The organism is Rhodococcoides kyotonense, assembly GCF_900188125.1.
GTDB lineage: Bacteria > Actinomycetota > Actinomycetes > Mycobacteriales > Mycobacteriaceae > Rhodococcoides > Rhodococcoides kyotonense.
On the sequence record NZ_FZOW01000014.1, the window covers coordinates 115,344 to 168,300 of the forward strand.

50 protein-coding genes (1 of these 50 running past the window's edge) are annotated in these 52,957 nt (G+C 65.0%); 20 read left to right on the top strand and 30 right to left on the bottom strand.

Annotated elements, in window-relative coordinates; genetic code table 11:
- Positions 1–11, bottom strand: the beginning of a protein-coding gene (locus tag CHB96_RS21660; RefSeq protein WP_089250109.1) for a WS/DGAT/MGAT family O-acyltransferase. Its footprint begins 1,462 nt before the window's first position; 11 of the gene's 1,473 nt are visible here — the first part of the coding sequence; the start codon lies at positions 9–11; its stop codon lies off the left edge, out of view.
- A gap of 200 nt (positions 12–211) precedes the next feature.
- On the opposite strand from CHB96_RS21660, the gene CHB96_RS29460 reads away from it, so the two are divergent.
- Positions 212–778, top strand: a complete 567-nt coding sequence (locus CHB96_RS29460) for an Rv3235 family protein (RefSeq protein WP_141136527.1) — start codon at positions 212–214, stop codon at positions 776–778.
- A 41-nt stretch (positions 779–819) separates the two neighbouring features.
- Here CHB96_RS29460 and secA read toward each other — a convergent pair whose 3' ends face one another.
- The 14 genes from secA to CHB96_RS21735 all read right to left on the bottom strand — a co-directional run bounded on the left by secA (position 820) and on the right by CHB96_RS21735 (position 19,450).
- Positions 820–3,762, bottom strand: coding sequence for a preprotein translocase subunit SecA (secA, locus tag CHB96_RS21670; RefSeq protein WP_089250113.1), 2,943 nt, complete (start codon positions 3,760–3,762; stop codon positions 820–822).
- A gap of 213 nt (positions 3,763–3,975) precedes the next feature.
- Positions 3,976–4,641, bottom strand: coding sequence for a ribosome hibernation-promoting factor, HPF/YfiA family (gene hpf, locus CHB96_RS21675; RefSeq protein WP_089250115.1), 666 nt, complete (start codon positions 4,639–4,641; stop codon positions 3,976–3,978).
- Positions 4,642–4,868: 227 nt separating this feature from the next.
- Complete coding sequence (locus CHB96_RS21680; protein ID WP_089250117.1) at positions 4,869–5,549, bottom strand: ComF family protein; 681 nt, start codon at positions 5,547–5,549, stop codon at positions 4,869–4,871.
- 50 nt (positions 5,550–5,599) lie between these two features.
- Positions 5,600–7,375, bottom strand: a complete 1,776-nt coding sequence (gene lpqB / locus CHB96_RS21685; protein WP_089250119.1) for an MtrAB system accessory lipoprotein LpqB — start codon at positions 7,373–7,375, stop codon at positions 5,600–5,602.
- Positions 7,372–9,135 carry an MtrAB system histidine kinase MtrB gene (mtrB, locus tag CHB96_RS21690; RefSeq protein ID WP_089250121.1) on the bottom strand — a complete coding sequence of 588 codons (1,764 nt, stop codon included), beginning with the start codon at positions 9,133–9,135 and terminating at the stop codon, positions 7,372–7,374. The genes lpqB and mtrB overlap by 4 nt, the downstream gene beginning before the upstream one ends.
- The gene (gene mtrA, locus CHB96_RS21695; RefSeq protein WP_068421513.1) at positions 9,132–9,809 is read right to left on the bottom strand and encodes an MtrAB system response regulator MtrA; all 678 of its coding nucleotides are present in this window, start codon (positions 9,807–9,809) and stop codon (positions 9,132–9,134) included. The genes mtrB and mtrA overlap by 4 nt, the downstream gene beginning before the upstream one ends.
- A gap of 4 nt (positions 9,810–9,813) precedes the next feature.
- On the bottom strand, positions 9,814–10,479 hold the full coding sequence (locus tag CHB96_RS21700; RefSeq protein ID WP_089250125.1) for a dTMP kinase: 666 nt from the start codon (positions 10,477–10,479) through the stop codon (positions 9,814–9,816).
- Between the two features lie 7 nt (positions 10,480–10,486).
- Entirely contained in the window at positions 10,487–11,989 is a 1,503-nt protein-coding gene (ahcY, locus tag CHB96_RS21705; RefSeq protein ID WP_089250127.1) for an adenosylhomocysteinase, read from the bottom strand.
- Positions 11,990–12,072: 83 nt separating this feature from the next.
- Positions 12,073–13,188, bottom strand: a complete 1,116-nt coding sequence (locus CHB96_RS21710) for an alkane 1-monooxygenase (protein ID WP_245866010.1) — start codon at positions 13,186–13,188, stop codon at positions 12,073–12,075.
- Positions 13,189–13,426: 238 nt separating this feature from the next.
- Positions 13,427–14,965: an amino acid permease gene (locus CHB96_RS21715; protein WP_089250131.1), complete on the bottom strand. Its 1,539-nt coding sequence runs from the start codon at positions 14,963–14,965 to the stop codon at positions 13,427–13,429.
- Positions 14,966–15,025: 60 nt separating this feature from the next.
- Positions 15,026–16,249 carry a mannose-6-phosphate isomerase, class I gene (gene manA / locus CHB96_RS21720; RefSeq protein ID WP_089250133.1) on the bottom strand — a complete coding sequence of 408 codons (1,224 nt, stop codon included), beginning with the start codon at positions 16,247–16,249 and terminating at the stop codon, positions 15,026–15,028.
- A complete protein-coding gene (locus CHB96_RS21725) occupies positions 16,249–17,406 on the bottom strand; it encodes a tobH protein (RefSeq protein WP_089250135.1) in 1,158 nt (385 codons plus the stop codon). The genes manA and CHB96_RS21725 overlap by 1 nt, the downstream gene beginning before the upstream one ends.
- Before the next feature lie 60 nt (positions 17,407–17,466).
- The gene (locus CHB96_RS21730; RefSeq protein WP_089250137.1) at positions 17,467–18,843 is read right to left on the bottom strand and encodes a phosphomannomutase/phosphoglucomutase; all 1,377 of its coding nucleotides are present in this window, start codon (positions 18,841–18,843) and stop codon (positions 17,467–17,469) included.
- A 190-nt stretch (positions 18,844–19,033) separates the two neighbouring features.
- The gene (locus CHB96_RS21735; RefSeq protein ID WP_176444425.1) at positions 19,034–19,450 is read right to left on the bottom strand and encodes a DUF3499 domain-containing protein; all 417 of its coding nucleotides are present in this window, start codon (positions 19,448–19,450) and stop codon (positions 19,034–19,036) included.
- Positions 19,451–19,523: 73 nt separating this feature from the next.
- Here CHB96_RS21735 and CHB96_RS21740 point away from each other — a divergent pair, with 73 nt between their 5' ends.
- Positions 19,524–20,003, top strand: coding sequence for a metallopeptidase family protein (locus CHB96_RS21740; protein WP_089250139.1), 480 nt, complete (start codon positions 19,524–19,526; stop codon positions 20,001–20,003).
- Positions 20,004–20,021: 18 nt separating this feature from the next.
- Here the strand turns inward: CHB96_RS21740 and CHB96_RS21745 are convergent, their stop codons facing one another.
- Entirely contained in the window at positions 20,022–20,255 is a 234-nt protein-coding gene (locus CHB96_RS21745; RefSeq protein ID WP_027498876.1) for a WhiB family transcriptional regulator, read from the bottom strand.
- Between the two features lie 817 nt (positions 20,256–21,072).
- On the opposite strand from CHB96_RS21745, the gene cofD reads away from it, so the two are divergent.
- The 3 genes from cofD to CHB96_RS21760 are packed head-to-tail and all read left to right on the top strand — an operon-like array spanning position 21,073 to position 23,955.
- Positions 21,073–22,041, top strand: a complete 969-nt coding sequence (gene cofD / locus CHB96_RS21750) for a 2-phospho-L-lactate transferase (protein WP_089250141.1) — start codon at positions 21,073–21,075, stop codon at positions 22,039–22,041.
- The gene (locus CHB96_RS21755) at positions 22,038–23,393 is read left to right on the top strand and encodes a coenzyme F420-0:L-glutamate ligase (protein ID WP_371829040.1); all 1,356 of its coding nucleotides are present in this window, start codon (positions 22,038–22,040) and stop codon (positions 23,391–23,393) included. The genes cofD and CHB96_RS21755 overlap by 4 nt, the downstream gene beginning before the upstream one ends.
- Position 23,394: 1 nt before the next feature.
- Positions 23,395–23,955: an NUDIX hydrolase gene (locus tag CHB96_RS21760; RefSeq protein ID WP_089250145.1), complete on the top strand. Its 561-nt coding sequence runs from the start codon at positions 23,395–23,397 to the stop codon at positions 23,953–23,955.
- Here CHB96_RS21760 and manB read toward each other — a convergent pair.
- The 3 genes from manB to rfbD are packed head-to-tail and all read right to left on the bottom strand — an operon-like array spanning position 23,952 to position 26,847.
- A complete protein-coding gene (gene manB / locus CHB96_RS21765) occupies positions 23,952–25,037 on the bottom strand; it encodes a mannose-1-phosphate guanylyltransferase (RefSeq protein ID WP_089250250.1) in 1,086 nt (361 codons plus the stop codon). The two genes, CHB96_RS21760 and manB, sit on opposite strands and share 4 nt — an antisense overlap.
- A complete protein-coding gene (locus CHB96_RS21770; protein WP_089250147.1) occupies positions 25,027–25,923 on the bottom strand; it encodes a glycosyltransferase family 2 protein in 897 nt (298 codons plus the stop codon). The genes manB and CHB96_RS21770 overlap by 11 nt, the downstream gene beginning before the upstream one ends.
- Before the next feature lie 60 nt (positions 25,924–25,983).
- Complete coding sequence (gene rfbD / locus CHB96_RS21775; protein WP_089250149.1) at positions 25,984–26,847, bottom strand: dTDP-4-dehydrorhamnose reductase; 864 nt, start codon at positions 26,845–26,847, stop codon at positions 25,984–25,986.
- Between the two features lie 400 nt (positions 26,848–27,247).
- Here rfbD and CHB96_RS21780 point away from each other — a divergent pair, with 400 nt between their 5' ends.
- Positions 27,248–28,684, top strand: coding sequence for an LCP family protein (locus CHB96_RS21780; RefSeq protein ID WP_089250252.1), 1,437 nt, complete (start codon positions 27,248–27,250; stop codon positions 28,682–28,684).
- Between the two features lie 32 nt (positions 28,685–28,716).
- Positions 28,717–29,427, top strand: a complete 711-nt coding sequence (locus tag CHB96_RS21785) for a TIGR03089 family protein (protein ID WP_089250254.1) — start codon at positions 28,717–28,719, stop codon at positions 29,425–29,427.
- On the opposite strand, the gene CHB96_RS21790 is transcribed toward CHB96_RS21785, so the two are convergent.
- The 3 genes from CHB96_RS21790 to CHB96_RS21800 are packed head-to-tail and all read right to left on the bottom strand — an operon-like array spanning position 29,421 to position 31,590.
- Positions 29,421–29,801, bottom strand: a complete 381-nt coding sequence (locus CHB96_RS21790) for a hypothetical protein (protein ID WP_089250151.1) — start codon at positions 29,799–29,801, stop codon at positions 29,421–29,423. The genes CHB96_RS21785 and CHB96_RS21790 overlap by 7 nt on opposite strands.
- A gap of 14 nt (positions 29,802–29,815) precedes the next feature.
- Positions 29,816–30,325 (bottom strand): 5-(carboxyamino)imidazole ribonucleotide mutase, encoded by a 510-nt coding sequence (gene purE / locus CHB96_RS21795; protein ID WP_089250153.1) that lies wholly within the window; start codon positions 30,323–30,325, stop codon positions 29,816–29,818.
- Positions 30,325–31,590, bottom strand: coding sequence for a 5-(carboxyamino)imidazole ribonucleotide synthase (locus CHB96_RS21800; protein WP_089250155.1), 1,266 nt, complete (start codon positions 31,588–31,590; stop codon positions 30,325–30,327). Before CHB96_RS21800 ends, purE begins: the two co-directional genes overlap by 1 nt.
- A 107-nt stretch (positions 31,591–31,697) precedes the next feature.
- Between CHB96_RS21800 and CHB96_RS21805 the strand changes: the two genes are divergently transcribed.
- Positions 31,698–32,261 carry a GtrA family protein gene (locus CHB96_RS21805; RefSeq protein ID WP_089250157.1) on the top strand — a complete coding sequence of 188 codons (564 nt, stop codon included), beginning with the start codon at positions 31,698–31,700 and terminating at the stop codon, positions 32,259–32,261.
- On the opposite strand, the gene CHB96_RS21810 is transcribed toward CHB96_RS21805, so the two are convergent.
- The 4 genes from CHB96_RS21810 to CHB96_RS21825 form a co-directional block, all read right to left on the bottom strand.
- Positions 32,258–33,580 (bottom strand): sensor histidine kinase, encoded by a 1,323-nt coding sequence (locus CHB96_RS21810; protein ID WP_089250159.1) that lies wholly within the window; start codon positions 33,578–33,580, stop codon positions 32,258–32,260. The genes CHB96_RS21805 and CHB96_RS21810 overlap by 4 nt on opposite strands.
- Before the next feature lie 10 nt (positions 33,581–33,590).
- Complete coding sequence (locus CHB96_RS21815) at positions 33,591–34,271, bottom strand: response regulator transcription factor (protein ID WP_089250256.1); 681 nt, start codon at positions 34,269–34,271, stop codon at positions 33,591–33,593.
- A 61-nt stretch (positions 34,272–34,332) separates the two neighbouring features.
- Positions 34,333–34,920, bottom strand: a complete 588-nt coding sequence (locus CHB96_RS21820) for a PH domain-containing protein (RefSeq protein ID WP_089250161.1) — start codon at positions 34,918–34,920, stop codon at positions 34,333–34,335.
- Between the two features lie 4 nt (positions 34,921–34,924).
- A complete protein-coding gene (locus tag CHB96_RS21825; RefSeq protein ID WP_245866000.1) occupies positions 34,925–36,106 on the bottom strand; it encodes an AI-2E family transporter in 1,182 nt (393 codons plus the stop codon).
- Positions 36,107–36,233: 127 nt separating this feature from the next.
- Here CHB96_RS21825 and CHB96_RS21830 point away from each other — a divergent pair, with 127 nt between their 5' ends.
- Positions 36,234–36,668, top strand: coding sequence for a DUF7144 family membrane protein (locus tag CHB96_RS21830; protein WP_089250163.1), 435 nt, complete (start codon positions 36,234–36,236; stop codon positions 36,666–36,668).
- Positions 36,669–36,690: 22 nt separating this feature from the next.
- Here the strand turns inward: CHB96_RS21830 and CHB96_RS21835 are convergent, their stop codons facing one another.
- Positions 36,691–37,521: a biotin--[acetyl-CoA-carboxylase] ligase gene (locus CHB96_RS21835; RefSeq protein WP_089250165.1), complete on the bottom strand. Its 831-nt coding sequence runs from the start codon at positions 37,519–37,521 to the stop codon at positions 36,691–36,693.
- 127 nt (positions 37,522–37,648) lie between these two features.
- Here CHB96_RS21835 and CHB96_RS21840 point away from each other — a divergent pair, with 127 nt between their 5' ends.
- The 3 genes from CHB96_RS21840 to CHB96_RS21850 are packed head-to-tail and all read left to right on the top strand — an operon-like array spanning position 37,649 to position 40,200.
- Complete coding sequence (locus tag CHB96_RS21840; RefSeq protein WP_089250167.1) at positions 37,649–39,289, top strand: acyl-CoA carboxylase subunit beta; 1,641 nt, start codon at positions 37,649–37,651, stop codon at positions 39,287–39,289.
- Positions 39,286–39,555, top strand: a complete 270-nt coding sequence (locus CHB96_RS21845) for an acyl-CoA carboxylase subunit epsilon (protein WP_089250169.1) — start codon at positions 39,286–39,288, stop codon at positions 39,553–39,555. Before CHB96_RS21840 ends, CHB96_RS21845 begins: the two co-directional genes overlap by 4 nt.
- Positions 39,556–39,561: 6 nt before the next feature.
- Complete coding sequence (locus CHB96_RS21850) at positions 39,562–40,200, top strand: Maf family protein (RefSeq protein WP_089250171.1); 639 nt, start codon at positions 39,562–39,564, stop codon at positions 40,198–40,200.
- Here the strand turns inward: CHB96_RS21850 and CHB96_RS21855 are convergent.
- Positions 40,186–40,632 (bottom strand): flavodoxin domain-containing protein, encoded by a 447-nt coding sequence (locus CHB96_RS21855; protein WP_089250173.1) that lies wholly within the window; start codon positions 40,630–40,632, stop codon positions 40,186–40,188. The genes CHB96_RS21850 and CHB96_RS21855 overlap by 15 nt on opposite strands.
- 63 nt (positions 40,633–40,695) lie before the next feature.
- Complete coding sequence (locus CHB96_RS21860) at positions 40,696–42,024, bottom strand: condensation domain-containing protein (protein ID WP_089250175.1); 1,329 nt, start codon at positions 42,022–42,024, stop codon at positions 40,696–40,698.
- A 165-nt stretch (positions 42,025–42,189) separates the two neighbouring features.
- Here CHB96_RS21860 and CHB96_RS21865 point away from each other — a divergent pair, with 165 nt between their 5' ends.
- Positions 42,190–43,500 carry a glycosyltransferase gene (locus tag CHB96_RS21865; protein ID WP_089250177.1) on the top strand — a complete coding sequence of 437 codons (1,311 nt, stop codon included), beginning with the start codon at positions 42,190–42,192 and terminating at the stop codon, positions 43,498–43,500.
- Here CHB96_RS21865 and CHB96_RS21870 read toward each other — a convergent pair.
- Positions 43,485–44,786 carry a hypothetical protein gene (locus tag CHB96_RS21870; RefSeq protein WP_089250179.1) on the bottom strand — a complete coding sequence of 434 codons (1,302 nt, stop codon included), beginning with the start codon at positions 44,784–44,786 and terminating at the stop codon, positions 43,485–43,487. The genes CHB96_RS21865 and CHB96_RS21870 overlap by 16 nt on opposite strands.
- 599 nt (positions 44,787–45,385) lie before the next feature.
- Here CHB96_RS21870 and CHB96_RS21875 point away from each other — a divergent pair.
- The 7 genes from CHB96_RS21875 to CHB96_RS21905 form a co-directional block, all read left to right on the top strand.
- Positions 45,386–46,822: a condensation domain-containing protein gene (locus tag CHB96_RS21875; protein ID WP_089250181.1), complete on the top strand. Its 1,437-nt coding sequence runs from the start codon at positions 45,386–45,388 to the stop codon at positions 46,820–46,822.
- Positions 46,823–46,838: 16 nt separating this feature from the next.
- Positions 46,839–48,275, top strand: coding sequence for a condensation domain-containing protein (locus CHB96_RS21880; RefSeq protein WP_089250183.1), 1,437 nt, complete (start codon positions 46,839–46,841; stop codon positions 48,273–48,275).
- 3 nt (positions 48,276–48,278) lie between these two features.
- A complete protein-coding gene (locus CHB96_RS21885) occupies positions 48,279–49,667 on the top strand; it encodes a condensation domain-containing protein (RefSeq protein WP_089250185.1) in 1,389 nt (462 codons plus the stop codon).
- Positions 49,668–49,779: 112 nt separating this feature from the next.
- On the top strand, positions 49,780–50,676 hold the full coding sequence (locus CHB96_RS21890; protein ID WP_089250187.1) for a sulfurtransferase: 897 nt from the start codon (positions 49,780–49,782) through the stop codon (positions 50,674–50,676).
- A 3-nt stretch (positions 50,677–50,679) separates the two neighbouring features.
- Positions 50,680–51,093 carry a SufE family protein gene (locus CHB96_RS21895; RefSeq protein WP_089250189.1) on the top strand — a complete coding sequence of 138 codons (414 nt, stop codon included), beginning with the start codon at positions 50,680–50,682 and terminating at the stop codon, positions 51,091–51,093.
- 128 nt (positions 51,094–51,221) lie between these two features.
- The gene (locus CHB96_RS21900; RefSeq protein WP_089250191.1) at positions 51,222–52,679 is read left to right on the top strand and encodes a condensation domain-containing protein; all 1,458 of its coding nucleotides are present in this window, start codon (positions 51,222–51,224) and stop codon (positions 52,677–52,679) included.
- A 144-nt stretch (positions 52,680–52,823) separates the two neighbouring features.
- On the top strand, positions 52,824–52,957 hold a 134-nt coding region (locus CHB96_RS21905), incomplete at its 3' end, for a biotin carboxylase N-terminal domain-containing protein (protein WP_141136528.1).

Here is a 52,957-nt window from a genome sequence, read left to right on the forward strand (position 1 = left end):
CTTGTCGCCATCGCGTACCCCGGTCCCCGTTCCTGCTCGCACCGTCACGTGCACCCGAGTCGGGCACACGATCCGTTTCCTCGAACTTAGATGAAGGAGAACGCTACAGCCATTCCTGCGCGAGACGACGCAGGCCGCGATGGAACCGAGTGTGTATCGGCTTCGTCATAAGTCATCGAGGAGCGGATGCACACGAGAGAAGGACCGGCACATGGAGTCGACACCCGCGGCGCGCACGCACAGGTACCTGTCCCGGGCACTGCCGTATGAGCCTCCCGGCACCGAGTGCCACTGCACGACGCCCTCGGTCCCCTGTCGAATCGACTTGCGCGCCAATGCCGTTCACAGCGCGACGACGTCCGGCCGCAGTCGCCCGTTTCCGCGGAGCCTCGGGACACATCGAGCGCCGACGCCGGCGGTAGTGGGTCCCTACGCGGAACCCGAGATCCCGGAGTACGTGCGCCGCAGTGTCGATCAGGCCATGCGACTTCTGCTCGAGGTACTCGATCGTCGCCGGACGGCCGACCAACTACGCGGACTGTTCACCCCGACCGTCATCGAATCGATAAGAACGGTCGTCAAGACCGGACCACCCGGGCAACGACTCGGTGTCGCATCGCTTCGTGGTGTCCACCTGAGTCGCGCCACGAACTCCGCGACCGAGATCTTCGCGACCTACGTGCGTGGCCCTCGTGTCTTCGCGATCGCGGCCCGGATCGAATCTCGGTCCAGGCCGCGTCGCGAGAAGTGGACGGTGACGTCACTCAGAGTGCTGTAGAATCCGCCAGCACGCGACAACCCGGGCGCTGTGAAAACCCGTCAGCGCTTCTTCTTGGACCGCGCAGGCTTGGAGGTCTTCGCCTGTGCCCGAGCCGCCTCACGGCGTTCGCGGCGGGTGCCCTGTGCTGCGTTGTCTCCATCGGCAGCGCCACCGTCGGCCTTGTCCCCGGCCGGCTTGTCCCCGTTCGATGTCCCGCGTCGAACCTCGGTGCCGCCGCCCTCGTCGGGGCCCGAGTAGGTGAGTCCCCCGGTCGGACGCTCGTCGAGGCCTTTCGCGCGCAACGCCGACGGTGCAGAAGCCCCGACGGGCGCAGCAGGTCGCTCCTCGGTCGGCAGCGGCTTGGCCGCGGGCGCCTTCCGAGTGGAGACAGCCGCCTGCTGTTGCTGCCCGCCCGCACCGACCGGCGATGCGAGGCCAGGAGCGACGGCGAGTCCGGCGCCTGCTGCCGGGCCCGCCGGAGCAGGCGTTGCTTCCACGGACAGGTTGAACAGGAAGCCGACCGACTCCTCCTTCAATCCGTCGAGCATGCCCTGGAACATGTCGTATCCCTCGCGCTGGTACTCGACGAGCGGATCACGCTGCGCCATCGCACGCAGACCGATGCCCTCCTTGAGGTAGTCCATCTCGTAGAGGTGTTCGCGCCATTTGCGGTCGAGCACGGACAGCAACACGCGGCGCTCGAGCTCGCGCATACCGTTCTCGCCTGCGATCTCCTCGATCTCGGCTTCACGCTTGCTGTATGCGGCACGCGCGTCGGCGAGCAGTGCCTCCGACAATTCTTCGCGGCTGAGGTCGCCCTTCTCGCCGAGTTCGTTCTCCTGCGTGAGTTCCTTGTGATCGACTCCGACCGGGTAGAGCGTCTTCAGCGCGGTCCAGAGCTGTTCGAGATCCCAGTCCTCGACGTAGCCTTCGCCGGTCGCGCCGTCGACGTAGGCAGTGATCACGTCGGTGATCATGCCTTCGACCTGGCCCTCCATGTCAGCACCTTCGAGAATGCGGCGACGCTCCTCGTAGATGACCGTGCGCTGCTGGTTCATGACCTCGTCGTACTTGAGGACGTTCTTTCGGATCTCGAAGTTCTGCTGCTCGACCTGCGTCTGCGCGCTCTTGATGGCCTTCGAGACCATCTTGGCTTCGATCGGGACGTCGTCGGGCAGATTCAGTCGGGTCATGATCGACTCGAGTGCGCCGCCGTTGAAACGGCGCATCAACTCATCGCCCAGCGACAGGTAGAAGCGCGACTCACCGGGGTCACCCTGGCGGCCGGAACGACCACGAAGCTGATTGTCGATTCGGCGCGAATCGTGACGTTCGGTGCCGAGAACGTACAGCCCGCCTGCTTCTCGGACCGTCTCGGCGTCGTCCTTGACCTGCTCCTTGACGGACTCGAGAGTCGAGTCCCATTCCGTCTGGTACTCGTCCGGGCTTTCCACCGGGTCGAGACCCTTCTTGCGAAGTTGCAGGTCGAGAATGATGTCGGGGTTTCCACCGAGCACGACGTCAGTTCCACGTCCGGCCATGTTGGTCGCCACGGTGACGGCTCCGAGACGGCCTGCCTCGGCGACGATCGTCGCTTCCTGCTCGTGGAACTTGGCGTTCAGAACGCTGTGGACGACGCCTCGCTTGGTGAACTGCTTGGAGAGATACTCCGAGCGCTCGACGCTGGTGGTGCCGATCAGTACCGGCTGGCCCTTCTCGTGACGCGTGACGACGTCGGCGACCACTGCGTCGAACTTGGCCTCTTCGGTCTTGTAGATGAGGTCACCGTTGTCGACGCGAACCATGGGCCGGTTGGTCGGGATCGGAATGACTCCCAGTCCGTAGGTCTGATGCAGCTCGGCGGCCTCGGTCTGGGCTGTACCGGTCATACCGGACAGCTTCTCGTAGAGCCGGAAGTAGTTCTGCAGCGTGATCGTGGCGAGAGTCTGGTTCTCTGCCTTGATCTCGACCTTCTCCTTGGCCTCGATGGCCTGGTGCATACCTTCGTTGTACCGGCGACCGACGAGGATACGACCGGTGAACTCGTCGACGATGATGACCTCACCGTCGCGGACGATGTAGTCCTTGTCCTTGGTGTACAGCTCTTTCGCCTTGATGGCGTTGTTCAGGTAGCTGACGAGCGGCGAGTTGGCCGCCTCGTACAGGTTGTCGATACCGAGCTGGTCCTCGACGAGCTCCACGCCCGCCTCGTGTACGCCGACCGTGCGCTTCTTGATGTCCACCTCGTAGTGGACGTCCTGCTTCAGCAACGGTGCGATCCGCGCGAACTCTCCGTACCACTTCGACGACGCGTCGGCGGGGCCCGAGATGATCAGCGGGGTGCGCGCCTCGTCGATGAGGATCGAATCGACCTCGTCGACGACGGCGAAGTTGTGGCCGCGCTGCACCAGGTCGTCGAGCGAGTGAGTCATGTTGTCGCGGAGGTAGTCGAAACCGAACTCGTTGTTGGTTCCGTAGGTGATGTCCGCCGCGTAGGCCGTGCGGCGCTCGGCCGGAGTCATTCCCGACAGGATCACGTCGGTCTCGAGACCGAGGAACCGGTGGACGCGTCCCATCCACTCGGAGTCACGCTTGGCGAGGTAGTCGTTGACCGTGACGACGTGGACGCCGTCTCCGGACAGTGCGTTGAGGTACGCGGGGAGCACACAGGTCAGGGTCTTGCCCTCACCGGTCTTCATTTCGGCGACGTTGCCGAAGTGCAGTGCAGCACCACCCATCACCTGGACGTCGAAATGGCGCTGGGACAACACACGCCACGACGCCTCGCGGGCGACGGCGAAGGCTTCGGGCAGCAGCTCGTCCAGAGTCTCGCCGCCGGCGTAGCGCTCCTTGAACTCCGTGGTCTTGGCGCGCAACTCGTCGTCGGACAAGCCCTCGACGTCCGGGGACAGGGTGGACACGTGGTCAGCGATGTTCTTGAGTCGCTTGACCATGCGACCTTCACCAACACGGAGCAGCTTGGAAAACGACAGCGAAGGCACGGGCTTTCTCGTCCTCGATCCTCGGTTACGGATATCGGCTAATCAGGGCGTCACAACTGCCGGGAGCACGACGCGCTCACGCCCGAGGCGCGAGTCGTCGGTGACCCGACGCGTCCATGGTAGGCGTTGCCGCGGTGGACGTAGAAGACCCACCACACCGAAACGGGCCCGACCTGGGATTTCTCCCAGGACGGGCCCGCATGTCGGTGGATGTCAGGTGAGCCTGATCAGTCCGTAGTCGAACGCATGCCGTCGGTAGACGACGGATGGTCGATCCGTTGCGCTGTCATGGAACAGGAAGAAGTCGTGTCCGACCAATTCCATCTCGTAGAGTGCGTCGTCCACACTCATCGGCGCGGCAGAGTGCACCTTGGTGCGCACGATCTGACCGGGTCCGGCAGGTACGTCCTCGAACGAGTCCAGTGAGATGGTCGGGTCGATGGCCAGAGAATCGTCTTCGGCGAGTTCTGCGGTGGCCTCGGCGACCGACACCGGGGTCTTCTCGCCGTAGTGGACCTTGCGACGGTCCTTGGTCCTACGGAGTCGACTCTCGAGCTTGGACGTCACCGATTCCAGAGCGGCATAGAAACTGTCGGCACAGGCTTCTGCACGGACAACCGGACCCTTGCCTTTCGCGGTGATCTCCACGCGCTGACAGGCCTTGCGTTGGCGACGGTTGCGTTCGTGCTGGAGTTCGACGTCGAACAGGTATATGGAGGGGTCGAATCGTTCGAGCCGGGCGAGTTTTTCGGATACGTAGACCCGGAAGTGATCCGGAATCTCGACGTTGCGGCCTTTGACCACGACGTCGGCATGGTTGGTGGACTCGTCCGAAGGCTTCTCGTCGAAGAAAACAGAAGCTTGTGAAGGGGTCGTCACGCGTACCTCCCGATATCGGTCGCGTCGCGATGTGCGACGCGGCAAGTGCTCATGCCGACTGGGGAACCAACCGGCATCATTTTCTGCCGCATCACCTCCACGTACGAGAACAACGCATCCGCCTTCGAAGGGCGTGCACACGACGCTAGTCGGTCATCCGCTCGTGTGCCACTGTTCATCCGAATTCGGTAGCGGGGCGTGTCGCAGCCGCGCCCGTCCGTCGCATGTCAGACCGCTGCAAGTACCAGCACACCGTCGACTCGGACACCGAAATCGTTTAGTACACAGACCGTTTCGGCAGCCGTCGATCCTGTCGTGAGTACGTCGTCGACCACGACGACGGTGACGTCGACGGGCGCAGGCCCGGTGCCGCCTCGCCGCAACACTGGAGGCGCCGTCAAGATTCGACCCGCAACGTTGGCTTGCCGCTCCGCGGCCCCGAGGCCGACCGAGTCACGTACTCCCCTACCCATCCGCAACACGTGCGGGACCGACACGTTCTCGGGCCGTAGCGCCGACGCCGCCGCCCGGGCGAACCGCTCGACGTGGTCCCCGCCGCGAATGCGCGCGGCCCGCGCACGCGAGGGTGCAGGCACGAGCGCGAGTGCGGCGAACTCGGGCGGATCCAGTTCACCGAAGAGACGCAAGTGAGACACCGCACGCGCCAGCGCATGCCCCAACGGGACTGCGAGATCGTGTCGGTTGCGTTCCTTCAACGCGAGAACGGCACCGCGGCAGGCACCCGCGTAGGGCCCGAGCGCCCAGCACGGTACGCCGACGTCCACGCGCGGCCGCACCGCGACCGGTGGTCGGACGAGAGACTCCTCGCATCTGATGCACCACGATGCACCAGGTGTGTCGCAGCCACCGCATTCACGAGGAAGTACCAGGTCGAAGAGCGTCCGCATGGGCGGAGAGTATGACGACCGGGTCCGACACGATCGCGTCGCGTCATGACTCAGCCGGGCAGGATCGGCGTCGCCTTCACTCCGGCGAGGCCGGGAACCTCCCGCCAATATCGGTCTCCGGCCGGGTCGTTGTTGTCCAACTCGAACACCGCACGCGAATCGGCGACGAACTCGTTCGACGGCGACGCGTCCACCGACAGCACCGGCGCGGTCAGATTTCGGCTCGGGAGCGCGTCGAGCCTCGATCCGTCGGTCGTGACCTGCACGACGGGGACGTCGGTTGCGATGCGGACGATGACGATCGAATCACCGGTGCTCCAGTCGAGCGCCAACGCATCGCTACCGAGCCCGTTGGCCACGGCTCTGGGCGAAGTCAGCGAGTAGAGCCCGTTCTCTTGACGCACGACGGTGGCGACGTACACGAGACCGTCGACGATCATGGCCGCACGAACTCCGTCGCGAGACAAGCGCAGATCCGTGATTCTGGAGCCGAGCGCCGTGACCGCACCTGCGTCCACCGGAACCACCGACACCTGCCCGGTGGCCGGATCACGAGCTGCGCGAATGACATTCGTTCCGTCGATGACGGCCCATACGGCATTGTTGTCCGCACCCCACGTCGGCCTCGTGATCGATTGCCCCTCAGCCACCGGGAACGCGCCACTGTCGTAGCCGCCGATCATCAACGCCGACGACGGCTCGGGAGCCGGCCGCCCGGTGTCGGCGACGCCTGCGACGAGCGTACCGTCGGTGGACAGGGCAACCGTCCTCAAGTTGGTGACCGTTCCGAAATAGCCTGGTACAGGCGTGGTTCCGGTGTCATCGACGGACACGAGCCGCCCACCGACCACTGCATGCAATCCGACGGTGTCTTCCGGCGTACCGAGAGGATCGAATTCGGCCACGTCGAGCGTGGTCCATCCATCGGGTTTGGAGTTGTCCAGCGGCTGGCCGTCCGCCAGCAGCACGTACGGGCCGGAGATCTCGGCCGACGCCAACGTCCAGATCACCTGCGCTGCAAGCAGTTCACGGTTCTTGGCATCCATCGACTGCAGACCGCCGAAATCGATACGGACACCACCGGATCCGACACCGACCTGCCCGGTTCGACCGTCCGCCTTGGTGATCGGTCCGCGGACGCCGACGTCGTCGGCGAGTTCGTTGGAGACCGCGGACTCCAACGTCGACTTGGGTCCGTCGATCAGCAGTTGCACGAGCTGGTTCGCCATCTGGTCCGACGCACCCGTCAGCCATCGCACGTCGGGAACGAGTTCCGAGCCCAGTGGATCGACGAAATACAGCGATTTACGTTGGTAGGCACTGAAGAACTGGGATCTGTCGATGAGGACACCGGGAGGCAACTCGTCGATACGCCACTCTCCGTCGACCTTCACCATCTTGATCGTCGTGTCGACCGTTCCTGCGCCCGCCTGGTAGTCGCCGCCGGACGCCAACAGCCCCACGGTGTTGGACCGAAGGGTGTACTCCGCCTCGGTGTCCGTTCGTGGCCCGTACAGAAGGTCGATCTTGTCCGCGACAACGGTCTTCGCACCGTCGTCCCACCCGGTCGATGCCCCGCTCGTGAGGAACTGCCGCGCAGCCTGATGCCGGTTCGCGGAACTGGCACTCGCCGCGATGAAGTCCCGCACGAGACGGTCCGGTTCCCGACCCGCGGCCGGAGGCGGTGGCGTCGTGGTTTCCGCGCCGGCGGCGCTCAGCGAGCCGATCGCCTGCGGCGTCGACGATTCGGGCAGGCTCGCGCACCCGACGAGGAGCGCCAGGACACTGCACAGGACCACCAACGGCCCGATTCCGCGAGAATTCACGCGTCTCCTTCGCTGCCGTGCGGGTCGGGTGCATCGTCCGACGCGCGGGGCACGGTCAACGCCTTCGACGCGTTGTCCATCTTCGGGACCGCGACCGCCCTCGTGATCTGGTCGTTCGGGAGCGGCTGCCCCTGGGTGTACTGCTTCGTGCTCGGCTTCAGTGGCAACGGACTGCCGATCACCTTGTGCCCGCGCACGAGTGGCAACGTCAAGCGGAAGCACGCACCCTCACCGAGGGCACCCCATGCTTCGAGCTTGCCGTCGTGCAGCCGCGCGTCTTCGACACTGATCGCGAGCCCGAGGCCCGTACCGCCGGATCGACGAACGCGCGACGGGTCCGAGCGCCAGAACCGATTGAAGACGAGTTTCTCTTCTCCCGGGCGCAGTCCGATGCCTTGATCTCGGACGACGAACGCGGCGGCATCCGAGTTGGCACGCAGCCTGATCAGAACCGGCTTTCCCTCGCCGTGGTCGATGGCGTTCGCCAAGAGATTGCGCAATATTCGTTCCACACGTCGTGGGTCGACCTCGGCGACGACGGACTGATCGGGAAGATCGACGATCAGTTCCGTTCCGCTCTCCTTCGCGAGGTGCCGGACTGTCGACACTGCAGCCCTGGCACACATCCTGAGGTCGAGCTGCTCGGCGGCGAGCTCGGCCACACCCGCGTCGTGCCGACTGATCTCGAGAAGGTCACCGAGCAGAGTCTCGAACCGATCGAGCTCGTTGACGAGCAGTTCCGACGACCGTCGCAGCGCAGGGTCCATGTCCCCGCTACCGTCGTGAATGAGGTCGGCTGCCATGCGGACTGTCGTCAGCGGAGTACGCAACTCGTGGCTGACGTCGGATGTGAAGCGGCGCTGAAGGTTTCCGAACTCCTCGAGCTGAGTGATCTGTTTGGACAGACTCTCGGCCATCTCGTTGAACGACATGGCAAGCCTGGCCATGTCGTCCTCGCCGCGAACCGGCATTCGTTCCTTGAGTCGTCCGTCGGCGAATCGAACGGCGATGCGCGACGCGGAACGAATCGGTATGACGACCTGCCGCGCAACCAGCATGGCGATCGCTGCGAGCAGCACCAACAGGACGACGGCGCCGATCAGCAACGTTCCACGCACGAGCGACAGAGTGCGCTCCTCGCTGCCGAGCGGAAACACCAGGTACAGCTCCAGGGACGAGATGTCGGAGCCGGTCGGTGTACCGAGAATCAACGCCGGTCCGGAGTACCCACCCTGCTCGGGGTCGGTGACGGTCGCGAACTGGTAACTGATCTGCCCGTTCGTGACGAAGTTTCTCAGGCTCTGCGGAATCTGATCCGCGGGCCCGACCGACGCGTCGGCGCGCACGCTGTCGCCCTCGACGACGAGGACGGGATCGAAGGTGCCTGCCGAACCCGACGCCTGCCCTGCATCGATGTCTCTACTGGTGAGCTGCGCGCGCGCACGTTCCAGCCGAAGATCGAGACCGGTCGAGTCGTCGGCACCCGCCAGCGAACCCTCGACGGTCAAACGACTGCGATCGAGTTCCTCGGTCGCGGCAGTGATCTTCGCTTCCAGCAGACGATCGGTGATCTGGCTGGTCAACACCATGCCGAGAATAGTGATGACGACCAGGGACAGCGTCAGCGTCGACACCACCACACGCAGCTGGAGCGAGCGGCGCCACATGTGGCCGAGCGAGGTGCTCACCGAGCGAAACCAACGCAGGAGCGGCGAGAAGGTTCCGTTTATTCTGCGCCGCGAACGGGAGAACCAGATCACGGCGGTCCGGCCTTGTAGCCGACCCCTCTCACGGTCAGCACAACCTCGGGGTTCTCCGGATCCTTCTCGACCTTGGCGCGTAGGCGCTGCACGTGCACGTTGACCAACCGCGTATCGGCCGCATGCCGGTAACCCCACACCTGTTCGAGCAACACCTCGCGAGTGAACACCTGACGCGGCTTGCGCGCAAGTGCGACGAGCAGGTCGAACTCGAGCGGCGTCAGGGATACGAGCTCCTCGCCGCGGCTCACCTTGTGCGCAGGAACATCGATGACGATGTCGGCGATGGACAGCAATTCGGCGGGCTCGTCCTCGGTCCTGCGCAGGCGCGCACGGACGCGGGCGACGAGTTCCTTCGGCTTGAACGGCTTCATGATGTAGTCGTCGGCACCCGATTCGAGTCCGAGGACCACGTCGACGGTGTCGGTCTTCGCCGTCAACATCACGATCGGAACTCCGGAATCGGCACGCAGCACACGGCACACGTCGATTCCGTTCATTCCGGGAAGCATCAGATCGAGCAGTACCAGATCGGGACGGTTCTCTCGAACCGCGGACAACGCTTGGGTGCCGTCACCGACCACGAACGGTTCGAAACCCTCGCCGCGAAGGACGATGGTCAACATTTCGGCGAGAGCCGAATCGTCGTCGACTACAAGAATCCGAGGCTTCATGGTCCTATGTTGTCACTTTCCCGCCGTCAGATGGCTGATTGAAGATGTCGGCGGCGAGTCGATCCGGATCCACGTCGGGCCCGACGACCTCCCACGACGACCCCCACTCCGCCGCTGCGAGCCCACCGTAGACCGCGGATGTACGGCTCTGCAGAGATCCGTCACGCTCGTAGGCGTCACGGGTACGCGACGCGTCGTCGGCCTCCCGTGAGGCGGCGCGCTCGGCAGCCAAGTCCACGGGGACGTCGAGCAGGATCTGTACGTCCGGGACGGGGACGCCGAAACGCTCGAACTCGAGCGCGCGAATCCACTCGACCGCTTCGCCGTCGGCGGACTGCTCCAACCGAGCCGCCGTGTACGCGGCATTGGATGCCACATATCGGTCGAGTAAGACGATGTCGTTGTGCGAGAGCGCTTTTCGCAGATCCGGCGCGGCATACTTGCGATCGAGAGCGAACAACAGAGCCATCGCGTGCACGCTCTGCGCGGTATCACCGTGCTCGCCGCGCAACGCTTCCGCTGCCAGATCGGCGTGGACCGAGGAGTCGTAACGAGGAAATCCGATTCGGGTGACCTCGAGGTCGTCTCGTTCCCACGCCGAGACGAGCCGACGGGCGAGCGTGTTCTTGCCCGCGCCGTCGACTCCCTCGATGACGATCAGTGTGCCCACAGGAGCGTCAGTACCGGTAGTGCTCGGGCTTGTACGGACCCTCGACGTCGACGCCGATGTACTCCGCCTGCTCCTTGGTCAGCTTGGTGATGGTGCCACCGAGTGCCTCGACGTGGATACGGGCCACCTTCTCGTCGAGGTGCTTCGGCAGGCGGTAGACCTCGTTGTCGTACTCGTCGGGCTTGGTCCACAGCTCGATCTGCGCGATGACCTGGTTCGAGAAGCTGTTGCTCATCACGAACGACGGGTGCCCGGTGGCATTGCCCAGGTTCAGCAGGCGACCTTCGGACAGCACGATGATGGAATGGCCGTCGGGGAACTGGAACTCGTCGACCTGCGGCTTGATGTTGATCCGCGTGACGTCCTTGGCCTTCTCGAGCCCGGCCATGTCGATCTCGTTGTCGAAGTGACCGATGTTGCCGAGGATCGCCTGGTGCTTCATCCGCTTCATGTGGTCGAAGGTGATGATGCCCAGGTTGCCGGTCGAGGTGATGACGATGTCTGCCTTGTCGATGTACTCCTCGACCGTGCGAACGTCGAATCCGTCCATCAGCGCCTGCAGCGCGTTGATCGGGTCCGCCTCGGTGACCGTGACGCGTGCGCCCTGCCCCTTGAGTGCCTCCGCGCAGCCCTTGCCGACGTCGCCGTAGCCGCAGACGAGAACGGCCTTTCCGCCGATGAGCACGTCGGTGCCTCGGTTGATGCCGTCGATCAGCGAGTGACGGGTGCCGTACTTGTTGTCGAACTTGCTCTTGGTGACCGAGTCGTTGACGTTGATCGCCGGGAACGTGAGCTCGCCCGCCGCCGCGAACTGGTACAACCGCAGGACACCGGTGGTGGTCTCCTCGGTGACACCCTTGACGGACTCGGCGACCTCGGTCCACTTGGTCTTCGACGCCTCGAGTGAACGACGCAGAAGGCCGAGGAAGACCTTGTACTCGTCGGAGTCGTGATCGTCGTCGGTCGGCGGAACCACTCCGGCCTTCTCGAACTGAGCACCGCGCAGCACCAGCATCGTGGCGTCACCACCGTCGTCGAGGATCATGTTCGCCGGTTCGTTCGGCCAGGTGAGCATCTGCTCGGCCGCCCACCAGTACTCCTCGAGCGTCTCACCCTTCCAGGCGAACACCGGAACACCCTTCGGCTCGTCCTCGGTGCCGTGCGGCCCGACGACGACTGCCGCGGCAGCGTGGTCCTGGGTGGAGAAGATGTTGCACGACGCCCACCGCACCTCGGCACCGAGGGCGACGAGGGTCTCGATGAGAACCGCGGTCTGCACCGTCATGTGCAGCGAGCCGGAGACCCGAGCACCCTTGAGCGGCAACACATCTGCATACTCGCGGCGGAGTGCGATCAATCCGGGCATCTCGTGCTCGGCGAGACGAATCTCCTTACGACCGAACTCGGCCAGCGACAGGTCCGCGACCTTGAAGTCGATGCCACCGCGGACGTCCGCGATGAGTGCCGATCCTGTGGCCGAACTACCGTCCGGTGTTACTGAGGTCGTCATCTAGCCTCTCCTGGTTGCGTGAAGTTTCTCCACCAAGGCTATCGGGTCTGGTTCGACGCGTGTCGTCGTACCTGCCCGTTTTCCTACGCTGCCCGATTCGGCCCGATCCGATGTCGCGCCAGAATCTTCTCTCGGCGCCGAGGCAGAATGTTCGCACGCGTCACGTCGCCGTCGTAGTGCGCCAGAACCCGCGGGTCCATCACACGCCGCCACAGCGGAGGTACGACGGCGAGCAGCACCATCGTCGCGTATCCGGCAGGCAGTTGCGGCGCCTCGTCGCACGCGCGCAGTGTCTGATAGCGCTTCGCCGGATTGGCATGGTGATCGCTGTGCCGCTGCAGGTGGTAGAGAAAGATGTTGGTGCACAACCGATCACTGTTCCAGCTGTGCCTGGCCGAGGTTCTGACGTAACGACCGCGGTCGTTCTTCTCGCGGAGAAGACCGTAGTGCTCGACATAGTTGATGATCTCCAACAACAGAAACCCGACCGCTGCCTGTACCGCGAGGTACGGCACGATGCCGAGTCCGAAGATCGCCGCGAGCGTCCCGAAGAGGACGAGCGACATCACCCACGAGTGCACCAGATTGCTCCGGAGGCTCCACGGGCGGATCCCGAGCCGAGAGAGCCGCTGCCGTTCCAACGACCACGCCGATACCAGTCCGCCGACCACGCTGCGCGGAAGGAAGGTGTAGACGTTCTCACCGAACCGGGCGGTGGCCGGATCCTCCGGCGTCGCGACGCGAACGTGGTGCCCGCGGTTGTGTTCGACGAAGAAGTGTCCGTAGAACGTCTGCGCGAGGGCGACTTTCGCCAGCCATCGTTCATGCTTCTCGATGCGGTGGCCGAGTTCGTGTGCCGCATTGATGCCCGTTCCCGCAACGAGACCGACGGTGACCGCCAGTCCGATCTTGTCGACGATGTCGAGTCCGCCGAACGCCCACATCCAGCACGCGACGAGCAGGGTGACGAACTGCACGGGCAGAAACAGATACGTGCACCAGCGGTAGTACCTGTCGTCTTCCATCGACTCGATGTCCGCGTCCGACGGATTGTGCCCGTCCTCGCCCGCGAGTGCGTCGACGACGGGAATCACAACGAAGAAGATCATGACGCCGCTCCACCAGAAGATCGGCATCCCTGTCCACATCACGAGCTGCGACGGAAGGAGCGCGGACGCAGGTGCCAACAAGCCCAGCATCCACAGATAGCGCTTGTAGCCTCGACGACCCCTACCGCGATCACCTGCATCTACATGAATGCTGCTGGCGGGTGCGTCCTCGGACACACTCACTCGGCCGGCCCCACCCAACTCGAACCCCCTCATTTCCGACTCAAGGTTGGTTCGAGCAGCTTATAACAACCCTCCGACCCGTCGAAAGGCCGTCGATTGGACCGGAAGTCGACCGACGGCCCACCGAGTGTTCGGTCCCGAAGCGCTAGTCCGACGCAGTGGCGGTGGCGGCAGCCTCTCGTTCGCGGAGTGTCTTCTCGACATTGCGCTTGCTGTACGCGAAATAGATGACGACGCCGATCGCCATCCAGACGAGGAATCGGATCCAGGTCTCGACGGACAGGTTCACCATCAACCACAAGCACGCGACGACGGCCAGAATCGGAATCACCGGCATCAACGGCACCTTGAAGCCTCGGGGCAGATCGGGACGTGTGCGGCGCAGGACGATCACACCGATGGACACGAGAACGAACGCGAACAACGTGCCGATGTTCACCATCTCCTCCAGCGTGCCGATCGGGAAGAACGCGGCGAGGACGGCAACGACGAAGCCGACGATGAGCGTGATCCGGACCGGAGTGCCGCGTCGACCGGTACGAGCCAGGCCTCGCGGCGCAAGACCGTCGCGCGACATCGCGAACAGCACACGAGTCTGGCCGAGCATCAACACCATGACGACGGTCGTCAGACCTGCCAGTGCGCCGAACGAGATGATGTTCTTGGCCCAGGTGAGACCGTTGATGTCGAACGCCGTTGCCAGCGTCGACGTCTCCCCTGCCAATTCCGTGTACTTGACCATGCCGGTCAGAACCAGGGTCACGGCGACGTACAGGACTGTCACGATTGCGAGCGACCCGAGAATGCCGCGCGGGAGCGCCTTCTGAGGTTCCTTGGTCTCTTCGGCGGTGGTGGCGACGACGTCGAAACCGATGAACGCGAAGAACACGAGGCTCGCGGCCGCGAGAAGGCCGTACCAACCGAACGTGCTGCCGCCTGCGCCCGTGACGAAGGAGAACAGCGACTGGTGAATACCCTCGCCGGTGGATCCGGCCTCGGACGGCGGGATGTACGGCGAGTAGTTGTCCGCCTTGATGTAGAACGCACCGACGATCACGACCAACAGCACGACCGCGACCTTGATCGCGGTGATGACCAGTGAGACTCGCGAGGACAACTTGGTGCCGGTTGCGAGCAGCACGGTGATGATCAGGACGATCACCAGCGCACCCCAGTCGAAGTCCAGTGAGCCGATGGTCGTCGTCGGCGACACCGAACCGAGAACCTCACCCAGATAAAGGGACCAGCCCTTCGCGACCACCGACGACGCCAGCGCGAATTCCAGGATGAGGTCCCACCCGATGATCCAGGCGACGAACTCGCCGAAGGTGGCGTACGAGAAGGTGTACGCACTACCTGCCACGGGGACTGTCGACGCGAACTCCGCGTAACACAGGGCCGCGAGGCCACAGGCCACTGCGGCCAGCACGAAGGCGAGCGACACCGACGGTCCTGCGACGTTGCCTGCGGTGCGTGCGGTCAACGTGAAGATGCCGGCACCGATGACGACCGCGACGCCGAAGACCGTCAGGTCCCACGACGTCAGATCCTTGCGGAGTTTCGTGTCCGGTTCGTCGGTGTCTCGCATCGATTGCTCGACGGACTTGGTCCGGAAGAGTCCGGTCCGACGTGTCCTGTCCGTCGTCTTTCCGGGACGTTCGCTGTCGGCGCGCTGTTGATCCATGAGTCCTACCTGTCGACAGTCTTGTTTCGAGCACTTGGTGCGTGATGTATGTCTCGTACGCTAGCCGACTGTGGCACTGAACACTTCCGCGGCTCCCCACCGGGCGTGTACTGCCAGGACAGGATCCGCTGCGGACACCCACACCGACGATCCGCGTTCCAGAACCAGCTCGGTGTCGCCGTCGTCGAGTGCGACGCGTCCGGCGGTGCACAGCACGATGCGCGGCCCCGCGCCGTCGAGTTTGACAGACTGGCCGTCGTCGAGCGACGCCCGCGACAGCGCGAATTCCGGTGCAGGTGTGGAGTACAGCACTGGTGACTCGGCGGAGTCGGACACAGGATCGAGGATGCTGACCTCAGCGGGCTCGAAATCCAGCACACGCAGCAGTTCCGGGACGTCGACGTGCTTCGGCGTCAGACCGCCGCGCAGAACGTTGTCCGAATTGGCCATGATCTCGACACCGGTGCCCGACAGGTACGCGTGCAGGTTGCCCGCGTCGAGGTACAGACCTTGGCCAGGCGACAACGTCACGCGGTTGAGCAACATCGCGGCGAGGACACCTGCGTCACCGGGATAGGACTCGCCGAGTTCGAGCAACGTTTTCGCCTCGGTGACGAACTTGCCGCCGTCGGACTGTGCGCGGGTGGACAGGTAATCCACCAATCCGTCGGCGACGAGAGGCAGGAGCGCGTCCAACGCAGGTCCCGGCAGCGTGATCCAGGACGTGAACACCGTGCGCAGCCCCGCGTCGTCCGGCTGATCGGCGAGCAATGAGCGGTACCCCGACAGCGCCTCGACACCGAGGGCGTCGATGAACTCGACCGTCTCGCGAGGGCATCGGAAGCCTGCCAGTGCGTGGAACTCGGTCAGCGCGACGATGAGCTCGGGCTTGTGGTTGGCGTCGCGATAGTTGCGAACCGGTGAGTCGATGGGAACGTGCCGACTCTCCTCGCGCGCGAAACCCTCCTTCGCCTGTTCCGCGCTCGGGTGCGCCTGAAGCGACAGTGGCTCGTCGGCAGCAAGAAGTTTCAGAAGGAACGGTAATCGGCCCTCGTAGGTCCGCGCGGTGTCGGCTCCCAGCTCACGAACCGGATCCTCGTCGATCCGGGTCAGCAGCGATTGCTTCGACGGCCCGTCACCGATCTGCGCCGGATCGGCCGGATGTGCACCGAGCCAGATCTCCGCTTCGGGATGTTCGGACGGCACCGTATGACCACGGAGCTCGGCAAGTGATGTCCGTGACCCCCACGCGTACGACCTGACTGCTCCGTGCAGAACGTGCACTACCTACCGCCCATCACATGTAGATACGCGGCAGCCATCTCCAACCGCGTTGCCAACAACGTCATCGATCCGAGCTCGTCCGGCTTCGCCGCGTCGAGCCCCGTGTTCGCACGCGCACCTGAATCCCGCGAGCCGGCATGCGTGTACCCGGAACCGGGGATCTCGAACATCGATGTATCCGCGGACAGTACTTCCACATCCGGGACGGCAGCCGTCCGGCGCTCCGTCGTCGCCACGGCATCGGGCGCAGCGAACACCATCACACGCACAGGCGGTTGCGGCCTCGGACCGTCCACTTGCTCGTCGTGAAAGAACGGGTCGTACTGCGCGGCGCTGTCGGTCGAGGCGACGCGTCCCGCCGCGATGGCAGCGGCAACGACGTCGCCGAGTTCGCCGGTGGCGCTCACGATGCCTGCGGCACGGAACAGAATTTCGCCGGCGTGACGGGCTACCTCGACGGCCACCGGGCTGGACCCGGTCAGTACGACGCGTGCCCCGGACATCCTGGCAGCCAAGGATTTCGCGGGGTTGTGGAACACCTCGTGCGACGGGTGGTTTCGCGCCGCTTCACCGTCGAGGAGATCTGCCAGCACGTCCAGGTCTGGTAACAAGGGCCGATACGCGCCGTCTGCGAGAGCTCCGAGCACAGCGATGTCCGCAGCGAGATAGCGCATCACCGTATTGTGTTCTCGCACTGCGATTCTCGGCGGAACGAATATTCCGCGGCCCGCGGCAGCTGATCTCAACGGCCCTTCGTCCGGAGTCACGAGGACGGTCTCGGCACCGCGCCGCACTGCAGCCGACGTCGACTCCGCCAATCGTGGATCGCCTGCGTCGTCACCACAGACGAGTACGACGTCGAGGGGGCCGACCCACGGCGGGGTTCCCGCAGCGTGGACGAGGGGGACGCCGATCCGAGCACCGAGGGCTGCGACGAGAATCGACGCGGCACGTCCGGCCCGACCGTCGCCACAGACGAACACGACACTACGAGGGCGCAGATCCTGCAGCCGTCCGGACACCGACTCGACGACCGCCGCTGCGGTGGCTCGGACCTGGGCGCCTGCCAAGGCGGCGCTCCGGAGAACGCCGTCCACGTCGGCCGCAACCAGCGCAGCGGAGTCGTCGAGATCGAACAAGGGTGAGGGGGCAGTCATGGTCGTTCGACACCGTCCTTTCCTCGCCCGACTCGCGTGTTCACTCCGACTACAGAACCACTATTCCAGTCCTGCGCGAACGACGCCCAGTATCTCGGAGGTCAGTGCGTCCACTTCTTCTCGTGTACGAGCTTCCACGTTCAGTCGCAGCAACGGTTCGGTGTTGGATGCTCGGAGATTGAACCACGCTCCGTCCTTCAGATCGACGGTCACTCCGTCGAGACGATCGACCGACACGGTGCGATCAGCGAAGGCGTCGAGCACCGCGACCGTGCGTTCCGCGGCGTCCGCGACCGTCGAGTTGATTTCCCCCGAGGCCGCGTAGGACTCGTACGACTCCATCAGCTCGGACAGCGGACGATCCTGCGAACCGAGCGCCGCGAGGACGTGCAGTGCCGCCAGCATGCCGGAGTCGGCGCCCCAGAAATCACGGAAGTAGTAGTGGGCCGAATGTTCGCCACCGAAGATGGCGCCGGTGTCTGCCATCTGCTGCTTGATGAACGAATGGCCGACACGGGTTCGAACCGGTGTGCCGCCGAGCTCGGTGACGAGTTCCGGGACTGCACGCGACGTGATCAGGTTGTGAATGACCGTTGCACCCGGCTCCTTGGCGAGCTCACGCTCGGCCACGAGAGAAGTCACCGCGGACGGCGACACGGGATCGCCCTTCTCGTCGACGACGAAGCATCGGTCTGCGTCACCGTCGAACGCGAGTCCGATGTCCGCACCGGTCTTACGTACGAAAGCCTGCAGATCCTTCAGGTTCTCGGGGTCGAGTGGGTTCGCCTCGTGGTTCGGGAACGTCCCGTCGAGTTCGAAGTACAGCGGCTCGACCGTGACGGGCAACGAGCCCAGTACTGCGGGAACCGTATGCCCACCCATGCCGTTCGCGGCATCCACGGCAATTTTCACCCCGCTGACCTTCGACAGATCGACGAGCTCACGTACGAACGTCGCGTACTCCTCGAGGACGTCCCGTTCCGAGACCGTTCCCGGTGCACCGTCGTACGCGGGAACTCCCTCGACGAGCTCGGCCTTGATCTTGTCGAGGCCGCTGTCCTGCCCTACCGGTTTCGCGCCTGCGCGGCACAGTTTGATGCCGTTGTACTGCGCGGGATTGTGGCTTGCCGTGAACATCGCACCAGGACATTCGAGCAGTCCGGACGCGAAGTACAACTGGTCGGTGGACGCGAGCCCGATGAGAACCACGTCGAGACCCTGTGCGGTGACTCCGTCCGCGAAGGCGCGCGACAGCTCGGGTGACGACGGGCGCATGTCGTGTCCGACGACGACGCGATCGGTCGCTCCGTCCCGCACCAAACGCGCGAATGCAGCGCCGACGTCACGGACGAAGTCGACGTCTATCTGCTCGCCGACCACCCCTCGCACGTCGTAAGCCTTGATGACTGCATTGACGGACTCGGTAGTTCGTGCCACGAACGACTCCTGTTGATGTAGGTGGGGCGAACGGTCAAAACCTGAATTGGACGATCGAGCTCGAACTAAACATCGAGCGTGTCCACGAATCTTCCACAACCGGACACCTGCAGCGCGTCGAACGCACCGAGTTGTGATCGAAAGTATGCGAAAACTGCTCGCACAGAACGACTCGCACCAGAAACGAGCGTCAGGACGTCGGGTCCGGAAGTACGCGCAGGTGTCCGCGACGACCCGTACGGGCAGGCGGCGGAGACTGACGATCCTCGGTCGACTCGCGACGTGCATGCCGTCCCTCGGACTGCGTTCCCACCTCGTCGACGCGAGGACGGTCGCCTCGACCTGCCTCCCGTACTGCCTCGGCGAGAGCCGTCAGGTCGTCCTCGTCGGGCGACGTGGTGGAGTACCCACCCTCGTATCGGACGAGTTCCCACCCCTTGGGTGCAGTGGTGGTCGATGCGTGCACTTCACACAGGTCCCACGAATGCGGCTCGTCCACGGTGGCGAGAGGTCCGACGACCGCAGTCGAATCGGAATAGACATACGTGAGCGTCGCAACGGCCGAACGACTACACCCCGGTCGGCAGCATCCACGCAGAGATCTCACACGCGAGAGCCTACCTCCCCCGCACCGACCGACCCCTCGACACACCGCGAATCGCCGAAGATAACCTCACGGTATGGCCAGAACGGGATCCGGACACACCTCACGATCCGCCGAGCGACGGGGCCGAGGGCCGCGCGGACCGATCATGCCGAGTGATCTTCCCGGCCACCGCACACGCGCAGACAAGTTCGACCGAGCGGTTCTCGAAGCTTTCGCACGAATCGACCACCGTTTCCACGAGCGCCTGGAGCGCTTGGACATCGCCGTCGACGAGGTCCCGAAGATCAGGGCAATCGACCCCGACTCGATCGATTGGCCGCCCGAGGTGGTCGCGGAGGGACCCGTCCCGCTGTCCCGGCTCGTGCCCGCAGGCATAGACAGGCGCGGTGAGACGACACGCGCACGAATCGTTCTGTTTCGACGCCCGCTGCAGCGCCGTGCACAACACCCGGAGGATCTCGAAGACCTTCTCTACGAGGTGTTGGTGGAACAGGTCGCGACATACCTCGGGGTCGACCCCGAGACGGTGGACCCCGGATTCGACGAGAATTGAGTCGGCGAGACCGGGCTGTCAGACGATTCCGCGCTTGAGCCTTCTGCGCTCACGCTCGGACAGTCCGCCCCAGATTCCGAAACGCTCGTCGTTCGCCAGAGCGTATTCGAGGCACTCGTCCTTGACTTCACAACCGAGGCAGATTCGCTTGGCCTCGCGCGTGGATCCGCCCTTCTCGGGGAAGAATGCCTCCGGATCGGTCTGAGCGCACAGAGCGCGCTCCTGCCACTGGTCCTCGATCTCCTCGAACATCTGATCGAATCCGGGAATGAGGCTCAGAAACGGCTTCTCCGGAGCGCGAGAAGCGATCTCGCCGCCCTCGGCATCGATCGAATCCCGATCACCGAAGTCTTCGTCATCGGAATCGACTGCAGCAGAGTCGGTTTCAGCCGAGTCGGTTTCAGCCGAGTCGGTTTCGTCGAGCGAGGGCGTATCGAGGTATGCAGCGCCGGCATCGACCGGTGTCACCTCGGACGAAGGAACTGTGATGATTTCGGTCGTGCTGATGTCAGTCGTGCTCACGACAGCGCGGGCGCCGTCGATGTTGTCGTCGCAGCCGCGTGATGCTGCGCCTGCTTCGGAATCGGTCTGCGGCGCGTGGTTGACTGCGCTGAGGTGAGCACCGGTTTTGCCCTGTGTTTCACGTGTCACGTGCTGGTCGTACATCGCTTCCGCCTCCTCACCTTGAAATAGCGCAGAAATTTCGGTCGGTTTCCGAATACCTTGCCCCACGCTGGTATTCGCTGCCACTCACGAACCCTCGACCTTTACTACACGTCCCGACGCGATGCCGCCACATGGGAACGCGTGTTCGAATCCAGGGCCACTCCAACCACATTCGCGGGTCGAGCGTGGAATGACATACATGTGATTAGACACGCCGAACACTGCTGCGGTCAAGCTGATCGGCGATTTTCCAATACCATCTTCGGCTCGAATTCGGCACCCTCCCCGAATCGAGGCCCGTCGTCAGCGTGTCGTACGCATGTCGGGGCCCAGCGAGCGTCGAACCTGATTCTCGGACACTCGCCTACCCGTCGTTCGCGCGCACGGCCTAGGCTTCGGACCTGTGAAAGTTACTGTCTTGGTCGGTGGCGTGGGCGGAGCCCGGTTCCTACAGGGTCTGAAATCCCTTCTCGGGGAGGACGACGACATCACGGCGGTCGTCAACGTCGGCGACGACGTCTGGATGCACGGGTTGCGAATCTGCCCCGATCTGGACACGTGCATGTACACGCTCGGTGACGGCATCGACACCGAACGCGGATGGGGACGCATCGCGGAGACCTGGCATGCGCGAGACGAACTCGCCGCGTACGGAGCCGATCCGGATTGGTTCGGCCTGGGCGATCGAGACATCGCCACGCACCTCATCCGATCGCGGATGTTGCGCACGGGTTACCCGTTGTCGGCGGTGACCGAAGCGCTCTGCAATCGGTGGAAGCCGGGCGTCCGCCTGCTCCCGGTCACGGACGATCGCAGCGAGACTCACGTCGTCGTCACCGATCAGGACGAAGCGAGCGGAGAGTCGCAGCGCGCAATTCACTTCCAGGAGTGGTGGGTTCGCTACCGCGCCAAGATCCCGACGCACAGCTTCGCGAACATCGGTGCCGAGCAGGCAAGTCCGGCGCCCGGCGTGCTCGACGCGATCGCCGAGGCGGATGCCGTCATACTCGCACCGTCGAATCCCGTCGTCAGCGTCGGGGCTATCCTCTCCGTTCCCGGCATTCGGAGCGCTCTGCGCACCACCGCTGCAAAGGTCGTCGGACTCTCACCCATCGTGGACGACAAGCCACTGCGCGGAATGGCCGACGAGTGCCTGTCCGTCATCGGCGTCGACACGACGGCCGAAGCCGTCGGAAAGTATTACGGCGCACGGTCGGACACCGGAATTCTCGACGGCTGGCTCGTTCATTCGACCGACACCGCGACAGTTCCCGGAGTCGACGTCCGTAGTGTGCCTCTGCTCATGACCGACCCGGAGACGACTGCCGAGATGGCCGCCGCCGCCCTTCGATGCGCAGGTGTCCAGCTGTGAATTCTCCCGTACCCGAAGACCATTCGCCTGGCAGATCCATCGAGATCGTTCCCGTCCCAGGACTTCCCGAGTTCCGACCCGGCGACGATCTCGCCTCGGCGATCGCACGGTGCGCGCCGTGGATCCGCGACGGTGACGTACTCGTCGTGACGAGCAAGGTGTTCTCCAAAGTCGAAGGCCGACTCGTCGATGCACCGCTGGATCCGGACGAACGCGACGCAGCGCGTCGAAAGCTGGTGGACCAGGAGGCAGTTCGCGTCGTCGCACGCAAAGGACGCACGCTCATCACCGAGAACCGCCTCGGCATCGTCCAGGCCGCAAGTGGAATCGACGGGTCCAACGTCGATCGAGCGGAACTCGCTCTGCTGCCCGAGAATCCGGACGCGAGCGCGGCTGCACTCCGCACGGCACTCGCGGACTCTCTCGGAGTGACGGTCGGAGTCGTCGTCACGGACACGATGGGACGCGCGTGGCGTGTCGGCCAGACGGATGTGGCCATCGGTGCCGCGGGACTCGCCGTCGTGCATGCGTACGCGGGCGCCGAGGACAGCCAGGGCAACGAGCTCGTCGTCACCGAGGTCGCGGTCGCCGACGAGATTGCTGCCGCGGGAGATCTGGTGAAAGGGAAGCTCGGTTCGGTGCCCGTCGCCGTCGTTCGTGGACTCACGCCGGTCGCCGACGGCTCCGTCGCACGAGATCTGATCCGGCCGGGTGAAGAAGACCTGTTCTGGCTCGGCACCGCCGAGTCGATCGACAAGGGCAGGCGTGAGGCTCTGCTGCTCCGGCGGTCGGTCCGCTCCTTCACCGACGATCCCGTCGATCCGGACGATATTCGTGCGGCCGTCGGCGATGCACTGACCGCACCTGCGCCGCACCACACCCATCCCGTACGTTTCGTGTGGGTGCGTACGCCTGCTCTGCGGAACCGGTTGCTCGCCGGAATGAAAGAGAAGTGGAAGGAGGACCTGCGTGCAGACGGGTGGTCCGAGGACCGAATAGAGAAGCGAACGGCGCGGGGCGACATCCTGTTCGACGCGCCGGAACTGATCGTTCCGTTCTGTGTGCCGGACGGCGCCCACACCTATCCCGACGATCGACGGACGCGCGCGGAGGAGACGATGTTCACGGTTGCCGTCGGGGCAGCCGTTCAGAGTCTGCTCGTCTCGCTTGCCGTACGCGGGCTCGGAAGCTGCTGGATCGGTTCGACGATCTTCGCGTCCGACATCGTGCGCACCGAACTCGGCCTGCGCGCTGATTGGAAGGCCATGGGCGCCATAGCAATCGGACATCCGCACGAGGAACCGGCCCCTCGGGACCCGCGCCGCCCCGGCAACGAGCTCGTGGAGATCTGACATGACCGACTCGAACCCCGTTCGCACCCTGCATGATTCGGCGGTCGCGACTCTGACTGCATGGAACACCGAAGCCTGGCACGAGGACTCGCTTCGACATACGATGCTCGCGTTCCTCGCAAGCAACCCCAACGGATGTCTGCGCGCCAATGAGCCGGGACACGTCACCGCGTCGTCCCTTGTGCTGGATTTCTCGGGTCGCAACGTGCTGCTGACGCTGCACCCACGCGTCGGCCGCTGGATTCAGCTGGGTGGCCACTGCGAGGAATCCGACGCCTCGGTCGTGGACGCGGCATTGCGAGAAGCTCGCGAGGAATCCGGCATCGACGATCTCACGATCGATGCCCAGCTTCTATCGGCGCACACGCACCCCATCACGTGTTCGCTGGGGAAGCCGACGCGTCACCTCGACCTGAGGTTCCTGGTACGCGCGCCGGAGGGCGCGCACGCGGTACGGAGCGAGGAGTCCACCGATCTACGGTGGTGGCCTGTCGACGCTCTCCCCGAGTCCGCCGAAGCGGACACGATCGCCCACCTCGTCGGACTCGCGGAGAACCGTTAGACGTCGGTGGAGAACCTGACGCCGCCGTCGGGAAGCTTCACTCCAGGCCAGACACGGGCGCCGCGCAGCAATTCGCAGCGCGCGCCGATGTCTGCGCCGTCACCGATGACGCCGTCACGCACGAGGGCTCGGGGCCCGATTCGAGCCCCGAAGCCGATGATGGACCGTTCGACGACGGCGCCGGCCTCCACGACCGCACCGTCGAAGATGACCGCACCGTCGAGACGCGCGCCTGCACCGATCTCCGCACCGCGTCCGACGACCGTGCCGCCGATCAGCAACGCCCCGGGTGCGACGCCTGCGCTCGGGTGGACGAGCGATTCGCCTCGCGTCCCGGTCAGTGCGGGCGACGGGGCGATTCCGCGAACCAGATCCGACGAGCCCTTGACGAAGTCCTCCGGCGTTCCCATGTCACGCCAGTACGCACTGTCCACGTGGCCGAAGACGCGCTTGTCCTCGGCGAGAAGGGCCGGGAAGACCTCGCGCTCGACGGACACCGGTCGGTCGTGCGGAATCTTCTCGATGATCTCGCGGCGGAAGACGTAGCATCCGGCGTTGATCTGGTCCGTCGGCGGATCCTGCGCCTTCTCGAGGAAGGCCGTGACTCGGCCGTCCTCGTCGGTGGGAACGCAGCCGAACGCACGGGGGTCACCGACGCGCACCAGGTGCAATGTGACGTCGGCCTCGGTGCGGTAGTGGGTGTCGAGCACTGCGGTCAGGTCGGTTCCGCCGAGCACGTCGCCGTTGAACACCACCACGTTGTCCGCACGCAGACGCGGAAGCACGTTGCGGATGCCGCCGCCGGTTCCCATCGGTTCGGTCTCGGTGACGTATTCGAGCTCGATGCCGAGCGAGGAACCGTCGCCGAAATGCTCCTCGAAGACCTCGGCTTTGAACGACGTGCCGAGCACGACGTGGTCGATTCCGGCGTTCTTGATCCGGGCGAGCAGGTGATGCAGAAACGGCAGTCCAGCCGTCGGAAGCATGGGCTTGGGAGCCGACAGGGTCAGCGGCCGAAGCCGAGTTCCTTTGCCGCCCACCAGAATCACGGCGTCGGTTGTACGTCCCGCCTCAGCTGACATCATCGGCCTCTCTGTTGTCGTCGATTCGTCGCTGTCGAAGTGCCGCAGCCACAACCACCTTCGAGCGCACGGCCAGTCCTGCGCGCAGCGCCCATCGTATGGGAGCTTGCCACAGATGTGGGTGCCGATCCGCCTGAAAGCGATATGCGCTCGCATGATGCGCGGGAAGCATCAACTCCGGATGCCTCCCTGCCGCATGGCCTTTGGAATGGGTGACTTCCACGCCGGGGACGTAGACATTCAGCCATCCGGCGGTTCCGAGGCGGTCTCCCAAGTCCACGTCCTCCATATACATGAAGTACCGGGAATCGAACCCGTTCACGGAGTCGAACGCGGCTCGGCGAAGCAGGAGGCACGATCCGGACAGCCAGCCGACAGTTCGCTCCGTCACGGCTTCGTTGTCCTGTCGGTAGCGCTGAGTCCATGGATTGCCGGGCCACACCTTGCCGAGGACTGCGTGCCCGACGCCGGACGTCAGATTCGGTACCGCGCGAGCCGACGGGTATCTGCTGCCGTCGGGCTCACGGATCAATGGACCGAGCGCTCCGGCACGCGGCCACCGCTCCGCTGCCTCGAGCAGCCCGTCGAGGGATCCGGGATGCCATTTGACGTCGGGATTGACGACGACGACGAATTCGATGCTGTCGTCGATCTCGGCGACGGCGCGATTCACGGCTCCGCCGTATCCCAGGTTCGCACCCGTCCGAAAGAGTCTGGCGTCCGGATACGCGGCTTCAGCGGCTTCCGGGCTGCCGTCGGTGGAGCCGTTGTCGGCCATGATGACCAGCGGTTTCTCGCCCGTGGCGGACTCGAGAGACTCGAGGAACTGATCCAGATATTTCCCGGGCGAATAGGTCACCGTCACGACGGCCAGCTTGGAACTCACGCGGGCCAGACTAGCGGTAGGCCGTCGTCCCACATTCCCGCGACGACTTCGCCGTCGCGATCAGTCACCGACACCGACGGCGCGAAGTGCGTCGTCGAGTGCGTCACGCCAGTCTCGCAGCGGCGTGAGTCCGGCTCGGGCCCACGCAGTGCCCGACAGGACCGAATAGGTGGGTCTGGGGGCCGGCCGAACGTATTCGGCGCTCGAGCAGGGCGTCACACGGTCGGGATCGGCCCCGACACCGGCGAACACCGCGCGCGCGAGATCGAACCACGTCGCCGTTCCCGAGTTGGTGAGGTGAAGCACAGGGTCGATGGGGCCGGATGCGACAGCCAATTCGAGCAACCCGGCGGCCAGGTCGCGCGCGTACGTCGGAGAACCGGTCTGATCGTCGACGACGGACACCGTGTCGCGTTCACGTTCCAGCCGCCGCATCGTCGACACGAAATCCGAACCGGCACCGGTGTAGACCCAGGCGGTACGAACGACCGTGGCCCACGGCAATGCCGCGAGCACCGCGCGTTCACCGGCAAGTTTGGTTCGTCCGTAGGCGCTGCGCGGCCCGGTCGGCTGATCCGGCTCGTACGGCAGCTGGGCCGTGCCGTCGAACACGTAATCGGTGGAGACGTGGATCAGTCGGGCCGACACCCTTGCGCAGGCCTCGGCGAGGTTTCTCGGACCGTCGGCGTTGACCGCCGAAGCGCGCGCCTCGTCGGTCTCGGCGGCGTCGACGGCGGTGTACGCCGCGCAGTTGATCACCACGGAGCCCGGTTCGACGGCGTCGGCGACCGCCGCCGCGTCGGTGATGTCCACTTCGCCGCTGGTCACGCCGATCACACGGTCGACGTCGGCGGAGCCCCCGGCAAGGGTCACCACCTGTCGTCCCAGTTGTCCCCCGGCACCGGTCACAAGGATGTTCGCCACAGTTGCAAAGTGTGGCACGCCGTCGCCGCCTGAGCGAAGCAGTGACTTTTCACAAGTAGCCTGTTTCTTCGGGGGCGACGAGAAGGACACGACGAGCAGAAGAGAAGCGAGAGGTCACCAGGTGCCACGAGAGTCGGATGCGTCGCGGAGGGATCCGCGTTCCCGCGCGCGTCGGAACGAATCTCGAGGTCGCGGCGAACCTCGCACCCGTCGGGAGCCTCGCACCGCCGAAGCACACAGCGCCGCCGGATCACACAGCACCGGATCACACGCCGCCGGATCACACGGCGCCGAGCCGCGCACCGAGCGTGTTCGCCGGACCCGCAGGGGTGCCGACTCGCCTCGCAGAGAACGCCCCGCACGGTCGGGAACAGGCAGACTCAGGCCGCCGCAGGTACTGATCGCGATCGTGTCCGTCGTGGTCCTCGTCATCACCGGATTCGCGTGGCGCAGCGTCGACAGCCTGCGATCGAACATCGCGACAGCCGGCGCTCTCGGCCTCGGCGGCGGCACCGACGGCGCCGTCGACATCCTGATGGTCGGAACCGACAGTCGCACCGACGCACACGGTAATGCCTTGTCGCAGAGCGAGTTGGACTCGCTTCGGGCAGGCGAGGAAGTCGCGTCGAACACCGACACGATCGTGCTAATCCGAGTCCCCAACGACGGCTCGTCCGCCACCGCGATCTCCATCCCCCGCGATTCCTACGTCGACGTCCCCGGGATCGGAAAGTCGAAGATCAACGCCGCATACGGTGCGACGAAGGAGAACAAGCGACTCGAACTCGTCGAGCAGGGATCGACCGACGCCGAAGCGGAAACGCAGTCGACCGAGGCCGGCCGCGAAGCTCTGATCGAATCGGTCGCCGACCTGACGGGCATCACCGTCGATCACTACGCGGAGGTCGGACTGCTCGGATTCGTGCTTCTCACCGATGCGGTGGGAGGCGTCGACGTCTGCTTGAACGCCCCCGTCGACGAGCCGATGTCGGGTGCCAATTTCCCTGCGGGGGAACAGACCTTGTCCGGCGCCGACGCGCTGAGTTTCGTACGTCAGCGACACGATCTGCCGCGTGGTGACCTCGACCGCATCGTGCGACAGCAGGTGTTCATGGCGTCGCTCGTGCGCAGTGTGCTGAGCGCGAAGACCCTGAGCAACCCGAGCAAGTTGAATCAGCTCAGCGCGGCGGTCCAGCGGTCGGTGGTCCTCGATTCCGATTGGGACATACTGCAATTCGCGACGCGTTTGCAGGACCTCGCGGGCGGTCAGGTCAAGTTCGAGACCATTCCGGCCATCGACATCAACGGCGTGACCGACTACGGCGAGTCCATCGTCGAGGTCGACCCCGCCGCCGTGAAGAAGTACGTCGAAGGACTGCTGGATGGGAGCTCGGACGAGCAGGACTCGGCGCCGGAGACCGACGCACCGCAGGTCGATCCGTCGTCGGTCACCGTCGACGTCGCCAACGACAGCGGAATCGACGGTCTCGCAAACGGAGTGGCGAGTTCGCTCGGTTCGCTGGGTTACGGCAGCGGCACCGTCGGGAACTACGAGGGAACGTCGGTGTCCAGCAGCACGATTCAGGCCGCCGACCCCGACAGCGATGCGGCACAGGCCGTGTCGGCCGCGCTCGGTGGTATCGAGATCACGTCCGACGACACGCTGGCCGACGACACGGTCCGAGTCGTTCTCGCGGCCGACTACTCCGGTCCTGGCGCGGACGGATCCACCGCGTCGTCCACCCCGACGACGACGGACCAGCTCGCCGCGTCCGCGGGTGAGTCTCCCGCTCCCCCGATCGACGCGGGCTCGACCGGACCCGCCTGCGTCAACTGATCTGTTCCGGGCGTTCCGATAGGGTGGCGTTCGTGCCTTCGACCCTGACGCAGGAACTGCTCGATCCGATTCTCCAGACCGATCCTGCCGGTCCGCGGGTGACGTACTACGACGACGCGACCGGCGAGCGCATCGAGGTCTCGGCGGTCACGCTGGCGAACTGGGCTGCCAAGACGGCCAACCTTCTTCGCGACGAGGTGGGGGTGGAGCCGGGCGCGAAGGTCGCCGTCCTGTTGCCTGCACACTGGCAGACCGCTGCGGTGCTCCTGGGCGCATGGTGGGCGGGTGCCGATGTGGTGCTCACCGCCGATCCCGACTCCGAGGTCGCTTTGGTGCACGGCACTCGACTCGACGACGCGGGCGACATCCCCGAGGTTCTCGCATTGTCACTCGACGCGTTCGGCAGGCCGGTCGCCGACCTTCCCGTCGGCGTGACCGATTACGCAACGTCGGTGCGTGTGCACGGCGACCAGTTTCGGCCGTCGGGCCAAGGCGCCGCACTCGACGGGCGATCGGTCGAGGACGTCCTGGTCGCGGCTCGCGCTCGCGCAGAGGCACATTCGCTCGGACTCGGCGATCGTGTGTTGTCCTCGCTTCCGTGGGGAACGCCCGACGAGTTGATCGACGGTCTGCTGTCGGTGCTCGTCGCAGGCGCATCGCTGGTGCAGGTGAACAACCCGGACAAGTCCAAGACCGAACGGCTCACTGCCACAGAGAAAGTCACCAAGACACTCGATCAGTAGCGTCGCGGTCTTCCCTTGTAGCCGCCGTCCTCGAGTCCGGCTTCGATCTCGTACTTGTTCGTCGGCCCGGGATGCCGAACCTCCTCGAACAGGTAACGAACGGCGAACAGAAGTCCGTACCGAGCCCACTGGTCCGCGTGCACACTCTCGTGACGCAGAACCGCGTGAGAGGTGTTGGCACGCGTCAGGTAGACGCCGCCGATCGTCGTGCCGCCGCGCCCGAAACCGCCGCGGATGCCCGACGCGACGAACAGGCGATGGCCGTCGTCGAACGTGATCTTCGCTCGCCACAGGCGCGCGTAGCCCAACGCGACGTAGGTGGCGAAGAGGGCGCCGATGCTGCCCCTCGCCGCCCGACGCGCTCGATCGCCCATCCCGACGGTGATTCTCAGCCCAGCAACTTCGCCCGCAGCGCTGCGTCCTTCTCGAGCACCATCTCCTCGAGACCGGCTTGGAACTGCTCGATCCGTCCGCGCAGTTCGGGGTCGCTCGCGCCGAGAATGCGGGCAGCCAGCAGGCCTGCGTTCCTCGCGCCACCGATCGAGACGGTCGCGACCGGGATTCCGGCGGGCATCTGCACGATCGACAGCAGCGAATCCATGCCGTCCAAGTACTTCAGCGGGACGGGCACACCGATGACAGGCAACGGCGTCGCCGAGGCGACCATGCCGGGGAGGTGAGCCGCCCCGCCCGCTCCGGCGATGATGACCTGCAACCCACGGCCGGCCGCACCGGTGGCGTACTCGTGCATGCGCTGCGGCGTTCGATGGGCCGAGACGACGCCCACCTCGAAACGAATCCCGAACTCGGCCAACGCTTCTGCGGCAGCCTCCATCGTCGGCCAGTCGGAGTCGCTGCCCATGATGAGGCCGACCTGCGGGCCGGTCGCGTCAGACATCAGTGGTTGTCCCATCCATCGGTCCATACGGCGTGCGACATCCAGTGCGCCGCACGCTCGGCCTTCTCCCGCACAGCTGCGACGTAATCGGGGTCGCTCAGGCTGCCTTTCGCCGCACCGAGCACGTTGACGTGGCCGATCTTGCGGTCCTTGCGCTCACCCTTGCCGTAGAGGTGAACCTTGGCGTCGGGCATCCGAGCGAACAGGTGGTGCAGCCGTTCGTCCATCGACATCTCGGGAGCCTCCGGTGCTCCGAGGATGTTGGCCATGACGGTGACCGGCGCCAACGGCGTCGTGTCTCCGAGCGGATAGTCGAGCACGGCGCGCAGGTGTTGCTCGAACTGCGACGTCCGACACCCGTCCATGCTCCAGTGGCCGGAGTTGTGCGGTCGCATCGCGAGCTCGTTGACGAGGATCGTGCCGTCCTTCGTCTCGAACAACTCGACGGCCATCGCGCCGACCACACCCAGTTCGGCCGCGAGACCGAGGGCGAGGCGTTCCGCCGCGACTGCGACGTCCTCGTCCAGTGCGGGCGCGGGAGCGACGACGACCGCGCACTGTCCGTCGCGTTGTACCGTCTCGACGACGGGCCATGCGGCACCCTGACCGAACGGCGACCGCCCGACCATCGCCGACAGCTCGCGCGCGAGATCGACCTTCTCCTCGACCATCAACGGGACCCCGAGATCGAGTTGGCGCTGAACGATCTGCTCGGCCTCGTCCGCATCCTCGGGCATCCAGACGCCCCGGCCGTCGTATCCACCCCGAATGGACTTGACGACGACGGGCCAGCCGTGTTCGTCACCGAACTTCGTCACGTCACCGGCCCACGTGATCTCGGCGAACGCGGGCATCGGCGCGCCGAGTTCGCCCAACTTGCGTCGCATCTTCAGCTTGTCCTGCGCGTAGATCAGCGCGGTGGGCGGCGGCTGAACGTTGACACCTTCGGCGACCAGAGCGTCGAGATGTTCCGTCGGCACGTGCTCGTGGTCGAACGTCAGCGCGTTCGATCCTGTGGCAGCGGTACGCAGTGCGTTCAGGTCGTCGTGGTGGCCCAGGACGACGTCGGCACTGACCTGGGCGGCGGGCTCGTCGGCACCGGCCGACAGCACTCGAAGCGTCTGACCGAGCGCGATGGCGGCCTGGTGCGTCATGCGCGCGAGCTGGCCTCCGCCGATCATCGTGACGACGGGCATTCCCGACGTCGACGGACGAGGTGGAGTGGGGCGCGGAGATTGACCTGTCACGGCTTCATATCGTGTCATGAAGGCTCGATTGGGCAGGCACCAGTCCCCCGCTCACTCTGAGAGAACTCTGATGATCTGCGCGCCGGTTCGTTGAAACAGCATCTCGTTTCGTAGACTCCTTCGTTGTGCCTCTGATCGACAACGTGATCCATCGCCTGCCCGGACCGGTTCGGGACCTGGCGATTCGTCACAGCGAACTCATCAAGTTCGCGATAGTCGGCGGCACGACCATGGTGTTCGACCTGGCGATCTTCTACTCCCTCAGCCTGACGATCCTCGAACCGAAGCCTGTCGTCGCCAAGGTCATCTCCGGCGTGATGGCGACCATCCTGAGTTACATCCTCAATCGCGAGTGGTCGTTCAAGAACCGCGGCGGCCGAGAACGCCACCACGAGGCACTTCTGTTCTTCGCCATCAGCGGCATCGGCGTGCTTCTCTCCGCCGCACCGCTGTTCATCGCCAACAACCTGTTCGACATCCGAGAAGGCCACACGAGCCTGACCATGTTGGTCATTCTCGACTTCGTGCTGAACTACATCATCGGCAATCTGATGCAGATGGCATTCCGGTTCTGGGCACTACGCAAGTTCGCCTTTCCCGACGAGAACGCGCGTGGCGCGGCCGCCGGATCGACGGACTACGACCCGACGCCCGAGGAAGCTGCCGAAGAGCAGCTCGGGCACAGCTAGCGCGGTTCACGTACCCGCGAGATCGACCCCGCGGGTTCCCGGAACGCGGGAATGAAGACGGAGAACAACGCGGGCTTGCGCCGCTGCAGTTCGAGGCGGCCACCGTCGGCTTCGACGAGTGCACGCGCCAACGCAAGTCCGACGCCGGTCGACCCGGCACCGGAGAACCCTCGATCGAAGATGTGCGGCGCAAGTTCGTTGCTGACACCGCTGCCCTCGTCCGACACCTCGACACAGACCAGCGGCTCACGCCGACGTTCGGCGGTCTCGAGCGCGGGGACGAGCCTCACCGCGACCGTGCACAGACCGCCGCCGTGAGTCAGGGCGTTGTCGACCAGAACCGACACGGCCTCACGCAGCCGCGCTCCGGTGACCGATGCCGTCAGCGACTCGTCACCCTTCAGCTCGAGTGCACGACCTGCGTCGCGGAAGTTGGGTTGCCACTCGGAGACGACACCGCTCAGTTCCTCGATGACGGGCACTTCCTGAGCGCCGGGAGCACCGTCGCTGCGTGACGAGCGAACCAGCTCGTCGATCGCCAGCGTGAGTCGATCCACCTGCGCCATCGCTTCTTCGGCCTCGCCGACGACATCCGGATCCGGATGCGTCGACAACTCGTCCAGGCGCAGGCGGACAGCCGTCAGCCGGCTGCGAAGCTGATGCGAGACATCGGCGACGAGGGCGTGCTCGCGTTGAAGCCGTCCCGCGATCTCGACAGTCGCCGAATCCAGCACGTCCGACACACGATCGAGCTCGGCGATGCCGTGGCGTCTCGAGTCGGGGCGGAAGTCACCTTCGGCAAGCCGCGCTGCGCGTCCGGCGACGTCGCGCAGCGGATCCGACAGCTTCTTCGCGGTCAGTACCGCGATTGCCGTGCCCGTCAGAATCGACGCCAGCACCAGCAGCCCGACCGCGCCGACCGCTTGCTTCTGGAGCGTGCGCATGTCGTCGGACGGGACCTCGAGACGCAGCGAACCGGACGTTCCCATGGACAGGGACTCGACGAGCGGCTGCGGCACGAATGCCTCGCCGATGTCGACGCGGGACGCGGCATCCTCCGGCGTCGGGAAGACGACGATCAGCCGCCCGTCCTGCGGGATCGCCAGTCGGAGCGAACCGATGTCGAGTTCGCCCTGGACCATGCCTGCGTCGCCTTCCTGGGACAGGATCTCCGACGCCATGCGATCGAGGCGGCGTTGCAGGTCGTCGCGCGTGAAATCCTCGACCCACAGCCACGCGGTGTACATCAGAGGCAGTCCGAGCAGCAGCGCCGTGAGGATGACGACGGCCAGGATCGACTGAAGAATGCGGCGACGCATGTGTTTTCGCCTAGTCGTTGTTGATGCGGAACCCGACGCCGCGGACCGTCGCGATCCTGCGTTCGGCGACCGGCCCCTCGTCGCCGATCTTTCGACGCAGCCACGACATGTGCATGTCGAGCGTCTTGGATCCACGGAGCTCCGCGTCGCCCCACACCTCACGCAGGATCGTCTCGCGTGAGACGACCTGCCCGGCGTGATCGAGCAGGACCTTCAACAGTTCGTACTCCTTGTTGGCGAGGGAGATCTCGGTGCCGTTGACGAGTACGCGTCGCGCCGCGGGTTCGAGCCTGATCGCACCGACCTCGACGGGGGTGTCCTCCCCCGGCCCGCGCCGTCGCAGCAGCGCTCGGACGCGTGCCATCAGCTCCGCGAGTCGGAACGGCTTGCCGACGTAGTCGTCGGCGCCCGCGTCGAGGCCGACGACGAAGTCGACTTCGTCGGTCCGAGCGGTGAGCATGAGCACCGCGAGTTCGGAGCTGTTGGCGCGGACCTGGCGGCATACCTCCAGACCGTCCATACCCGGGAGCCCGAGGTCGAGAATCAGCAGGTCGTAGCTGCCTTCGAGTGCTCGTTCCAACGCGGCGGGTCCGGTTTGCTCGACCGTCACCGTGTAACCCTCACGGGTCAGAGCCCGCGCAAGGGGTGCAGCAATTGCTTCGTCGTCTTCTGCCAGGAGCACATCGGTCACCACGTAAGACTACGGTCCGAATCTGTGAGAACGGTGTATTCCGGCGAACGTCGCCGCCGCGCTAACGACGTCGCCCGGCACGCCATCCGCGCTTCGCCGAACCGTCGGAGTCGGCCTCGGAAATCTCTCCGCCGTACGGGGCGTCGCGGCGAATCTCCAACGCGTCGAACACCTGTTGATACAGCAGGGAATGCACTCGCTGCACGCGTGGGATGTCGTCGAACTCGAGCGGGTCGTCGGACGCCGACGCGATGATCAGCGTGCCCGTACCCAGCATTCGGTCGACGAGACCGTGCCGGAACTGGACGTTGCTGATCCGGCCCATCGGAATGTCGATCCCCGAATGCGTGATGACGCCCTGCCGCACGAGGACACGGCGGTCGGTGACGATGAAATGCGTGCACTGCCAACTGATGAGCGGTGCGACGCATCGCCACCCGACGACGACGGCCCAGATCACACCCGTGACGATCAGCGCGACCGTCGAACCGGTTCCCTCGAGGCGGGCCCCGACGACGCCGACAGTGAATCCGGCGACAGCCGTGATCACGATGAACGTCAGGGCGGGTAGCACCAACATCTTCCAGTGCGGGTGATGATGCAGCAGCAGTTCTTCCTCGTCGGCCAGCGCGTCGTCCGGGTAGCCCATCGCGTCACTCCTCGGGTGAATCCTTGTCCGTGTGAGGCGATCCTTCCACGACTTCGGCGTCGTCGGAGTCCTGCACCGGCGGTGGGCTTCCCGTCTCCTCTACCTCGGCCGGCGGACCGCTCGACACCAGCACGTCGACCCATCTCGTCGCCGGATCGATGTCCACCAGCAGAGCCTTCGCCATCAGCGTCAACGGGATCGCGAGGATGGCGCCGAGCGGGCCGAGCACCCACGACCAGAAAACAAGTGACAGGAACGTCAACGTCACCGAGAGTCCGACGGCATCACCGACGAACTTCGGTTGAATGATCGACTGGATCACGACGTTGACGACGCTGTAGACGACGATGACCGCGATCATCAGCGTCGGCCCGCCCTGAAGCAGTGCGATGAGGGCGGGCGGGATCACACCGATCACGAAGCCGATGTTCGGTATGTAGTTGGTGATGAACGACAACAGTCCCCAGAGGATGGGCAGCGGAATCCCCATCGCCCACAGTGCGCCCGCGTCGATGACGGCGACGATCAATCCGAAGACGGTCGACACCACCAGATAGGTGCGGGTCCCCGACGAGAACGACCGAAACGCGCCCGCGATGTCCGGCCGCGTACGCAGCAGCGTCGCCGTCCGTGACGAGTAGGTGCTTCCGTCCACCGCCATGAACAACAGCAGGACGAGGACGAACAGCAGGTTCGAGAAGATCCCGAGCGCTCCGGTCAGAATGCCGTCCAGCAACCCGAAGATGGTCGACGCATCGAGTTCCGACAGCAGTTGATGGATCTGATCCTGCCCGATCCCATTGTCCGACAACAGCTTCTGAACATCGGCGACGAGTCCGTCGAAGTCGTCGGCATACGTCGGAAGCAACGTTGCCAGCCGTGCCGTCGACAACACGAGCGACAGTACGAGGACCCCCAGGATGGCGTACACCACGAGAATCGCGGAGACGGTGGCGAGCCAGGTGGGAAATCCCTTGCGACGCAACCAATCGGGGAAGGGATGGACGGCGACGGTCAGCATGAGCGCGAGGAACGTCGGCCCGACGACGCCCGAGAACGCTCGAGTGCCCGCGACGGCGACCACGAGCGCGGCGATGCCGAGGAGCACGATCACCCCGCGCGGCATCGACCACGCTGCGGGCTCTACCGCGGTGTCACGCTGTGTCTCGAACTCGGGTTGTGTCATGAGTCCCCCTGCGGTCCGACAGACAGTGTCGTCGCAGGTCCCGACGGCACACATCATCCGGTACGGATGATGTGTCCGCTCGCCCCGCGCTCGACAATGGAGGGCAACTTCGAAAGGGGCGAAGCACATGACCGATCAAATCAAGCGCGAAGAAACCGCGACCAGGGCGAATCACCGTCAAGGTGCCGCAGCGGGGGGTGCGATCGCAGCGTCGATCATTCTGTTGACGGTCGGAATTCTGTCCATCTTCCAGGGCATATCTGCGATCGCGAAGGACGATCTGCTGGTCGTCGGATACAACTACACCTACGAGTTCGACGTCACGACCTGGGGCTGGGTCCACCTCGTCGTCGGCGTCCTACTCCTGCTGGCAGGTATCGGGCTGTTCTCCGGCGCGACATGGGCGCGGTTCGTCGCGATCGTCGTCGCATCGCTGTCGATCATCGCCAACTTCCTGTGGCTGCCGTACTACCCGCTGTGGTCGATCCTGATCATTGCGATCGACCTCGTCGTCATCTGGGCCGTGGCAACCTGGGATCCGACGCGAATCCAAGCTCCGTAGAGGACTCGGACGCGGCGGAGGGTCAGTCGGCCTCGATCGCCCGAAGATGAGTCACGTCGCCCGCGGCGACGGCAATCGGTTCTCCGGTCTCGTCGTCGCGGACGACGATTCTGCCCTGCTGATCTACGTCGACCGCCGTGCCGAGGATCTGTTTGTCTGCCGGTAGCTCCACTCGCACTCGCCGACCCACGGTGTCGCAGCGTTCCCGGTATCGACTGGCCAGGCTCTCGGTGTTCCATCCCGAGTTCTTCCAGGAATCGACCTCGGCACCGATGCCTCGCAGAATCGCCCGGAGCACGGTGTCGCGGTCGGACACCGCTGCATTTTCGAGGACGAGGGACGTCGCGGTCGGCACCGGCAACTCGTCCCGTGTCATCGACACGTTCAACCCGATCCCGACGACGACCGCAGGTGTCTGGCCGTGCACTGCCACCTCCGCGAGGATGCCCGCCACCTTCCTGCCTTCGATGAGGACGTCGTTGGGCCATTTGAGGGCGGCGTCGACTGCGGCGACGGTACGCAGGGCGTCGACGACGGCCACTCCGGTGAGAAGCGGGAGCCAGCCGAGCACGGCCGGGTCGATCCCTGGGAATTTCACGAGAACCGACATCAACAGTTGTGATCGAGGTGGACCCGAGAACGGCCGCGAGTGCCGACCCCTGCCACTGGCCTGATGCTCGGCGACAAGGGCCGTGCGGTCGGCGAGGCTGTCCGCGTTTGCCAGCAGGTCCGCGTTGGTCGAGCCCGTCTCGTCGACCACATCCAGCCTCGACCAGGAGGCTTGCGGTCCGTCGACGAGAGCGCGCCGAAGAGCCGAGACGTCGAGGGGTGGTCGGTCGAGGTTGGTCCACATGGTCCTAGAGCATATTGCCCCGACCGAAAGGGCAGGACCGCCTGCCGACCGGTAGCGCCGAAGACCGCGTCCCCAACGCGCCCCTGGGTCGGGATGCACCCCACAGTCGTGGTTAAAGTGTTTGCCCATGACCAGTGTCCAGGATTCGACTGCGCAGGGTTCGGCTGAGAAGCCCGACATTCACACCACGGCCGGCAAGCTCGCCGACCTGCGTAGCCGCCGCGAAGCAGCGATGGCACCGTCCGGCGAGGCAGCGATCGAGAAGGTGCATGCCAAGGGCAAGCTCACCGCCCGCGAACGCATCACCGCACTGCTCGACGACGGCTCCTTCGTCGAGATGGACGCCCTCGCCCGCCACCGCAGCCAGAACTTCGGCCTGGGCGAGAACCGCCCCTTCGGCGACGGCGTCGTCACCGGCTTCGGCACCATCGACGGCCGCGACGTCTGCATCTTCTCCCAAGACGTCACCGTCTTCGGCGGCAGCCTGGGCGAAATCTACGGCGAAAAAATCGTCAAGGTCATGGACCTCGCCATCAAGACCGGACGCCCCCTGATCGGCATCAACGAAGGCGCAGGCGCCCGCATCCAAGAAGGCGTCGTCTCCCTCGGGCTCTACGGCGAAATCTTCCACCGCAACGTCCAAGCCTCCGGCGTCATCCCCCAGATCTCCCTGGTCATGGGTGCCGCAGCCGGTGGACACGTCTACTCCCCCGCCCTGACCGACTTCGTCGTCATGGTCGACGGCACCTCGCAGATGTTCGTCACCGGACCCGACGTCATCAAAACCGTCACCGGCGAGAACGTCACCATGGAAGAACTCGGCGGCGCTCACACCCACATGGAGAAGTCCGGTGTCGCGCACTACGTCGCCTCCGGCGAACAAGATGCGTTGGATTACGTCCGCGACCTGCTCGGCTACCTACCGTCGAACAACCGCGCCGAAGCACCCCGGACGATCCCGTCGGATCCGATCTCGGGTTCCATCGAGGACAACCTCACCGAGGAAGACCTCGAACTGGATACGTTGATTCCGGATTCGCCGAACACCCCGTACGACATGCACGAGGTCATCCGCCGCATCCTCGACGACGACGAATTCCTCGAAGTCCAAGAAGGCCGCGCCCGCAACATCATCGTCGGCTTCGGACGCGTCGACGGCCGCAGCGTCGGGATCGTCGCCAACCAGCCCACCCAGTTCGCCGGCACCCTCGACATCGATGCTTCCGAGAAGGCCGCACGCTTCGTGCGTACGTGCGATGCGTTCAACGTCCCCATCATCACGTTGGTCGACGTCCCCGGGTTCCTGCCCGGCACCGGGCAGGAGTTCAACGGCATCATCCGCCGCGGCGCGAAACTGCTGTATGCCTACGGTGAAGCGACGGTCGGGAAGATCACCGTCATCACCCGTAAGGCGTACGGCGGCGCCTACGACGTCATGGGTTCCAAGCACATGGGTGCCGATGTGAACCTCGCCTGGCCGACCGCACAGATCGCCGTCATGGGCGCGAGCGGTGCCGTCGGCTTCGTCTACCGCAAGCAGCTCCTCGAAGCCGCCAAGAACGGTGAAGACGTCGACGCATTGCGCTTGAAGCTGCAGCAGGAATACGAGGACACGTTGGTGAACCCGTACATCGCCGCCGAACGCGGCTACCTCGACGCCGTCATCCCGCCGTCGCACACCCGAGGACAGATCGTCTCCGCACTCCGCCTGCTCGAACGCAAACAAGTCACCCTGCCACCGAAGAAGCACGGAAACATCCCACTATGAGCGGCGAAGCGAATCATGACACCGTGAGCGGCGAAGCGAATCAGGACGCAGTGAGCGAGTTGCAGGCGGCGATTCGGGTCGTGAAGGGCAATCCTTCCGACCAGGAGATCGCGGCGCTGGTGGCGGTGCTGTCGGCTGCTGCAGCATCGTCGTCGGCTCCGGTGACGGACTCTCGTCCGCCCGAGCTGTGGGGTGACCCGTCGTCGATGCATCGGACGTTCGCGCCGTACTCGCCGTACTCGTTCGCGGCTTCTCGGCGTTACTGACCCGAGGTGACTCTTTTCGTTCTCGCGTCGGCGTCGCCCGCACGCTTGCTGGTGTTGCGGAATGCGGGCGTCGAGCCGGTCGTGCGTGTGTCCGGCGTCGACGAGGATGCCCTGACCGCCCAGCTCGGTGACGATGCTGCGCCGGAGGACGTCGTCGTGACGTTGGCGCAGGCGAAGGCCGAGGCAGTCATCGGTGAGTTCGACGACGCCGTCGTGGTCGGGTGCGATTCGATGTTGTCCATCGGTGGAGCTCTGCAGGGCAAGCCCCACACGGTCGACGTGGCTCGTGAACGGTGGGCGACGATGGCCGGCGGGTCGGGGGATCTGCTGACCGGCCATGCCGTCGTGCGCGTGTCGGGTGGTCGCGTCGTCGCAACGGCCGCCGAATGCAGTTCAACGACAATTCATTTCGCCGAGCCGTCGACCGAGGATCTGGAGGCCTATCTGGCGTCCGGGGAGCCACTGTCCGTGGCTGGGGCGTTCACGCTGGACGGACTCGGCGGCTGGTTCGTCGACCGCATCGAGGGGGATCCGTCCAGCGTCATCGGGATCGGCCTTCCGCTCGTACGGCGGTTGCTCATCGACGTCGGAACGTCGCTGGCCGATCTCTGGGCCCGAGAGGGAGTCCGCTCAGCCGACCAGTAGCCCGCTGAGCTCGCGTGCCCATTCCTCGGCCTGGGCCTTGGGCTTGACGCTCGAGCTGCTGTCGTGGCGTGCGTGCTCGTGCACCTGAGTCGCCCCCAGCTGGACCAGCTTCTCTGCGATGATCTCACCACCGCGATTGAAGGTGTCCTCGTACACGCGGTCACCAAGACCGAACAGAGCGAAGCGCAGACCACTGAGGTCGGGGGCGTCCTCGTCTAGCGCATCGAAGAACGGCTGAGCGCCTGTGGGCAGCTCCCCGTCTCCGTACGTGGAGCAGATGATGACGTGGAAGTCGTCGACGTCGATATCCGAGACCTCGTACTCGAGCATGTCCCGAACTTCCGCGTCGTGGTCGTCCAGGACCTCTGCGATCTTGTCGGCGACTTCCTCTGCTGTGCCGGTCTCAGAACCGAACAACACGACAACTGCCATGTTCCATCCCCTTCTCGAGCATGCTTGCTTCATCCACTGCGGAATCGGTGGACAAGCATAGCCTCACCAGAACTCCGGGGTCAGCTCCCATCTCCGGCATTCCGCGTCGACCAACTCACGCAGACGCGAACGCGTCGGGAAGCGGTCGGGGTCGAGGCCCGTGACGCACAAGGTGGCACGTTCACCCGATGTGTTCCACCAGACACTCACGCCGCCCTTGGTTCGCCGCAGCAGTTCGGCAGTGGTGTTCTGCGTGATGGACCGCATCGCGACCGACCGCGCGGCCACGTCGCCGACGACGCACAACATCGACCCACGGGGGCCCAGGTTGGAGCACAGGCACAGTGGCGCTGTCCCCGACGCTGCCGCCTTCTCGACGATCTTGTCCGGCAGCATCTGCATCAAAGGCTTCGTCAGGTCGAACGTCGACCGTGTCGCGTCGGAGAGTGTCGTGAACGCCGTCTTGCTGTCCCGTCGGATCGGGCCGAGGTCGGTGCGCCAGCCTGCCCCGCCGTCGACGTGGATCGAGACCCCGGACGTTGCGTTCGCGCGGACGTCACCCGGCACGCGTGTGCTGACCGGAAGCGACACTCTCACCGCATCGGATTCGTCCACGCGGCCGCTGGCGGTCAGAACACCGAGGGCGATGGCGACGAGCAGGCTGTTCGCGCTACCGCCTGCCCGACGAGCAGTATCGGCCCATTGCGAGGCGTCACAGTCGACGACGACGGTGCTCGGCACGAACGGACCTGTGACGGATGCATCGACAACGGACACGACCGACGTCGTCGGTCCGGACGCCGCCTTGCCCCCGCCCCGTGCACCCCGGACCGTCCTGACCAAGGCCGTGGCCGCACCGGACGTCGCCGCGGCGAGTTGGCCGAGCGCGTCGCGCACGTCGCGCTCGCCGACGTGATCCCATGCCGTCCGGAAGTCGTCGGGCTCGCCCGGGCCCTGGAGCGCGGCGATGGCTGCCGACGTCAGCGCACCACCGTCGCCCACGACGTGCGAAGCAACGAGGGACACGATGCTGCCGCCGTCGCCCAGCGACGCAGTGGCCAGTTGCCATACCGGACCGTTCAACGGGTCCAGCCGTACAGCCGCGCGTTCCTGCATCCAGCCGGTGAGGTCCGACGCCGGAACGGTCGCGGAATCGGTGTGCAGTGGTAACGACGGTGCAGTCGCTCGCACCCACTTGTCGCGCGCGCCGGGAACATGCACTCGCTGCACGGTTCGGTTGATCGGACCTGCATCGAGGTTGTGCCACATCGCATCGAGGGCCGACTGCGGGACCGGTCCGTCGAACCGCCAGACGATCTGATTGACGACGGGTACGTCGAGGACGCACTCCATACGCAGGAAGAGATCGTCGTCGTACGTCAGTCGAGTCACGCGAAGAAGACTATCGTCGCCTCCCGCACTCCGCTCGGCCGGATGTGAGTTCACCCAAAGAACCGCTGGCCGTTGACCTTACGTCCACTGTGCCCACATGTCGCAGGTCGTCGGAGTGCTGTAGGTTGCGAGATGCTGCACCACCGGTCGAAGGGATCTCACCACATGAAGTTCGTCCTGCCGTTCACCGGAAGTCGCGGTGACGTGCAGCCGGGACTCACTCTCGGCGTCGAACTCGCCCGCCGTGGGCACGATGTCGTCTTCGGCGCACCGCCGAACCTGGTCGAGTTCGCAACGGCGGCGTCCGACGAGCACCGGGACGCAGGTCGAATCACGGTGCGCCCGTTCGGTCCCGACACCAAGGCGGTACTGGAATCGGAGCTCGTACGAGTCCGGATCAAGTCACGCAATCCACGCGTCCGCGTGGCCGCTCTCGCCGAGTTGGCCAATCTCGGATGGGACGACATGGTGGCCGAGCTCGTCGAGATGAGCGTCGGCGCGGATGCGCTCCTCACGGGGACGCTCGGCCAGGAAGTGGTGTTCAACATGGCTGAAGCACAAGCCATTCCGTTTCTCGCGCTGCATTATTGTCCGGTCCGTCGCAACGGATCGATGTCCGTGGTCCCCGGCCGGCGGCTTCCGGCCGTCGTCAATCGGGCCACGTGGTCACTGCTCGAGACGATGCGCTGGCGCTTGATGCGTCGTCGAGAGAACGCGCAGCGCGTGTCCCTCGGCCTCGACGAGGCCACGGCCCCGCTACCGAAACGCGTCGAGGCATATGGAGGCACCGAGATACAGGCGTACGACGGCGCACTGTTCCCTGGATTGGTCGACGAGTGGGGACCGTCGCGTCCGTTCGTCGGTTTCCTCGAATTGTCCTCGGCCCCTTCGTCTCTCGGCGCGGATCTCACCGAGGGGTCGACGCTGCGCACCTGGATCGACCGCGGTTCGGCACCGCTGTACTTCGGATTCGGAAGCATGCCGGTGCCGGATCCGTCATCGCTCGTCGACATCGTGACCGAAGCGTGCGAACGCACCGGTCAGCGGGCCTTGATCAGCTCGGGTTGGAGCGCATTCGACGAGAGAATCGACGACGCTTCCCCGGTTGCCGTCGTCGGTCCGGTCGATCACGCATCGGTATTTCCTCTGTGCCGCGCGGCAATTCATCACGGCGGGGCAGGGACCACGGCGGCGAGCATTCGAGCAGGCCTACCGACCATGGTGTGCTGGTTCAGCGCCGATCAACCGTTCTGGGGCGCTGCCTTGGTCGGACTCGGGGCCGGCGTATCGACCAAGTTCTCGCGACTCGACGGCACTACGCTCACCGCCGCGCTCGAGACCCTGCTCACCGACAGCACGGCGGCCGCCGCCCGAGATCTTGCGGCCGCGGCCATCCGCCCCGAGGACGCACTGCGCGCCGCGGCCGATCTCGTCGAATGGTCGGTCACCGAACATCGTGATCACCAGAACCGGTAGGTGATGCTCCACCGCCCCAGTACCTCGGCGACGATGTCGCGCATCTGCTCGTCGCTCGTCATACGGTCCGGGTCCATACCGTGCAGTGTGACGGTGACCGTGTCCTCCGTTTCCGTCGCCCATGCGGTCGACCCGCCACCCAGCGACCGAGCGAAGGCAGCGTCGGCGCCGTGGAACGTCGCCCTCGCGGCGACGCTGCGCGCCCGCACGCCGCCGAGTGTCACGACGTCGTCGGGCAGACGCCCGAGGCTCGAACACAGTCCTTCCGATCCGTCGGACGGTTGCGGCAACTTCGACACGACGAAGTCGGGAAGCATCTGAATCAACGGCAGTGGAATGGCCTCGGTGGTGGTACCCGCGGCCAGACGTGCCGCGAACTCCTGGAACGCAGTCTTGCTCGCCTTCCGGATGCGGGTCAGATCACGATCCTCACGGCTCGCTACCGGAACGCGTACGGGCACGATCTTGGTCGAGTTGGCTGTCACGTCGTCGACATCCCGATCGCTGAACGGCAGGGACCACCGCAACTCGTCCCCCGGCTTCGCGCGTCCCGCTGATTCGGAGACCGCGGTGAGCACGCCGATCAGCAGCGAATTGGACGTGCCACCCCATTCCTGCGCCGCCGCGTGCCACTCCCGCGCAGGACATTCCACGACGACGTAGGGAGCGCTCCAGGGTTCGACATTGGCGCCCGCGACGGTTCGACGCGGCTCGTCACCTGCCTGGACGACCGGGGCCGGGGCCGTCGCGCGCACGGCCGAGACGAGCTTCGTCGCAGCCCACGACGCGATGGGTTTCAGCTGACCGAAGGAGTCGCTCACGTCGTCGACGAGTCCTCGGACGAAAGACGGTGCACGCCCCAGGTCGACCGAACCGACGCTCGCGCGCTCACGATTCGCCTGCCGTACCGCGGCGATCGTCGCCGCACCGTCGGCGACCATGTGCGAGCAGACCAGCGACACGACCATCCCGCCGTCGACGAGAGGAGCCGCCGCCAACTGCCAGCCGAGCCCGCGCTCCGGATCGATGTCGTCGCTCACGCGTTGCTCCGCCCAACACCGAACTGCGTCGGGGTCGAGCGGCGTGGCGGAGATGTCGAGCGGAAGCGCATCGGTCGACGCCGTCCATCTGTGCCGGGCCGTCGGCAACACGGGCGAGTCGACCGCCCGCGACAGCAATCCTTCTGCCAGGTTCCGATGCAGGGATTCCAACTCTGCGCCCGATAGTCGATCGTCGAACCACCACAGCAACTGGTTGAAGACTGGATTACCGATTCCATGATGCATTCGCAGGAATAAGTGATCCGCAAATCCAATTCGGGTCATCGAAGAAATGTACTACACGGACCCCGAAATGCGGCGGGACGAATTCAGACGCCAATACCATGAATTGATCGATCATATAATTCGAAGCCGATCACGAAGCGGATCGGACAACTGAACGATTGTGGGGCAGGTCACTGGATTCGGCCTGTTCTTCCGCACTGGACGTCACTGTTCGACGAGGAGATCGCCATTACCTACCGGTAATACCGTTACGAATCGTGCTGCACGACAATATATATCGACGACATCGCCGCAGGACACGTTCGGTGTGACTCCGAGTCGGCGACCAGCAGGAAGAGATCGGGCGCACGGACGTGATCAACAACACTCCCTCGCGGTGCGATTCGGCCGCCGATTCGCCCTAATGTATTTCACGGATCGAAACCGTGTGCGCGAGATGTTCGCGACCGGTGGATTCGAGCGCTGCGTGAGCCGCATTCATCCGCGTCGGGGCGGAGGAAATGCATGCACGGCGTGGAATGCGTTCGATACGAATACGACAGGGCTTTACTTCACGTAGCCAGTGACCACTGGCCGAGCTCGGAATTGGACGACACCCGATGGAATACACCGAACTGGCCGACTATCCGTTGCCCGCCGGGCGACTGACCGAATGGGTCCCTCGAGTCGCCGACGAGTCGGCGTGGCGCCAGGACGACCGTGGCATGTCCTTCACACACGAGGATCACGCCGGCCGCGGCAACGACGGCTCCTGGATCGGAACTGTCTTCGAGATCCACCGTCGCTACGACGCCGAGGCCGTTCGACGAACCATCGTTGCCTACATCGATCGCCACGAAGCGTTCCGCACCCGCGTCGAGCGTGACGACACGACGGGCGCGTGGCACCGATACACGACACCGTCCGGGTCGGTGAGCGTCGACGATCGGCAGGACCCGACGGCCAAGTCCGAGTCACAGGTGTTCGATCATCTCGAGTCCTGGTTCAGGGATGTCGTGTCCCCCACGACGTGGCCCCACTTCGTGGCAGCCACCGTCGTTCCCGAACCACACGTGGCAGCCAGCGCCCCGCAGCAGGACAAGTTCCTCATGATCTTCGCCGCGGACCACTCGGTGATGGACGCGTACAGCCAGATCTATGCGATCAACGAACTCGACCGCCTGTATGCCGAGGCACTGGACGGCACGGACCACAACCTTCCGGCGGTCGGCAGCTACGTCGACTTCTCCGCCAGCGAGCGTCTGCTCGGCGAATCGCTGACGGCTCAGCACGATGCAGTGCTGGCGTGGGAGCGATTCCTGGCAGTCGAAGACGGCCGGTTCCCGGCATTCCCATTGCCGTTGTCGGCCGACGTCGCCCCCACCGACCTTGCGACGCGTCAGAGCAGCGTCTCGTCGTGGCTGTTGACCACGGCCCAGGTCGAGAAGTTCAATGCAGCGTGCAAGTCGGCCGGCCACAACATGCAGTCCGGCGTTCTCGCCGCTCTCGCTCTCGTCAGTGCACGGCTGAGCGGCAACGACAAGTTCCGCACGATCATGCCGATGCACACGAGATCCGAAGAGCAGTGGGCTGCGAGCGTCGGCTGGTACGTCGGCATCCTGCCGATGCAGATCGACCTCGCAGACACCAGTACCTTCGCCGAGGCGCTCGAGTGCGCAGCGCGCGCCGGTAAGGAGCACAAGGGCCTCGCCTCGGTTCCGTACTCCCGCGTCGCCTCGCTGCTCACGTCGACGGAGATTCCTCGTTTCGTGGTCTCGTACATCGACCTGCGCTTCCTGCCCGACGCGCACGAGTGGCAGGACCGGAAGGGGCGGGCGCTGCGCAGCGAATGCCACGCCGAGAACGAGGTCTACTTCTGGGTCAACCGCACGTTGCAGGGACTCAACATCTCTGCGCGCTTCCCGAGCGGCGACATCGCAGCCACCAATGTTCACCGGTTCATCACCGAATTCGTCTCGGTACTCATGACGGTCGTCGAGGAGCCGGAGCACGAGCTCGACGCAATGGTCGAGACCGTCGGAGCGGGCCGCGACTAGGAAGTAGGACGCACTCATGATCATCACCGCGATGAGCAACTGGAAGCCCGAACCCGGACTGCTGCTGGAATGGCATCCCACCCCTGCAGCGCTCGACGCGGCGGCGTCGGCTCCGGTTCATCCGGCACCTGCGGCGTTTCTCCAGGAGGACCACCTGCGTGCAGTGGCCGCCGCAGAAGCTCGCGGTGATGTTCACCATGCGTATACCGGTGTCGCCACGGAGATCGACGGCACGCTGGACCGCGACGCATTGTCTCGAGCCTTGACGGCGTACGTGCTGAGACACGAGGGACTGCGGTGCCGGTTCGAGGTCAGGGACGGAGTCGTGACGCGGCACCTGGCGTCGGCCGACGTCGCCTCGTTCGCCCCTTCGGAGGCGGGCACGTTCGCCACCGATGCCGAGTTCCAGACGTATGTACGCGCCCGATTCTCCTCCGAGGCAACGCCTTTCGAGTGGCCTGGCTTCGTCGTCGGCGCGGTCGAACGTGCGAGCGGATTCACGCTGTACTACGGCGCCGACCACGCCTTCACCGACGGCGGTTCGCAAGCTCTGGTCATCAGCGAACTGGCCGACCTGTACGCCCTCGAGATCGGCGAAACGGTGCCGACCCCGGCCGAGGCAGGCAGCCACCTCGACTACGCGATCGAGGAACGCGCGCGCGCCGCGGAGTACGGACCGACGTCGCCCGAAATCCTCGCGTGGAAGAAGATCTTCGAGAAGAACGCGGGCCGGATGCCACGTTTCCCGTTGGATCTCGGCTTGGCCGACGGTGAACGAGGTCCGGTACGCATCGTGGAACGGCACCTGCTCGACGCCGACGCGACCGCCGCGCTCGACCGTGCATGCAAAGCTGCAGGAGCCCGTATCAGCAGCGGGGTATTCGCGGCCGTGGCGATCACCGATCATGAACTCGCAGGAGTCGACGACTATTTCGGAATCACCGTGCTGAGCACCAGGCATCTGGGCGACTACGGCCAGTCGCAGGGATGGTTCGTGAACTTCGCGCCGGTCGCATTCCCCGTCGCAGGCGCGACGACGTTCGCCGACGTCGCAGCACGGGCACACGAGGGTTTCGAGAACGCGAAGAAGATCGCAGCTGCCCCTGTACACGCCGTACTCGGTGCTCTGGCCGCCGACGGCACCCTCGGCAGCGAACTCGCCGTCAGTCCGAACATGCTGTCCTACATCGACTTCCGGTGGTTCCCTGGTGTAGGACGCCCCGCCGACACGCGTGCCGAACACTTCACCGGTGAAGGCACTACCGCGAACGCGTCGATGTGGATCAACCGCGATGCCGATCATTTCTATCTGTGCGCGCAGGTTCCGGACAATGCTGTCGCGGCAGCATCGGTGGAGCGCTACCACTCACATCTGCAGAACGTGTTCGAAACCATTGCACGCGAAGGTGACTACGCGATCACCGAGCGCATAGCGGCCGCGGCGGGGCGCTGAGCCATGCAGGTCACGTCGATCACCGAATACGTCGGCGCTGCAGGTACCTACCTGGAGTGGCCGGTGTCGATCGGTGACGGAGTCCTGTCGGATGTCGCACCGTCGTTCAACCAGTCGTTCCATCTGTCGGCTGCGTTGGAGAACGCCGAGGACACGTCGACGGTCTGGATTGCCGTTGCGTTCGACGTGCCCGGTCGTATCGACGTCGACGCGTTGTCGTGGGCGTTCGCACAGTTCGTCGAGCGACACCCGGCCCTTCGCACGTCGTTCTACGCCGACTCCACCGGCGTCCGACGCCGGATTCACTCCCCCGCCGAGGTGGAGATCGGAAGTCCGGTTCGCACACGGATATTCGACTCGTCGTCGCTGAGCACGCACGTTCGGGTGCGCATGAACGCGCTGTGCCATCCCTCTCGCAGCCCGTCGTACTCGTTCGCCGCGGTCGATCGCCGAGATCGCTCGACCGTGCTGTGCGGATTCGACCACGCGCACGTCGACGCCGTGTCTATGACGGTCGCCGCCGAAGAGATCGCGTCGTTCTACACCGCGAGGCGTACAGGTCGGCAGCAGACGTTGGAGTCGGTCGGCAGTTTCGTCGAGTACTGCCGAACCGAGGCAGACACCCCGGCGGCCGACGTGAGCGATCCGCGCATCGCGTCGTGGGCCGATTTCGTCGCCGGCTGCGGAGGAACGACACCGATGTTCCCGTTCGATCTCGGTGTGCCACAAGGCTCTTCTGCACCACAGGCCACCTCCGTGCATGCCGTGGCGTCGGACGAGGACACCGAACGATTCGAGCATCGGTGCCGCGAACTCGGTGCCGGAATGTTCGCCGGGGTCGCTGCCGCGCTGGCTCAGGCGTCGTCGAACATCGGTGGCCCGACGCAACTGCCACTTCTGTTTCCGCTGCACACGCGTCGGGATCCGCAGTTCTCGCGCGCGGTCGGGTGGTTCACCACCAACGCGCCGATGACCGTCACCGTCGGGGCCGATTTCGACGAGACGGTGACTGCCGCCCACGCGTCGTTCCGCGCGGCTCTTCCGCTTGCAGCGGTACCGATTCCTCGCGTTCTCGAGGCCCTGGGTGAGAACTTCCACCGCAGTCGGCAGGACGTGTTCATGGTGTCCTACATCGACTATCGAGGTGTGCCGGGAGCGGACTGCGCCGAGTCGAACGCCCACCACATCAGCAACGTGACGACGGCGGACGACGCCCAATTCTGGGTCTCGCGCACCCGTGACGGATTGTCGCTTCGTTCTCGATTCCCCGACACTCCCGAAGCACACCGAATCATCGAGAACATCGCCGCGGAGCTCACACGGGTACTGGCCGCACACGTCACCACCTCGGTCGCGGCGTATGAACTCTCACTCGTCGGACCGAGAGCCTAGGATCGACAGGGTCAGTCGGTTCCGATCACTCGAACGTTCCGAGATTCGCAAGTTCCAGGACTTGCACCGTCCTGGACCAGCGAGCTCGATGACTCCTAGGAGCGAAGAAGAAGTGCCCATAGCTGCAGATCCCACCCCGACGTTCGCCGACTATGCGCACCCGGACCGCCTCGTGTCCACTCAGTGGCTCAACGCCCATATCGGCACGCCCGGTCTCAAGGTCGTCGAGTCCGACGAGGATGTCCTTCTCTACGACGTCGGCCACATCCCCGGCGCCGTGAAGATCGACTGGCATGTCGATCTCAACGACCCCGTCACCCGGGACTACATCGATGCAGAACAGTTCGCTGCGCTACTGAGCCGCAAGGGCATCTCGCGCGACGACACGGTCGTCATCTACGGCGACAAGAGCAACTGGTGGGCCGCGTATGCACTGTGGGTGTTCACGTTGTTCGGCCACGAAGACGTACGCCTCCTCGACGGTGGTCGTGACGCATGGCTCGCCGAGAACCGCGAGACCACCCTCGACGTCCCGGAATACCCGGCCACCGACTACCCCGTCGTCGAACGCAACGACGCTCCGATTCGCGCCTTCGCATCGGACGTACTGTCGAGCCTCGGCACCATTCCCCTCGTCGACGTCCGGTCGCCGCAGGAGTACACCGGCGAGCGCACTCACATGCCCGACTACCCCGAAGAGGGCGCGTTGCGCGGCGGTCACATCCCCACCGCGGTGAGCATCCCGTGGGCCAAGGCTGCAGCCGGCGACGGACGCTTCCGCAGTCGCGCAGAACTGGACGACATCTACGCAGACGTCGTCACCCAGGACAAGGTCATCGCGTATTGCCGCATCGGAGAACGGTCGAGCCACACCTGGTTCGTGCTGACGCATCTCCTCGGCCACGAGGCCGTGCGCAACTACGACGGTTCGTGGACCGAATGGGGCAACGCCGTGCGTGTGCCGATCGCTCGTGGCGACGAGCCCGGCGACGCCCCTGCGAAGTCGTGAATCATGGCTGATCTACCCGAGTCGCTGGCCGAGATCGTCGAGGACTTCTCGGCGGTCGACGGCCAGGACAAGCTGCAGCTGCTGCTCGAGTTCAGCAGGGAACTTCCCCCGCTTCCCGAACATCTCGAGCAGGCGGCGATGGAACCCGTTCCGGAGTGCCAGTCGCCGTTGTTCCTGTCGGTCGACGCCGCGGACCGCGAGAGCATCAAGCTCTATTTCAGTGCACCTCCCGAGGCTCCGACCACCCGCGGGTTCGCATCGATCCTGCACCAGGGTCTCGACGGGCACAGCGCACAGACGATTCTCGACATCCCCGACGACTTCTATCTGGCACTCGGACTCGGTGACGCCGTCAGCCCTCTGCGGCTACGCGGCATGTCGGCGATGCTGACCCGGATCAAGCGTCATCTGAAGTAGCACCGCGTCGTCGCCGAGGCGGCCCGGGCTACCCAGCTCGGGCCGTCTTGATCGATACACTCCTCGGTCGGTACACTCGGCGATCGTTTGCATTTGTCTTTACATCGCGAGAGTTGGGTTTCTGCCGAATGGAGTTCACCGAGCTGGCGGACTACGCCATACCTGCGGGCACCATCACCGAGTGGATCCCCAGCGTCGGTCCGCATGCGAGCACGCCCGCACTCGCCGGTTGGCGACCGGACGACCGCCCGACGTCGTACGTCCACGAAGCGCACCTCCGCACCAGCCTCGCAAGCCCCCGCCGCGGCCGGGAGAGTTGGCTCGGTGCCGCATTCGAGATCCAGGGACCGCTTAACAAGCCCGCATTCCGTCGCGCCGTGCTGGCGTGGATCGATCGCCACGAGTCGATGCGGTCACATGCGTCCATCGACGAGGATTCCGGCGTTCTCTCCCGCGTCACGGCGGCGAAGGGTGCCGTCGACATCTGGCAGGTCGAGCAGGAGCCGTGCGCGCACTCCAGCGAGGTCTTCGAGCATTTGCACTACTTGTTCGACGAGTACACGTCGCCACTCGCCTGGCCCGCCTACGCGTTCGTGACGCTGGAACCGTTGCCGTCACAACGCAGCGCCTCGGACGACGACGGCAAGGTCACGGTCTTCTTCGCGGCCGACCACTCGATCATCGACGGGCTGTCGACGGTTCTCGTCGCGCACGAGATCTCTGCGCTCTACATCGAAGCCGCGGGCGGCGCGTCGGCGGCACTGTTCGAGACGGGCAGCTACCTGGACTTCGGCGTGTCCGAGCGGAGAGTGCATGCCGAACTCGAGAACACACACGACGCCGTCGTGACCTGGCGACGCTTTCTCGACGAGGGCGACGGCCAACTGCCCGAGTTCCCGCTGGACCTCGGGGAGCCGAACAGCATCACGAGTGCTCAGGGCGGATTGTCGGCCTGGGTCCTCGACGCCGAGCGTGCGGACGCGTTTTCCGTGGCGTGCCGCAAGACCGGTCACAGTCTGTTCTCGGGCCTGCTCGCCGCCCTCGCGGTAGTCGGGGCGGACTTGTCCGGGAACACCGAGTTTCGGACCGTCACGCCGGTGCATACACGTGACCAACCACAGTGGGCGTCGTCGCTCGGGTGGTTCGTCGGCTTGTGCCCCCTGACGATCGACATCTCCGACGCCGACTCGTTCGGGGCGATAGTCGCGAAAGCAACGGAACAGGTGACGACCACCAAGCCGATCGCCCGCGTACCGCTCGACCGCGTCTTCGGGGCGCTCGGGTCGTCGGCGACCCCGCGATTCGTCGTGTCGTTCATGGACGTGCGCTTCGCGCCGATGGCGGAGCACTGGCACGACTGGAATGCGCGCGCTCTGCGCAGCAAACAGTACGAACACAACGTCTACATCTGGATCAACCGCACCCCTCGGGGCGTCAACATCTCCGCCCGCTACCCCAACACGGAACTGGCGACGGCCAACGTGCACCGATACGTCGGCGCGTTGCGGCGGATACTCGACGAGGTGGTCGATACCGGGACGGTTGCGCTGCCCACCCGGACAGGTCCCATTGCTACCAATCAGTAGCGATCTCCCAGTTTTTTGGGGAGCTTCCCGATAACCACCATCCAGTTTCGGAAGCGCGAGTGTCTGTGCTTACACTCCGAAGAGACGTCTGTAATCGTGTCGTAGTGACTGTTGCTCGAACAACTTGAAACCACAGGAGGCTCAGTGCCCAGCCATGCCAGTGCGCGTATCACCAAGGTGCTCGTCGCGAATCGCGGCGAGATCGCAGTCCGGGTGATCAGGGCTGCAGCAGACGCGGGCCTGACCAGTGTCGCTGTCTACGCAGAACCCGACGCCGA

Coding starts and splice junctions, on each gene's coding strand:
- CHB96_RS21875 (WP_089250181.1), top strand. CDS start 45,386: ATGGAATACACCGAACTGGCCGACTATCCGTTGCCCGCCGGGCGACTG.
- CHB96_RS21855 (WP_089250173.1), bottom strand. CDS start 40,632: ATGGCAGTTGTCGTGTTGTTCGGTTCTGAGACCGGCACAGCAGAGGAA.
- CHB96_RS21895 (WP_089250189.1), top strand. CDS start 50,680: ATGGCTGATCTACCCGAGTCGCTGGCCGAGATCGTCGAGGACTTCTCG.
- mtrA (WP_068421513.1), bottom strand. CDS start 9,809: ATGAAGCCTCGGATTCTTGTAGTCGACGACGATTCGGCTCTCGCCGAA.
- CHB96_RS21790 (WP_089250151.1), bottom strand. CDS start 29,801: ATGGGCGATCGAGCGCGTCGGGCGGCGAGGGGCAGCATCGGCGCCCTC.
- CHB96_RS21725 (WP_089250135.1), bottom strand. CDS start 17,406: ATGACTGCCCCCTCACCCTTGTTCGATCTCGACGACTCCGCTGCGCTG.
- CHB96_RS21870 (WP_089250179.1), bottom strand. CDS start 44,786: ATGCATCATGGAATCGGTAATCCAGTCTTCAACCAGTTGCTGTGGTGG.
- CHB96_RS21835 (WP_089250165.1), bottom strand. CDS start 37,521: ATGTGGACCAACCTCGACCGACCACCCCTCGACGTCTCGGCTCTTCGG.
- CHB96_RS21810 (WP_089250159.1), bottom strand. CDS start 33,580: ATGCGTCGCCGCATTCTTCAGTCGATCCTGGCCGTCGTCATCCTCACG.
- CHB96_RS21740 (WP_089250139.1), top strand. CDS start 19,524: ATGGCCAGAACGGGATCCGGACACACCTCACGATCCGCCGAGCGACGG.
- CHB96_RS21715 (WP_089250131.1), bottom strand. CDS start 14,965: ATGGATCAACAGCGCGCCGACAGCGAACGTCCCGGAAAGACGACGGAC.
- CHB96_RS21865 (WP_089250177.1), top strand. CDS start 42,190: ATGAAGTTCGTCCTGCCGTTCACCGGAAGTCGCGGTGACGTGCAGCCG.
- CHB96_RS29460 (WP_141136527.1), top strand. CDS start 212: ATGGAGTCGACACCCGCGGCGCGCACGCACAGGTACCTGTCCCGGGCA.
- ahcY (WP_089250127.1), bottom strand. CDS start 11,989: ATGACGACCTCAGTAACACCGGACGGTAGTTCGGCCACAGGATCGGCA.
- purE (WP_089250153.1), bottom strand. CDS start 30,325: ATGTCTGACGCGACCGGCCCGCAGGTCGGCCTCATCATGGGCAGCGAC.
- CHB96_RS21880 (WP_089250183.1), top strand. CDS start 46,839: ATGATCATCACCGCGATGAGCAACTGGAAGCCCGAACCCGGACTGCTG.
- CHB96_RS21800 (WP_089250155.1), bottom strand. CDS start 31,590: ATGACACGATATGAAGCCGTGACAGGTCAATCTCCGCGCCCCACTCCA.
- CHB96_RS21885 (WP_089250185.1), top strand. CDS start 48,279: ATGCAGGTCACGTCGATCACCGAATACGTCGGCGCTGCAGGTACCTAC.
- CHB96_RS21845 (WP_089250169.1), top strand. CDS start 39,286: ATGAGCGGCGAAGCGAATCATGACACCGTGAGCGGCGAAGCGAATCAG.
- CHB96_RS21680 (WP_089250117.1), bottom strand. CDS start 5,549: ATGCGGACGCTCTTCGACCTGGTACTTCCTCGTGAATGCGGTGGCTGC.
- CHB96_RS21840 (WP_089250167.1), top strand. CDS start 37,649: ATGACCAGTGTCCAGGATTCGACTGCGCAGGGTTCGGCTGAGAAGCCC.
- CHB96_RS21830 (WP_089250163.1), top strand. CDS start 36,234: ATGACCGATCAAATCAAGCGCGAAGAAACCGCGACCAGGGCGAATCAC.
- CHB96_RS21900 (WP_089250191.1), top strand. CDS start 51,222: ATGGAGTTCACCGAGCTGGCGGACTACGCCATACCTGCGGGCACCATC.
- manB (WP_089250250.1), bottom strand. CDS start 25,037: ATGTCAGCTGAGGCGGGACGTACAACCGACGCCGTGATTCTGGTGGGC.
- CHB96_RS21760 (WP_089250145.1), top strand. CDS start 23,395: ATGACCGACTCGAACCCCGTTCGCACCCTGCATGATTCGGCGGTCGCG.
- CHB96_RS21820 (WP_089250161.1), bottom strand. CDS start 34,920: ATGGGCTACCCGGACGACGCGCTGGCCGACGAGGAAGAACTGCTGCTG.
- CHB96_RS21825 (WP_245866000.1), bottom strand. CDS start 36,106: ATGACACAACCCGAGTTCGAGACACAGCGTGACACCGCGGTAGAGCCC.
- CHB96_RS21745 (WP_027498876.1), bottom strand. CDS start 20,255: ATGTTCGAGGAGATCGAGGACCAGTGGCAGGAGCGCGCTCTGTGCGCT.
- CHB96_RS21710 (WP_245866010.1), bottom strand. CDS start 13,188: ATGCTGGGCTTGTTGGCACCTGCGTCCGCGCTCCTTCCGTCGCAGCTC.